This window comes from Romboutsia hominis, from assembly GCF_900002575.1.
Classification (GTDB): domain Bacteria; phylum Bacillota; class Clostridia; order Peptostreptococcales; family Peptostreptococcaceae; genus Romboutsia_C; species Romboutsia_C hominis.
On sequence record NZ_LN650648.1, the window covers coordinates 634,386 to 692,056 of the forward strand.

General features: G+C 26.9%; 60 protein-coding genes and 1 pseudogene (2 of these 61 cut by a window edge). 47 read left to right on the forward strand and 14 right to left on the reverse strand.

All coding sequences use genetic code 11. The features are described from left to right. The 14 genes and pseudogenes from FRIFI_RS02895 to FRIFI_RS02950 form a co-directional block, all read left to right on the forward strand. A protein-coding gene (locus FRIFI_RS02895; RefSeq protein ID WP_166504924.1) for an ABC transporter substrate-binding protein crosses the window boundary here: on the forward strand, positions 1–349 show its 3' end. Its footprint begins 665 nt before the window's first position; the window shows 349 of its 1,014 coding nt (coding positions 666–1,014); the start codon falls outside the window, past its left edge; its stop codon occupies positions 347–349. 9 nt (positions 350–358) lie between these two features. Further along, positions 359–1,450 (forward strand): FecCD family ABC transporter permease, encoded by a 1,092-nt coding sequence (locus FRIFI_RS02900; protein WP_176579601.1) that lies wholly within the window; start codon positions 359–361, stop codon positions 1,448–1,450. Further along, complete coding sequence (locus tag FRIFI_RS02905) at positions 1,450–2,217, forward strand: ABC transporter ATP-binding protein (protein ID WP_166504925.1); 768 nt, start codon at positions 1,450–1,452, stop codon at positions 2,215–2,217. Before FRIFI_RS02900 ends, FRIFI_RS02905 begins: the two co-directional genes overlap by 1 nt. 951 nt (positions 2,218–3,168) lie before the next feature. Beyond that, positions 3,169–4,230, forward strand: a complete 1,062-nt coding sequence (locus FRIFI_RS02910; protein WP_166504926.1) for an SH3 domain-containing protein — start codon at positions 3,169–3,171, stop codon at positions 4,228–4,230. Positions 4,231–4,372: 142 nt separating this feature from the next. Further along, positions 4,373–4,477, forward strand: a pseudogene (locus tag FRIFI_RS02915) (hypothetical protein); the annotation flags it as partial. A gap of 372 nt (positions 4,478–4,849) precedes the next feature. Next, positions 4,850–5,548 carry a LytR/AlgR family response regulator transcription factor gene (locus FRIFI_RS02920; protein ID WP_166504927.1) on the forward strand — a complete coding sequence of 233 codons (699 nt, stop codon included), beginning with the start codon at positions 4,850–4,852 and terminating at the stop codon, positions 5,546–5,548. A 672-nt stretch (positions 5,549–6,220) separates the two neighbouring features. Next, positions 6,221–8,422 (forward strand): bifunctional diguanylate cyclase/phosphodiesterase, encoded by a 2,202-nt coding sequence (locus FRIFI_RS02925; RefSeq protein ID WP_166504928.1) that lies wholly within the window; start codon positions 6,221–6,223, stop codon positions 8,420–8,422. 156 nt (positions 8,423–8,578) lie between these two features. After that, complete coding sequence (locus FRIFI_RS15320) at positions 8,579–8,734, forward strand: hypothetical protein (RefSeq protein WP_330405564.1); 156 nt, start codon at positions 8,579–8,581, stop codon at positions 8,732–8,734. An 18-nt stretch (positions 8,735–8,752) separates the two neighbouring features. After that, positions 8,753–8,968 carry a hypothetical protein gene (locus FRIFI_RS15325; protein WP_330405566.1) on the forward strand — a complete coding sequence of 72 codons (216 nt, stop codon included), beginning with the start codon at positions 8,753–8,755 and terminating at the stop codon, positions 8,966–8,968. A gap of 5 nt (positions 8,969–8,973) precedes the next feature. After that, positions 8,974–9,195, forward strand: coding sequence for a GyrI-like domain-containing protein (locus tag FRIFI_RS15330; protein WP_330405567.1), 222 nt, complete (start codon positions 8,974–8,976; stop codon positions 9,193–9,195). A 206-nt stretch (positions 9,196–9,401) separates the two neighbouring features. After that, positions 9,402–9,881, forward strand: a complete 480-nt coding sequence (locus tag FRIFI_RS02935) for an RNA polymerase sigma factor (protein ID WP_092927140.1) — start codon at positions 9,402–9,404, stop codon at positions 9,879–9,881. Continuing rightward, positions 9,874–10,644 (forward strand): hypothetical protein, encoded by a 771-nt coding sequence (locus tag FRIFI_RS02940; RefSeq protein WP_166504929.1) that lies wholly within the window; start codon positions 9,874–9,876, stop codon positions 10,642–10,644. The genes FRIFI_RS02935 and FRIFI_RS02940 overlap by 8 nt, the downstream gene beginning before the upstream one ends. Before the next feature lie 126 nt (positions 10,645–10,770). Continuing rightward, positions 10,771–11,253 (forward strand): VanZ family protein, encoded by a 483-nt coding sequence (locus tag FRIFI_RS02945; RefSeq protein ID WP_278336167.1) that lies wholly within the window; start codon positions 10,771–10,773, stop codon positions 11,251–11,253. A 346-nt stretch (positions 11,254–11,599) separates the two neighbouring features. After that, complete coding sequence (locus FRIFI_RS02950) at positions 11,600–11,794, forward strand: hypothetical protein (RefSeq protein ID WP_092927134.1); 195 nt, start codon at positions 11,600–11,602, stop codon at positions 11,792–11,794. A 260-nt stretch (positions 11,795–12,054) separates the two neighbouring features. Here the strand turns inward: FRIFI_RS02950 and FRIFI_RS02955 are convergent, their stop codons facing one another. Continuing rightward, positions 12,055–12,852 carry a DeoR/GlpR family DNA-binding transcription regulator gene (locus FRIFI_RS02955; RefSeq protein ID WP_092927132.1) on the reverse strand — a complete coding sequence of 266 codons (798 nt, stop codon included), beginning with the start codon at positions 12,850–12,852 and terminating at the stop codon, positions 12,055–12,057. A 329-nt stretch (positions 12,853–13,181) separates the two neighbouring features. Between FRIFI_RS02955 and FRIFI_RS02960 the strand changes: the two genes are divergently transcribed. From FRIFI_RS02960 to FRIFI_RS02970, 3 genes are all read left to right on the forward strand, one after another. Next, positions 13,182–14,474: an MFS transporter gene (locus tag FRIFI_RS02960; protein ID WP_166504931.1), complete on the forward strand. Its 1,293-nt coding sequence runs from the start codon at positions 13,182–13,184 to the stop codon at positions 14,472–14,474. Between the two features lie 127 nt (positions 14,475–14,601). Beyond that, entirely contained in the window at positions 14,602–15,591 is a 990-nt protein-coding gene (locus FRIFI_RS02965) for a PHP domain-containing protein (protein ID WP_166504932.1), read from the forward strand. Positions 15,592–15,617: 26 nt separating this feature from the next. Then, positions 15,618–16,961: an alanine/glycine:cation symporter family protein gene (locus FRIFI_RS02970; protein WP_166504933.1), complete on the forward strand. Its 1,344-nt coding sequence runs from the start codon at positions 15,618–15,620 to the stop codon at positions 16,959–16,961. A gap of 160 nt (positions 16,962–17,121) precedes the next feature. Here the strand turns inward: FRIFI_RS02970 and mscL are convergent, their stop codons facing one another. After that, positions 17,122–17,544 (reverse strand): large-conductance mechanosensitive channel protein MscL, encoded by a 423-nt coding sequence (gene mscL / locus FRIFI_RS02975; RefSeq protein WP_166504934.1) that lies wholly within the window; start codon positions 17,542–17,544, stop codon positions 17,122–17,124. 267 nt (positions 17,545–17,811) lie between these two features. Between mscL and FRIFI_RS02980 the strand changes: the two genes are divergently transcribed. Beyond that, complete coding sequence (locus tag FRIFI_RS02980) at positions 17,812–18,732, forward strand: hypothetical protein (protein ID WP_166504935.1); 921 nt, start codon at positions 17,812–17,814, stop codon at positions 18,730–18,732. A 368-nt stretch (positions 18,733–19,100) separates the two neighbouring features. Here the strand turns inward: FRIFI_RS02980 and FRIFI_RS02985 are convergent, their stop codons facing one another. Beyond that, positions 19,101–19,631: a Gx transporter family protein gene (locus FRIFI_RS02985; RefSeq protein WP_242977266.1), complete on the reverse strand. Its 531-nt coding sequence runs from the start codon at positions 19,629–19,631 to the stop codon at positions 19,101–19,103. Positions 19,632–19,666: 35 nt separating this feature from the next. Then, the gene (locus tag FRIFI_RS02990) at positions 19,667–20,065 is read right to left on the reverse strand and encodes a NusG domain II-containing protein (protein WP_166504936.1); all 399 of its coding nucleotides are present in this window, start codon (positions 20,063–20,065) and stop codon (positions 19,667–19,669) included. Positions 20,066–20,502: 437 nt separating this feature from the next. Here FRIFI_RS02990 and FRIFI_RS02995 point away from each other — a divergent pair, with 437 nt between their 5' ends. Together FRIFI_RS02995 and FRIFI_RS03000 are read left to right on the forward strand one after the other, a co-directional pair. Next, positions 20,503–21,534, forward strand: coding sequence for an FAD:protein FMN transferase (locus FRIFI_RS02995; RefSeq protein WP_166504937.1), 1,032 nt, complete (start codon positions 20,503–20,505; stop codon positions 21,532–21,534). A 260-nt stretch (positions 21,535–21,794) separates the two neighbouring features. Further along, the gene (locus FRIFI_RS03000; protein WP_092927114.1) at positions 21,795–22,223 is read left to right on the forward strand and encodes a hypothetical protein; all 429 of its coding nucleotides are present in this window, start codon (positions 21,795–21,797) and stop codon (positions 22,221–22,223) included. A gap of 331 nt (positions 22,224–22,554) precedes the next feature. Here FRIFI_RS03000 and FRIFI_RS03005 read toward each other — a convergent pair whose 3' ends face one another. Then, complete coding sequence (locus FRIFI_RS03005; RefSeq protein WP_166504938.1) at positions 22,555–23,487, reverse strand: alpha/beta hydrolase; 933 nt, start codon at positions 23,485–23,487, stop codon at positions 22,555–22,557. A gap of 189 nt (positions 23,488–23,676) precedes the next feature. On the opposite strand from FRIFI_RS03005, the gene FRIFI_RS03010 reads away from it, so the two are divergent. From FRIFI_RS03010 to FRIFI_RS03025, 4 genes are all read left to right on the forward strand, one after another. Beyond that, positions 23,677–24,345, forward strand: coding sequence for a DUF7986 domain-containing protein (locus FRIFI_RS03010; RefSeq protein WP_166504939.1), 669 nt, complete (start codon positions 23,677–23,679; stop codon positions 24,343–24,345). A 171-nt stretch (positions 24,346–24,516) separates the two neighbouring features. Beyond that, the gene (locus FRIFI_RS03015; protein WP_092927108.1) at positions 24,517–26,526 is read left to right on the forward strand and encodes a sensor histidine kinase; all 2,010 of its coding nucleotides are present in this window, start codon (positions 24,517–24,519) and stop codon (positions 26,524–26,526) included. A 78-nt stretch (positions 26,527–26,604) separates the two neighbouring features. Further along, the gene (locus tag FRIFI_RS03020) at positions 26,605–26,796 is read left to right on the forward strand and encodes a hypothetical protein (protein ID WP_092927106.1); all 192 of its coding nucleotides are present in this window, start codon (positions 26,605–26,607) and stop codon (positions 26,794–26,796) included. A gap of 147 nt (positions 26,797–26,943) precedes the next feature. Then, on the forward strand, positions 26,944–28,941 hold the full coding sequence (locus FRIFI_RS03025; protein ID WP_092927104.1) for an MFS domain-containing histidine kinase: 1,998 nt from the start codon (positions 26,944–26,946) through the stop codon (positions 28,939–28,941). Positions 28,942–29,145: 204 nt separating this feature from the next. Here FRIFI_RS03025 and FRIFI_RS03030 read toward each other — a convergent pair whose 3' ends face one another. Together FRIFI_RS03030 and FRIFI_RS03035 are read right to left on the reverse strand one after the other, a co-directional pair. Then, positions 29,146–29,604: a threonine/serine exporter family protein gene (locus FRIFI_RS03030; protein WP_092927102.1), complete on the reverse strand. Its 459-nt coding sequence runs from the start codon at positions 29,602–29,604 to the stop codon at positions 29,146–29,148. 18 nt (positions 29,605–29,622) lie between these two features. Next, positions 29,623–30,390: a threonine/serine exporter family protein gene (locus FRIFI_RS03035; RefSeq protein ID WP_166504940.1), complete on the reverse strand. Its 768-nt coding sequence runs from the start codon at positions 30,388–30,390 to the stop codon at positions 29,623–29,625. Positions 30,391–31,049: 659 nt separating this feature from the next. On the opposite strand from FRIFI_RS03035, the gene FRIFI_RS03040 reads away from it, so the two are divergent. The 3 genes from FRIFI_RS03040 (at position 31,050) to FRIFI_RS03050 (ending at position 36,736) form a co-directional block, all read left to right on the forward strand. After that, positions 31,050–31,886 (forward strand): aldo/keto reductase, encoded by an 837-nt coding sequence (locus FRIFI_RS03040; protein ID WP_092927098.1) that lies wholly within the window; start codon positions 31,050–31,052, stop codon positions 31,884–31,886. Positions 31,887–32,118: 232 nt separating this feature from the next. Beyond that, complete coding sequence (locus tag FRIFI_RS03045) at positions 32,119–32,709, forward strand: ATP-dependent Clp protease proteolytic subunit (RefSeq protein ID WP_092927096.1); 591 nt, start codon at positions 32,119–32,121, stop codon at positions 32,707–32,709. A gap of 220 nt (positions 32,710–32,929) precedes the next feature. After that, positions 32,930–36,736, forward strand: coding sequence for a multicopper oxidase domain-containing protein (locus FRIFI_RS03050; protein WP_166504941.1), 3,807 nt, complete (start codon positions 32,930–32,932; stop codon positions 36,734–36,736). Positions 36,737–36,906: 170 nt separating this feature from the next. On the opposite strand, the gene deoD is transcribed toward FRIFI_RS03050, so the two are convergent. Both deoD and FRIFI_RS03060 read right to left on the reverse strand, forming a co-directional pair. After that, positions 36,907–37,614: a purine-nucleoside phosphorylase gene (gene deoD, locus FRIFI_RS03055; RefSeq protein WP_166504942.1), complete on the reverse strand. Its 708-nt coding sequence runs from the start codon at positions 37,612–37,614 to the stop codon at positions 36,907–36,909. Positions 37,615–37,652: 38 nt separating this feature from the next. Then, complete coding sequence (locus FRIFI_RS03060) at positions 37,653–38,672, reverse strand: BMP family lipoprotein (RefSeq protein WP_092927090.1); 1,020 nt, start codon at positions 38,670–38,672, stop codon at positions 37,653–37,655. A 231-nt stretch (positions 38,673–38,903) separates the two neighbouring features. Between FRIFI_RS03060 and FRIFI_RS03065 the strand changes: the two genes are divergently transcribed. Beyond that, positions 38,904–40,268, forward strand: a complete 1,365-nt coding sequence (locus tag FRIFI_RS03065) for an amidohydrolase (RefSeq protein WP_092927088.1) — start codon at positions 38,904–38,906, stop codon at positions 40,266–40,268. A gap of 85 nt (positions 40,269–40,353) precedes the next feature. On the opposite strand, the gene FRIFI_RS03070 is transcribed toward FRIFI_RS03065, so the two are convergent. Further along, a complete protein-coding gene (locus tag FRIFI_RS03070; RefSeq protein ID WP_166504943.1) occupies positions 40,354–41,436 on the reverse strand; it encodes a lysylphosphatidylglycerol synthase transmembrane domain-containing protein in 1,083 nt (360 codons plus the stop codon). Positions 41,437–41,799: 363 nt separating this feature from the next. On the opposite strand from FRIFI_RS03070, the gene FRIFI_RS03075 reads away from it, so the two are divergent. Together FRIFI_RS03075 and FRIFI_RS03080 are read left to right on the forward strand one after the other, a co-directional pair. Beyond that, a complete protein-coding gene (locus tag FRIFI_RS03075; protein WP_166504944.1) occupies positions 41,800–41,961 on the forward strand; it encodes a hypothetical protein in 162 nt (53 codons plus the stop codon). Between the two features lie 120 nt (positions 41,962–42,081). Continuing rightward, positions 42,082–42,273 carry a small, acid-soluble spore protein, H family gene (locus tag FRIFI_RS03080; RefSeq protein ID WP_166504945.1) on the forward strand — a complete coding sequence of 64 codons (192 nt, stop codon included), beginning with the start codon at positions 42,082–42,084 and terminating at the stop codon, positions 42,271–42,273. 90 nt (positions 42,274–42,363) lie between these two features. On the opposite strand, the gene glsA is transcribed toward FRIFI_RS03080, so the two are convergent. Then, complete coding sequence (gene glsA / locus FRIFI_RS03085) at positions 42,364–43,290, reverse strand: glutaminase A (protein WP_166504946.1); 927 nt, start codon at positions 43,288–43,290, stop codon at positions 42,364–42,366. Between the two features lie 245 nt (positions 43,291–43,535). Here glsA and sstT point away from each other — a divergent pair, with 245 nt between their 5' ends. Continuing rightward, positions 43,536–44,756: a serine/threonine transporter SstT gene (gene sstT / locus FRIFI_RS03090; RefSeq protein WP_092927080.1), complete on the forward strand. Its 1,221-nt coding sequence runs from the start codon at positions 43,536–43,538 to the stop codon at positions 44,754–44,756. A gap of 131 nt (positions 44,757–44,887) precedes the next feature. Here the strand turns inward: sstT and FRIFI_RS15510 are convergent, their stop codons facing one another. After that, positions 44,888–44,983: a hypothetical protein gene (locus FRIFI_RS15510; RefSeq protein WP_416389773.1), complete on the reverse strand. Its 96-nt coding sequence runs from the start codon at positions 44,981–44,983 to the stop codon at positions 44,888–44,890. Positions 44,984–45,188: 205 nt separating this feature from the next. Further along, a complete protein-coding gene (locus FRIFI_RS03100) occupies positions 45,189–45,356 on the reverse strand; it encodes a (2Fe-2S)-binding protein (RefSeq protein ID WP_092927076.1) in 168 nt (55 codons plus the stop codon). 295 nt (positions 45,357–45,651) lie between these two features. Between FRIFI_RS03100 and FRIFI_RS03105 the strand changes: the two genes are divergently transcribed. From FRIFI_RS03105 to FRIFI_RS03165, 14 genes are all read left to right on the forward strand, one after another. Further along, positions 45,652–45,981, forward strand: a complete 330-nt coding sequence (locus FRIFI_RS03105) for a DUF1540 domain-containing protein (protein WP_092927074.1) — start codon at positions 45,652–45,654, stop codon at positions 45,979–45,981. Positions 45,982–45,991: 10 nt separating this feature from the next. Then, on the forward strand, positions 45,992–46,171 hold the full coding sequence (locus tag FRIFI_RS03110; protein ID WP_166504947.1) for a (2Fe-2S)-binding protein: 180 nt from the start codon (positions 45,992–45,994) through the stop codon (positions 46,169–46,171). 272 nt (positions 46,172–46,443) lie between these two features. Next, a complete protein-coding gene (locus tag FRIFI_RS15105; RefSeq protein WP_240294290.1) occupies positions 46,444–46,863 on the forward strand; it encodes a hypothetical protein in 420 nt (139 codons plus the stop codon). 174 nt (positions 46,864–47,037) lie between these two features. Continuing rightward, positions 47,038–47,181 carry a hypothetical protein gene (locus FRIFI_RS15110; protein ID WP_240276131.1) on the forward strand — a complete coding sequence of 48 codons (144 nt, stop codon included), beginning with the start codon at positions 47,038–47,040 and terminating at the stop codon, positions 47,179–47,181. Positions 47,182–47,418: 237 nt separating this feature from the next. After that, positions 47,419–48,084, forward strand: a complete 666-nt coding sequence (locus tag FRIFI_RS03120; RefSeq protein ID WP_166504948.1) for an N-acetylmannosamine-6-phosphate 2-epimerase — start codon at positions 47,419–47,421, stop codon at positions 48,082–48,084. 23 nt (positions 48,085–48,107) lie between these two features. Beyond that, positions 48,108–49,604 (forward strand): PTS transporter subunit EIIC, encoded by a 1,497-nt coding sequence (locus FRIFI_RS03125; RefSeq protein WP_166504949.1) that lies wholly within the window; start codon positions 48,108–48,110, stop codon positions 49,602–49,604. 107 nt (positions 49,605–49,711) lie between these two features. Continuing rightward, on the forward strand, positions 49,712–50,566 hold the full coding sequence (locus FRIFI_RS03130; protein WP_092927066.1) for a MurR/RpiR family transcriptional regulator: 855 nt from the start codon (positions 49,712–49,714) through the stop codon (positions 50,564–50,566). 199 nt (positions 50,567–50,765) lie between these two features. Then, a complete protein-coding gene (gene prmA / locus FRIFI_RS03135) occupies positions 50,766–51,707 on the forward strand; it encodes a 50S ribosomal protein L11 methyltransferase (protein ID WP_092927064.1) in 942 nt (313 codons plus the stop codon). Positions 51,708–51,715: 8 nt separating this feature from the next. Next, a complete protein-coding gene (locus FRIFI_RS03140; protein ID WP_166504950.1) occupies positions 51,716–52,468 on the forward strand; it encodes an RsmE family RNA methyltransferase in 753 nt (250 codons plus the stop codon). After that, on the forward strand, positions 52,469–53,770 hold the full coding sequence (gene mtaB, locus FRIFI_RS03145) for a tRNA (N(6)-L-threonylcarbamoyladenosine(37)-C(2))-methylthiotransferase MtaB (RefSeq protein WP_092927060.1): 1,302 nt from the start codon (positions 52,469–52,471) through the stop codon (positions 53,768–53,770). A 223-nt stretch (positions 53,771–53,993) separates the two neighbouring features. After that, entirely contained in the window at positions 53,994–54,344 is a 351-nt protein-coding gene (locus FRIFI_RS03150; protein ID WP_092927058.1) for a histidine triad nucleotide-binding protein, read from the forward strand. A 153-nt stretch (positions 54,345–54,497) separates the two neighbouring features. Then, positions 54,498–54,677: a 30S ribosomal protein S21 gene (gene rpsU, locus FRIFI_RS03155; RefSeq protein ID WP_021125460.1), complete on the forward strand. Its 180-nt coding sequence runs from the start codon at positions 54,498–54,500 to the stop codon at positions 54,675–54,677. Between the two features lie 28 nt (positions 54,678–54,705). Continuing rightward, positions 54,706–55,149, forward strand: a complete 444-nt coding sequence (locus FRIFI_RS03160; protein WP_092927056.1) for a GatB/YqeY domain-containing protein — start codon at positions 54,706–54,708, stop codon at positions 55,147–55,149. A 398-nt stretch (positions 55,150–55,547) separates the two neighbouring features. Next, positions 55,548–56,093 carry a GNAT family N-acetyltransferase gene (locus FRIFI_RS03165; protein WP_166504951.1) on the forward strand — a complete coding sequence of 182 codons (546 nt, stop codon included), beginning with the start codon at positions 55,548–55,550 and terminating at the stop codon, positions 56,091–56,093. A 32-nt stretch (positions 56,094–56,125) separates the two neighbouring features. On the opposite strand, the gene FRIFI_RS03170 is transcribed toward FRIFI_RS03165, so the two are convergent. Continuing rightward, positions 56,126–56,971: a patatin-like phospholipase family protein gene (locus FRIFI_RS03170; RefSeq protein ID WP_166504952.1), complete on the reverse strand. Its 846-nt coding sequence runs from the start codon at positions 56,969–56,971 to the stop codon at positions 56,126–56,128. A gap of 252 nt (positions 56,972–57,223) precedes the next feature. Between FRIFI_RS03170 and FRIFI_RS03175 the strand changes: the two genes are divergently transcribed. Then, complete coding sequence (locus tag FRIFI_RS03175; protein WP_092927051.1) at positions 57,224–57,469, forward strand: (2Fe-2S)-binding protein; 246 nt, start codon at positions 57,224–57,226, stop codon at positions 57,467–57,469. 131 nt (positions 57,470–57,600) lie between these two features. Further along, a protein-coding gene (locus FRIFI_RS03180; RefSeq protein WP_166504953.1) for an LPXTG cell wall anchor domain-containing protein crosses the window boundary here: on the forward strand, positions 57,601–57,671 show its 5' end (the start). The gene runs 598 nt beyond the window's last position; 71 of the gene's 669 nt are visible here — the first part of the coding sequence; the start codon lies at positions 57,601–57,603; the stop codon falls past the right edge of the window.

Consider the following 57,671-nt stretch of genomic DNA (forward strand, 5'->3'; position numbering starts at 1 on the left):
TATGGACGGGAAAATATATACTTATGGAGCGAAAAGTTTAGGTGGAGATATGGTAACTAGATTGGGTGGTAAAGTATTAAACCCTGAAGGCGGAAATATTGGAGAAGAAGATTTAATAAAATTAAATCCAGATTCAATATTTGTTGTTTATATGAACAGAGGAGATGAAAAAGCAGGCCAAGAAGAAGTAAATAAAATACTTAAAAATCCTGCACTTTCAAGCTTAAAAGCAGTTAAAAATAATAGAGTAAACCCTATACCACTAGGAGATATGTATTGTAGTGGTATAAGAACAATAGATGGAATAAATGCATTTGCAAAAGGGTTATATCCAAACTTAAATAAGTAGGAGTAGTTTATGGAGAATAGAATCAATCTATCATCAAGTAAAAAAAATATATTTAAGGAGACACCTATATATATAGGTGTTTCTGTTGTATTATTAATATTATTATTTTTATCAATAGGATTTGCTGTAACAATCGGTTCGGTAGATATAAGTATTAGAGAAGTTTATAGCATTATAATAAATAAAATATTTAACTTAAGTCAAAATGAAGCAGTATCGAATGGTGCAATTCATGATGTAGTATGGCTTATAAGATTGCCAAGGATAGTCCTTGCTATTGCAGTTGGAATAGGTCTATCTGTAGTTGGAATAGTTATGCAAGCTATAGTGAAAAATCCATTAGCAGATCCATATATACTAGGAGTATCATCAGGAGCATCACTAGGTGCAACATTAGCCATAATGTTAGGAGTCGGAAGCGTATTTGGTGGAAACTATATTGGAATAGCTGGATTTATAGGAGCATTTCTTGTGTCTATATTAGTTTTAATTATAGCAAATATAGGAGGAAGAGCAAACTCTGTAAAGTTATTATTAGCAGGTATGGCACTTAGTTCTGTATGTAGTGCATTTTCTAGTTTTATAGTTTATATCGCAGATGACGCACAAGGTATGCAAAAGATAACTTTTTGGCTTATGGGAAGCTTAGCTGGTGCTAAATGGGAACAAATAGTATTTATACTTCCTTCTATATTATTTGGGGCAATATTTTTTGCTACTCAATCTAGAATTTTAAACTTAATGTTGCTTGGAGATGAAGTTGCAGTTACGCTAGGAACTGATCTTCATAAATATAGACATTTATACCTTATTATAACCTCTCTTATGATAGGACTATTAGTTTATTCATCTGGAATGATAGGATTTGTAGGTCTTATTATACCTCATATAGTTAGAATGATATTTGGTACAGATCATAAAAAATTAATTCCAGTAGCTTCTATATTAGGTGCAATATTTTTGATATGGGCAGATGTATTATCAAGAAGTATAATAAAAGGAACGGAAATACCTATAGGAATTCTTATATCTATTATAGGCTCACCTTGTTTTGTTTGGTTAATGATTAGAAAGACTTATGGTTTTGGAGGTAAAAGTTAATGAACATAAAAACAGAAGGTGTAAAACTAAGTATTGGTAACAAAAACATATTAAAAGGAATAGATATAAATGTTGAAAATAAAGAATTTGTTGGAATAATAGGTCCAAATGGGAGTGGAAAATCCACTCTCTTAAAATGTATTTACAGAAATTTAAAGCCATCTAGCGGAGTTATTATGTTAGGTGATGAAAACCTATCAACTATACCTATTAAGGAGAGTGCTAAGAAACTAGCTGTATTATCTCAACATAACTATTATGATTTTGATTTTAAGGTGTATGATATTGTTCTTATGGGAAGATCACCTCATAAAAAGATAATGGAGAGAGATTCTAAAGAGGACTTTGAGATTGTTGATGCTGCTTTAGAAAAAGTAGGTATGACAGATTTTAAGGAAAGAAGTTTTAATACTTTATCAGGAGGAGAACAACAGAGGATAATACTAGCAAGAGCACTTGCTCAACAAACGGATTGTTTAGTATTAGATGAACCTACAAATCATTTAGACATCAAGCATCAATTACAATTAATGAGTATTGTAAAAGGGTTAAATATAGAAGTAATAGCTGCAATACATGATTTAAATATTGCATTAATGTACTGTGATAAAATATATGTTTTAAAGGATGGAGAAATTATAGCATATGGGACTCCTAGTGAGGTTATGACTAAAGAACTTATAAAAGAAGTCTACGAAGTTGATGCTATAATTAACAAGGATGAAAATGGTAAATTAGTGAGTATTTCTTATAATATATATAAGTAGGTAAATAAATAATATATAAATAAAGTAGTAGTTTTAATAGGATTTAAAACTACTACTTTTATATTTGAAGATATTGTTTAATTATTGTACAAAAGTCAAAATATTCGTTCTTTATAGTTTACTTATACTTTAAAAATAACTTAATAGACTTAAATTATAAAATTTATATTAAATATAAAAAATAAATATATTTTACAGGTTTCATTTTAAATAGAAGAAAAAATTGAAAAAAATAATAAAAAATAAGGTGGATATCTTGAAATAACTAGGTTTTATAAATTAATTTACATGGATATCTATAAACTTATTTTAGTATTAAATATTAGTATAAATTAACAGATAAAATAACACTGATATAAGACTTTAAATCATATAATATCGTTAATTTTTTATTAAATATTTTATCATTAGATGATTTTATACATGAATATTTTTTATAAGTTGTTAAGAGTAAATTATTATCAACTAAGAATGGTAAAAGCTAAAAAAGCAAAAGTTACAGCTTAATTTGACTATAAATTTAATATATAAATTTAATGTTTTTAATAAAATTTATATATGAATATAAAAATAAAAAATGAAGCTAATATTGTAACTATTTTTTACTAATTACTAGTAAAAATAATAGTTAGTAAGTATGATTAAAATAGCTATTTAGGCAAAAATTTATGCTTAAATAGCTATTTTTAAAAAAAAATTTTTTAAAATTTTTTAGCAAAATCTAATGTTTAAGAAACGTTGGAACTTCAATAGATTAAGACTGTTACAATTTGTAACTAATTTGTTACCCTTTTTTAATTTTTGCCTAAAATGGTGTTTACAAATCCTAAAAAGTGTATTAAGATTAATAACAAGTTAAGAAAAGTTACAAAAAAGTAACAAACAAAAGAATATGAATTAAAAAATATGAGATAGTTAATAATATATAATTTTACTTATTAGGAGGTTTTTATGAGTTTGAAAAAGAGAATGAATAAATCAACGATATTGGCATTAGGGTTAGTAATAGGTGGGATGTACGCATCAGCTGGGAATATATATGCAGATAACAAAGTGGAAGTAAATTCAGATAAAAAACAAGAAATGAAAATAGAAAACAATGAAATAGTAGTTGCAGATATATTAAATATAAGAAAAGGACCATCTGAAGATGAAGACAAAATAGGTGCTTTAAAAGAAGGTTCTGTCGTAGAAGTATTAGAAACTAAAGATGGATGGGATAAGATAAAACTTTCTGATGGAAAAGAAGGTTGGGTAAGTGGTGAATTTACAGTTAAAGAAAAAGCTAAGGTAAATGTAGATGAATTAAACTTAAGAAAAGGACCATCTACAGATGAAGAAAAGTTAGAAACATTAAAGAATAATACTGTTGTTGAAGTGTTAAAAACAGCAGAGATTAAAGATGAAAATAAAGATACAAAAGAAGTATGGCACCAAGTTAAGTTAGTAGAAGATGAAGCTACAAAATCAGAAAAAGAAGCTTCAAATGATGATAAAAAAGAAGAAAAAACTGGTTGGGTTTCTGCTGAATATGTATTAACAGAATCTCAAGAAAGAAAGCAAAAAGAAGAAGAGGCTAAAAGACAACAAGAATTAGCTCAAATGCAACAATTAGAAAGAGTAGAAAAAGTAAATAATGTAGTATCAAATACTACGTCAGATAGTCCAAAGACTTCAGCAAGTAAATCTAATGTAGTTGAGAAAAAAGAGCCAGTTAAGGAAGAGAAAGCTACATCAAACACTAAAGGGCGTAAACTTACTGTAAATGCAAGTGCTTATTCAGGACATAGCATAACAGCTACAGGAACTACTCCTAAGTGGGGAACAATAGCAGTAGATCCATCTGTTATACCTTATGGAACTAAAGTTTATATACCTATGTTTGACAAAGTATTCGTTGCAGAAGACTGTGGTGGAGCTATAAAAGGTAATAAGATAGATATATTCATGGGTAGTGAGCAACAATGTACAAACTTTGGTAGACAAAATATAGAAATACAAATATTAGGATAAATATAAATTGAAAAAGCCAAGATTAAATTAATTTAATCTTGGCTTTTGTTTAAATAAAATTTTATAAGTAATTATATATAGACGAGATATAGTAAATCTATTATAGAATGAAAAAATAAGGAGGTACTATATTGATTATCCGATGTTTTGTTATCAATGTGAACAAACATCAGGAAGTAAGGGATGTACTAAAGTTGGAGTATGTGGAAAGACTTCAGAAATAGCAGCACTTCAAGACGTCCTAATGTGCTTCAATACTTAGTAGATACATTTAATATAAGACATATAAGTACGCCAGATAATGACTTAGCAACATTTTTAGGTGTTTTGAAAAAAATAGAAATATAATATATGATTAAACTTAAACAAAAGCCTTCTTTTAAAATATTAAAAAAGAAGGCTTTTATTTTTATTTAGGAAGGTTATATTAGTTATTTGTTTTATTAATTAATGCAAAAATGTATATCCTACTAATTATATATTAGATAAAAGTAGTTTATAAATTAAAAATATAGTAATATAAAGATGACAATATTTTTTTACATATAAAGATTTTAATTTTATAAATCTCTATTGATATTTATTTTAATTTAAATATAGAAACATAGGGGGAGTAAATATGAGCTTTACGTTAGCCATTTGCGATGATGATGTATTAAATATAGGAATATTAGAAAAGCATATAGATAAAATTTTAAAAGATGAGAGTATAGAATATAATTTGCTTAAATACTCTTGTAAAGAAGAATTATTAAATGACTATCCTAAAAATTTAGATATATTATTTTTAGACATTAAAATTAACGGAATAAGCAGCACGGATATTGCCAGAAAAATAAGGGAAATTGATAAGAATGTAGAGGTAATGTTTACTACGCCAGCAGATTATATTTTTGAAACAAGAGCTTATAGATGCTTAGCTAAGCCTTTAAAGTATGAGGAAATAAGACTTCAGCTTAGAAAGTCTATAAAAGAATATTTAGAAAAACATAGTATAATATCCATACAATCTAGGAAAAAAACTTTAGTATTGCCAGTTAGAGATATACTTTATGCTGAGGTTAGGAAAAAAGAAGTTACAATATATACAGAAGAAAAAACTTATACTATCGAAGCTAGTATGAGAAGATTAGAAGGAAAAGTTTTAGGTTATAACTTTTACAGATGTCATCATAGTTATTTAGTAAATTTAAAGAAAATCCAAGAACTAAGGGAAAAATCTATAATTATAGGAGGATTTGAAATACCTATAAGTAGATCTAAGAATAAAGAACTTAAGATAAGATTAGATAATTTATTTGGAAATTGTTCATGCTAAATAGTATTTGATGAACATGTCTATAGGTAAATTTATTATTAATATATAAATCTAAATTATACTTTAAAATTGCTATTTACATAAAATTATTGAAAATGAAAAGGAAATAAATTGATTTTGATTTTGATTAGGATTATCATATATTTGGTGGGATCTATATGTAAACAACATCGAGATGATTATAAAAAGTATAGATATATTATTTATATTATATAAATTTAGATATTTAATGAAAAATAAAAAAACTTTGAATTAAATAAATAATTATGTGTGTAGAGTTGGGGGAAAATAAATTTTTTAATAATACATATAAGGTAGATTAATAATATCAAAAAAATGCTAATAAATATTAAAGTGTGGGAGAGTATTTTATGAATCTAGCAATTTTGTTTGTAATTTATATGGGGTGTTTTATAATGTGTTTATATATGAGTAATAAATATCAATAAATAAGGGGCAGTATATTATAGTTAAATGTCATAGTAGTTAAAAGGGAATAGATAAAATTATATTATTAGAAAGTTTTAAAAAAAGCAAATAAATTAAGTTAAATACCACTTCAGAGGAATTTTTTTGAAGTGGTATTTTAATTTTAACATATAAAAGGATTAAAAAATATAGTATAATAATTAAAAATAAGAAATCTAATGTAAAAAATTACGAGGAATTAGAATGGATAGCAACAACACAAGCATGAGTGTATTTAATGTTAAATCAATGTTAAAGCGAATGAAGGGGATATTGTTAATAACATTAATAAGTATAATATTTATAACCAAAGTAGAAATGAACCTGTATGAAGAATCTAAAAGAAGTATAAGAGAGTTTAATAGGCAGGTTTCGAATAAAGTATCTATAGATATATACAATGGAATGGAGAAATTAGATTATATAAATAAATATATAAACGAAGATATGAAAAAATACAAAGATAAGTATAATGAAGACATATTTTTAAAAAATATAAATAGAATTAGTAGTGGAAGTTTATTTAAGTACATAGGCATAGTGGGTATGGATGGGTACATAAATATAGGTGATAATGATAAAAAGGTATATGTAGGGGATAGAGAGTATTTTAAAAAAGCCATATCTGGGGGTAACCATGTAAGTAAACTTATAGAAAATAGATTAGAATATGAACTAGATACAGTATATTCAAGACCATTAATTATAAATGGAAAAATCAAAGGAGCAATTGTAGGGATTGAACCTAAGGAGATATTAGATAAAAATTTAGTAAATAATACATTTTCAGATAAAGTAAAGGTATATATTGTTACTTCTAATGGGAACATAGTGTTAGGGTCTAAAGAAAATTTAGGCATGTATAGAGATATAATATTAAAATTAATCAATGAAAAAGGAAATAATGGTATAGATAGTTTTGATGAACATGGGGAAAAAAATGTAATTGCTTATAATAAGGTAAAAAACAGTAACAATTGGTATGCTATATCTATAGTTCCTATAGCAAAAGTATTTACAGGAACACATAGTACAATAAAATTATCTTTATTTACAATTATATTGTCATTATTCTTATACGTAATTATTGGTACTTATGAAGATATAAAAAATAAAAAAGAATTAGAAGAAGCTAGTTATGTAGATTCCTTAACTAATCTTAGAAATTTGTTAAAGTTTAAATTAGATGCAAAAAAGATAATATTAAATAGGGCTAAGGATTATGTTTGTGTAATAGTGGCATTTGATATAAAGAATTTCAAAGCTATAAATGAATTATTTGGCTATGATAAGGGAGATAAGGTATTGAAGATGATAGCTGATAATATAAGAAGTATAGAGTTTGAAAATATTAGTGCAAGAATAGGGGAAGATATATTCACACTATTATTCAAAATAGAGGACGATGAAGACTTTGAAAAAAAAATCGAGTATATAAATAAGCATGTTACAAAGCAACGTTATATTAATAAAAAATTAGAATTAAATACCCATATAGGTGTATTTAAGATGAAAAAGGAATGTATTGAAATTGATAAGGCTTTAGATAATGCAAATAAGTCTAGGATAGAATCAAAAAAAGTAGGAGATAAATTATACTATTTATATAATGATGAACTAGAGTATAAGATACAACAAAAGCTGATAGTAGAAAGGGATTTAAAAAGATCTTTAAAAAATGAAGAATTTGAAATATTATATCAACCTAAGGTAGATATTAATAGTGAAAAGATAGTATCTGCAGAAGCTTTAATAAGGTGGAAACATAAAGATGTAGGATATATATCACCAAATATATTTATACCAATAGCTGAGAAAAATGGAGATATAAATCTTATAGGAAGATGGGTTATAAAAGAAGTTTGCAAAGAAATAAAAAAATGCGAAGTAAATAAAGATAATATAGTTCCTATTGCTATAAATTTATCGAGGGTAGAGCTTTATCAAAATAATCTAATAGATTATATAAGAAATACTATGAAGAGATATGATATTTCACCAGAATACTTAGAATTTGAGATAACAGAAACTGCAGCCTTAAATGATATTGATTATATTAATAATAGAATAAGAGATATAAAAAGCCTAGGTATCAAGGTTTCTATGGATGATTTTGGAACAGGTTCTTCAAATCTAAGCAATTTAAAGAGACTTGATATAGATGTTTTAAAGATAGATAGGACTTTATCAATTGATATAGAAGAAGATGAAAAGACTAAGAGTTTATTAAAGGCTATTATTAATTTAGCCAAGGAGTATAACATCGATGTAGTTTGTGAAGGAATAGAAAGTAGAGAGCAAGTAGATATACTTAGGGAGTTTAGATGTGACATGGTACAAGGGTATGTTTATTATAGGCCATTAGATATATGTAAATTAAAAAAAATTTTAAAAGGAAATAAATAGCTATTTATATAAAAGAGTATTAATATATTGATACTCTTTTATTTTTTATGACAAAGATAGTAGGCTCTTTTAGTTAAACACTTAGTGTTGCCAATTTGAACCAAAAAGAATGTATAATATTATTTAGATAGCTATTAAATAATAAAGGAGGTAAGTATGAAGCACGAGTGGAGAAAAAAAGAAAAGGAATATTACATACCAAAGCAAAAACCGCAGTTAATAGAAATACCAGAGTTTAAATTTTTTACTATAAAGGGGCGAAGTAATCCAAATAGTGAGGAATTTAGTGAAGCTATAGGAGTGTTATATTAATTAGCTTATACAGTTAGAATGATGCATAAAAGTGATAATATACCAGAAGGATATTTTGAATATACAGTATATCCTCTAGAAGGATTATGGGATTTAAAAGAAAATGGAAGAGGGCTAGAATATTTAGATAAAAATGAGCTAATATATACACTAATGATTAGACAACCTAGCTTTGTAAATGATGAAGTATTTAATAGAGCCATGGAAAAAGTAAAAAGCCACATAGATTATTAGATAAGGTGAAATTTGAAAGTATTAAAGATAGTTTATCTGTACAAATGTTACATATTGGATTTTATGATGATGAGCCTATAACTTTTGAAATCATGCAAAAGTTTTGTGATGAAAATAATTTAAGATTAAGGACTAAAGTTCATAGAGAAATATATTTATCAGATTTTAGAAAGACTGAACCTGAAAAGTTAAAAACAGTGCTTAGATACAAAGTAGAGAGAATATAAAATACATATTTAAAAATAAAAAATAATTTAATAATATAAAATATAGGCATTTAGTTTAAAGCTAGATGCTTTTTGATTGCAATTAAATTACAAATTTAAGTTTAAAAAATTTTAAAATAAAATGAACCGTTTGTTCTATTAAAACATCTAATTAGTGTAAAGCAAAGAAATAGCGCTATAATTTGCAAGGAAAGGTAGGAAGTATATTGAATAAAAGTACATTTATAGAGAAAGTTCTTGAAGCTGAACATACTTTATATCATGTTTCTAAGTCAATCTTGATTTATGACCAAGATTGTGAGGATGCAGTTCAAGGAGCAATTTTAAAAGCTTATGATAAATTGAATACATTAAAAGAAGAGAAGTATTTTAAAACTTGGTTAATTAGAATACTTATAAATGAATGCTATAGTTTAAAACGTAGAGCAAGTAAAGTAGTACCTTATGAAGAATGCATTGAAGTTTACAATGATGATAAAAAAGACTATAGTGAACTATATTTGGCTATTTGTAAATTACCTCCACGAATTCGTATTACAATAGTTCTTTACTATATAGAAGGGTATTGCGTGGATGAAATTAAAGAAATTTTAAAAATACCTTCAGGAACTGTAAAAAGTAGATTATCAAAAGGAAGAAAGCTATTAAAAATAAAGTTAAAAAATATGGAGGTAATTTATGAATAAAAAAAATTTAAATAATATTTTTTTAGATACACCACAAAGTTTTAAAAATATTGTAAGAGATACTTTAGATAACTTACCAGAAAAAAGGGGGAATAGTGAAATGGAAGATAGAAAAGTGTATAAGAAGGTATCGGCTAAAAAAAGGATTATAGCCGCTTTAGTGGCAACTATGGCATTAGGGACAACTGTATTTGCAGCAGGGAAAATGCTTTCTATAGTTGGACACTCTAGTAATATACCAATTTATACTGATATGCCAACAGATAAAGAAGTAAAAGAAGATTTTGGTTTTGAACCGAAGTTAGTAGATAAATTTAGTAATGGATATGTATTTGAAAATGGATACACTACAAATTATGAAGGTATCGATGAGGAAGGAAGTTCACTTGAGAAGTCAAAAACAATAGATTTTGTTTATAAAAATGGCAAGGATAAAATAAATCTTTCAATGCAAGAAGGAATATTAGGTGAAAAATCCAATAGAGAAACAGTGGTTGATACTTATAAAGGTATAGAGATATATTATAATGTATATAAAAATAAGCTTGTACCAGGTGATTATGAAATGACAGAACAAGATAAAAAAGATGAGTTATCTGGTAAATATGTGTTTAGCTATGGATCTAAAGAAATAGAGGTAAGTGAGGTTAAATATTTAAATTGGAAGCAAAATGGTATTTACTATAATTTCCTAGTTAGAGATGGCAATTTATCACAAGATGAATTAGTTAAAATGGCACATGAAGTTATAGATACTAAGTAGAGTTTAAGTTATAATTAAATATGATAATTTATACCTACAATATAATTATATTGTAGGTATAAGACGTTTAATATAAAACTAGGGGGAAATTAAATGCGCAAGAAAATAATTAATACTCTATTTATTATGGGATTTATTTTCTATTTATTGTTTATTTTGTGGAATATTTTGTTTAAATATGTATCTCCATTAGAGATATTCAGTAATGATAGGTTTTTTTCACAGACACTTAATATAATTCCATTTAATGATATATTTAAGGGTAAATTTAATAAAATGGATATATATGGGAATATAATTTTATTTATACCATTTGGGATATATATAAATATGATAATAAAGGATGTAAGGATATCTAAAAGTATATGTATAATAGTTATAATAAGTTTTATATTTGAAATTAGTCAATATATATTAGGTATAGGTGCTAGTGATATAACTGATATTATAACAAATACGATTGGTGGGATTATTGGAATAGGTATTTATACTATCATTAAAAGTATATTTAAATGTGATAATAAAGTAAAAAGCTTTATAACTATCTGTAGTACTATAATTATGTTGATTGTATCTATTATATTAATAGGGATATTTATGTACAATTAGATTATAGTAAAAAATATAATAAGTAAAGCTAAGTGTTTAAATATAATATTTAAAGATATAGGTTGTATAGTCTGCTATGACTAAGATGCTTATATCTTTTTTATTTACTATATTTATTAAGCTAATAAAATCTTATTTGATTTAAGAGTAAGTTTAAAAGCTAAAGAAAATTATTGAAGTATTCTCTTAGTATTATATATAATATATATTAAGAAATATAGTTAGAATTATAATGATTAATTTGGGTATAAATTATTATAAAAAGTGAGAATATTAAATAACTTACAGATTCTTACTCAAAATAGGGATATCCATATCAAATTTTAAATAAATAGGAGAAATTAAAATGAGACCAACATATGAACAAGAAGTTAAAGCATTAGAAGAACATTTAAAAGGCTTATCTAAGGAAAAATTAGAAGAATTAGTTTATTTAGTTGACGAAAATACAGATGATAGAATGTGTATAGGTGGAGTTAATTTTTTTAAGGTTGATATTATAAGGATAGTGGAAGCACTTGAAACTAATACAGAATTGTAGGATAGTGTAAAAATGGGAGTGATTTAAAACTTCCTTTTTTATTTGTATTAAAAAATTTTAACTGGGAAAAGAGAGTATATAAGGACATTAAACTTAAAATGATATCATAAGCAATAAAATTTATTTTTATAGAAATTATGAAAAAGGACTATATCTAAGTAGTTATAGCCCTATATAAAATTTAATTAACCACTTAAATTAAATTTTAAGAATATACAATTATACTTCTAAATTCGTTTTATTGCTGATTAGTACAACCATTATTCAGCGATAATTATATTATGTTCTTGAGCTCTAAATTTTTCTACCAATTCTATATCAATGTTAGAATCAGTAATGATACAATCTATACTTTCAAGAGGGCAGACTGTTATAAGTGACACTTCATTAAATTTAGTACTATCAGATAAAACCACAACTTCTTTTGAACAATCTTTCATTTTATTATGTATAACAACTTCATCCATTCTTTGGTCTGTTATACCATTTTCTAAGGAAACGCCACATGTTGTTAAAAACATCATATCCAGATTTATTTTATCCAGTATAAGGGTAGCGAAATCAGAAACAAATGAATTTTCATCAGGGGTAAGTACTCCCCCTGTCGCAATTACAGTGAATCCTTTTTTATCAACTAGCTCATAAGCATTTATTAAAGAATTAGTAACTATTGTAAGGTTATTAAATTTTTTCTTTAGAACCTTAGCAAGCTCATAAGAGGTAGTCCCAGAATCTAGTCCAATTGATTGACCTTCTTTGACTAATTCAGCAGCTTTAAGGGCTATAGATTGTTTCATATCAGAATTTTGTGATTGACGAACTTTAAATGATATATATACATCATCATCATTATCATCAGGTTTTACATCAGATTTAGGAATAGCTCCTCCATGAACTCTATCTAAGTATCCTGCCTCATCAAGATATTTAAGATCTTTTCTTATAGTTTCAGAAGAGGCATTTAATTCTTTTTTTAAATCAGATGTTTTTACTATACCATCAAATTTTAGCTTATCTAAAATTATGGCATATCTTTCTTCAGCTATTATAAATACCACCTCCAGAATAAATTTAAAAATATTGACATCAAAAAATGTTGATTTAATTGGATAAAAACAATTTTAGATTGTATATTTTTGGTATTAATTATAAATTATATATCAAAAATTTATAAAAATCCACTTATTATAGAAAAAAGTAATGGAAAAAGGATAAAAAGCTATAAAAAACAATATAAAAAGCTATAAAAAACAATTTAAAACAAAAAAAAACAATAAAAAACTTGTATTTACAAAAAAAACCAATTATAATTATAACCGTAACAAGAAAAGGGTAAATATATTTAACCTTGAAAACGATTTTATAAAATTAATCATGGAGGTTTAAGATGAACGAAAAAGAATTACAAATAAAAACAAAGTATGCTTGTAATAGGTGGTTTACATTTGCAATTCTTGTACTAGGTGCAGGAACTATATTTAAGCTTAGTTCACTTAAAGATGCATTTTACATACCTATGCAACAATATATGGGATTAAATCATACTCAAATAGGTATGGCCTTATCTACATATGGGATGGTACAAACGGTTGGATTAATATTCTCAATTTATTTAGCAGATAGGTTTTCTAAGAAATATATGATATCTTTCTCATTGATAGGAGTAGGACTTGTAGGTATTTATTTATCAACATTTCCTCCGTATGCAGGATTTTTAGCAGCATTTGCCGTACTTGCTATATTCGGAGAGGTTATTTATTGGCCAGTACTTTTAAAAGCAGTTAGACTTATAGCTACTGAAAAAGAGCAAGGTAGAATATTTGGTTTTTTAGAAGCTGGACGTGGTATAGTTGATACAATAGTAGCATTTTCAGCTTTAGCTATATTCTCAGCAATGGGTGAAAGTGCACAAGGTCTTAAAGCTGGTATACTGTTTTTTTCAGCTGTTGTTATAGTAGTTGGGATAATATCGTTTTTTACAGTTCCACATGATGAAATAAAGGAAGTAAATGAATCAGGCGAAAAAATTGGTAAAAATGCAGCTGCATTCCAAGGCATGATTAATGCTATAAAGATGAAAGAAATATGGGTTGTTGCATTTACAATATTCTCTGTATATTGTGTATATTGTGGCCTTACATACTTTATACCATTTTTAAGTGATGTATATGCTATGCCAGCAACATTAGTAGGGGCATATGGTATAATAAACCAATATGGACTAAAGATGGTAGGAGGGCCAGTGGGAGGATTCCTAGCAGATAAAGTTACTAAATCTACAGCTAAATATATAAGAGCAGCATTTGTTGTAGCAGCAATAGCTATGACAATAATAATATTTTTACCTCATGAATCAATGAGTATATATACTGGGATGAGCTTAACACTAGGATTTGGAGCTATAATATTCACAATGAGAGCAGTATTTTTTGCTCCAATGGATGAAATAAAAGTACCAAAAGAAATAAGTGGTGCAGCGATGTCTATAGGATCTCTTGTAGGGTACTTCCCATCAACATTTGCATACACTCTTTATGGAAGTATGTTAGATAAAAGTCCAGGGTTATCAGGATATAAAATGGTATTTATGACAATGGTAGGATTCTCAATTTTAGGATTTTTTATAAGTTCTTACTTAGTTAGAGTTATAAAACGTAAGCAAGCAGAAGATGCAAGATAAGTATAAGAGATATGTTAAATAAAAAATTAAAAAATTTTCTATAACCTGTGGATATATCCATAGGTTATAGAAGTAATTATATATAAAATCATAGAACATGTATTATTTAAAATAGGAGAAAAATAATATGAAAAATATAAATATAAATGGTTTTAAGAGAAATGGAGAATGGTTTAAAGGAAATTTACATAGTCATACTACAGTTTCAGATGGAAAATTAACTCCACAGGAATCAGTGAATCTGTATAAAGGAAATGGATATGATTTTATGTGCTTAAGTGAGCATGATATATACACAGATTTTAGAGGAGAATTAAATAGTGAAGGATTTATAATATTACCTGGGATAGAATGCTCAAGTGTATTATATGATGAGGATAATCAAAGAAAAAAAATACATCATTTGCATGGATTATTGGGAACTACAGAAATGCAAGAAAAGGCTAAGGGTAAGCTTTTCAAACATATGGAAATTTTAGAACCTCTAGTATGGGAAGGTGCTAAAACCGCTCAAGACATAGCTAATCTTATGGAAGCTAAGGGGTGTATATCAACTTATAATCACCCTTTATGGTCAAGAGTAGACCAAGAAGATTTTATAGATACAAAAGGAATCTTTGCTTTAGAAATATATAATCATGGTACAGTATTAGAAAGTAATACAGGATATGATACAACTCATTGGGATACTATGTTGAGAAAAGGAAATAAAGTATTTGCATTTGCATCAGATGATAATCATAATGAAGATTTCTTACCGGATTCATTTGGAGGATGGGTAATGGTTAAAGCTGAATCTCTAGAACATGATAATATAATAAATGCATTAATAAATGGAGATTACTATTCTTCATCAGGTCCTCAAATATATGATTTTGGTATAAAAGATGGAGTTGCATATGTAGAATGTTCTCCTGTAAATCATGTCAACTTTATGTCTGGAAATGCTATAAATGGTGGTTTTTCATATTGGGGAGAGCCTAAAGAAGATAGTATTACAAGAGCAGAGTTTGAGCTAAGAGGAAATGAAACATATATAAGAATAGAATGTGTTGATAAATATGGTAAAATAGCATGGAGCAATCCTATATTTATAGATGATATAAAGTCAAAATAAATGTATTGACATTGAGAGGGAGAAGTATGGAAAATTTGGAACTTTTTTTGAGACAGCTTGCAAGTATCTTATGGGGAAATTGGTTATTATTTACCCTTTTAGCAGTAGGTTTATTATATTCCTTTGCAACAGGATTTGTTCAATTTAAAAAATTTCCGTATATAATAAACCAGACAATAATAAATCCTATGAAGCAAAATTTTAAAGGAGATAAATCAAGTTCTGAGGGGTCTATAACGTCATTTCAAGCAATGTGCACAGCTTTAGCAAGTTGCGTAGGTAGTGGAAATATTATAGGTGTTTCTACTGCACTTGCATCTGGGGGAATAGGTGCAATTTTTTGGATGTGGGTAGCTGCATTTTTAGGAATGGCAACTAAGTTTGGGGAAATTATTTTAGGTATTTTATATAGAGAAAAAAATAATAAAGGTGAATATATAGGCGGACCTATGTATTATATTTCTAAAGGGTTAAATCTACCTATATTAGGAAGTATAACTGCTATACTTATGACTGTTCAAATAATAGGTGGTAATCTTATACAATCTAATACTATATCTAGTGTGATGAAGAATACATTTAGCGTATCTCCATTGATAACTGGTATATTATTAGTTACTATAGTTTTTACCATAGTTTATGGTGGACTTAAAAGATTAGCAACTGTTACTCAAAAAATTGTTCCTATAATGGCTATATTCTACATATTGTTTGGCTTATTTTTAATATTAGTTAATATAGATAAAGTTCCAGGTGTATTAGAGGATATAATTAAAAGTGCATTTACATTTGAAGCTGGTGTAGGTGGTATGGCAGGTCATACTATCAAAGAAGCTATGAGATTTGGTGTAGCCAGAGGCTTATACTCAAACGAAGCAGGGGAAGGTTCTGCTCCAGTAATTCATTCGGCAGCAAATGTAAAACATCCTGTAGAACAAGCTATATTTGGTGTTACTGAAGTATTTATAGATACAATTGTAATATGTACCATAACAGGATTGATTTTAGGATGTACAGGTGTATTAAATAGTGGTGAACATCCATCTATTTTAGTAATAAATGCGTTTAAAACAATACATCCATTAATGGGGTATATTGTATCTTTAAGTTTAATTTTATTCTCATTAACTTCTCTTATGAGTCAGTGGTATTTTGGATATGTAGGACTAAATTATGTACTGGGAGAAACTGTAGCAGTTAATTTCAAATATGTTTTTCCTATATTTAGTATTATTGGAGCATTAGTTAGTATGGATATAGTATGGCTGATACAAGATTGTGCTCTTGGGCTTCTTATAATACCAAATCTTTTAGCATTGATTGTATTAGTTCCAAAAGTAAAAAAAGCCACTAATGAATATTTTGCTTAGTATTAACTTAGTAAATTAAATAATATAAGTAAACTTTAATTTTTATGGTAAAAAATAAAATAGTTAAAAATTTAAGCGATTTCAGTATAAATTTAAAGAATGCTATACTAAATTAAAAATTAATAAAAAAGGATAGACTTAATTTGTCTATCCTTTTTTATCAATTTTGATTCTTTAATAAATCCTTAATATCTCTAAGTAGCAAAACTTCTTCAGGTGTTTGAGCAACATTTTCCTCTTTAGTTGCAGCCTCTTCTTTTTTTCTAGTAAACTTTAACTTGTTTATAGTTTTAACAAATATAAAAATACAAAATGCTACTATTAAAAAATCAACTGAAGTCTGTAAAAAATTACCTACATTCAAAGTAACGGCAGGAATAGATCCTATAGATTCTTTTAATACTATCTTATACTCTGAAAAGTTTATTCCACCAGTAGCCATTCCTACTATTGGCATTATAATATCATTGACTAAAGAAGTGACTATTTTAGAAAACGCACCTCCGATAACAACACCTACTGCTAAATCTATTATATTTCCTTTAACAGCAAATTCTTTAAACTCATTTAAAAATTTATTCATAATATGACTCCTTATCGAATTATTGATTATACATATTACTATATAATAATAAAACTTACAAGGGGTGAAAAATTAAAATGAAAATCTAAATATAATTATTATAAAATTATAACTATATTTAAGTATACTTTGGCTATGAATTATCCAAAATTAGGATTCTTAGAAAAATAGTGAGGATTACAACTTATTGTAGAAAACTTTTATACTAATTAATAATTAAAAATCATATACTCAATTAGGACATATATATAATAGAGGTGGTATTATATGAAAAATATATTAGTTAGTAAAATTAAAATAACATTAAATCTATTAATTTTAATAATTTCTTTATTATTAGTGGGGTGTTCTAATGCTGAAGAAAAACCTAGAGAAAAAACAAGTACTAAGTCAAATGTATCGGTAGAAGTCATGGAGGCAGCTAAAAAAGAAGATAAAGAATCAGCTAGAAAAACAGGTAAAGATTTGAAAATAACTAAAGACAGTAATGAATTAAAAGAAAAGACATTATTTATAGAAAAATCTTATGATACTTCTAAAGAAGGTATAGATGAGTTAAAATCAAAATCTAAAAGCAGCAAAATATACACAAATACGCAAATAGAAGGAAATGTATTATTATTACTTGAAACTGACGGAGCCATAAAAAATATACGAGTACATGAGTTAGGTGAAGAATTTATGGATGTAGGCGTTGATATAGATGCATACTTAGAAAAATATAGTGAACTTAATTATATAGAACTTGAGGATGTAATATTAGATAAAAATAATTCAATAATAATAAGACTACATGAACCAGAAACTATACCAAACTATTGCATAACTTGGACTGATGAATTAGGTAATAAAGGATACTATGTAGTAGCTTATGGATTTAATAAAGATGGAACAGAGATAAAAAGAGAAACAGTAAAAATAAATGTAGATAATAGTAAAAATGAAGATTTAAAACCTACTGAAAATATGACAAATAAACTATCAGAAGAAGAGGCTATTTATCTAGTTAAAGATAAATTAATAGGAGAAGGGTTGAATGCAAAAATTAAAGTAGATCATATAGAAGGTAATAATTATGTTATACAAGTTTATGAACTTGTTGAAATAGAGGGAGAGGGTTCACATATAGCTACTCTAGGATGGTATAATGTAGATATGTATACTGGGGAAATTACAAATTTATTTTAATATATCATTTATAAATTTACTTGTAAATATAAGTAAATATCTTATGGAAAATTTGAGAGTATATTTATATAGTAGATGAATATAAAAATGTTCAAATTACCTTTAAAAATATGACTATTGAGGAGATAAGTCTAGAAATACAGAGGGAGGTGGACATGAACTTGCTATTTGCAAGAGCTCTGTATAACTTCAAGGGGGGAAGTTTAATCTATTTTGACATGTAATATCTGTATTATTTTTTAGTGAAATTATGTAACTAAATATGGGATATATTATCTTATAATGAATATTTGGTCCATGGAACAATTAAGCAAATATTAAAACTATATTAAAAAAGGAGCGAATCTCGATTTGAGATACCTCCTTTTTTAATTATATTTTAATGAAGATTTTTTATTATCCAAATTTAATCTATTTCTAAAATAAGGTAATTGGGATAAATGGCTCAAGAGATAATTTGCAGAAAGTCCTATAAATATACCTGTAATAATACCTATTGTAGACAATACTGGAAGATATAGAAATACTCCAAAATTATTTAAAATAAGAGATGCTGCAAGTAATTGGCCTACATTATGAAATACCGCAGCACAAGAACTAACACCTATTACAGAAACATGTTTACCACCTAATTTTTTAGTAATTATAGTGGCAATAAAACTAAATATACCACCAGTAGCACTGTACAACAGTGTAGACATATTACCACCAAAGATTGCAGCTAAAAATACTCTTAATATAAGTATAATAAAAGAATCTTTATAATTATCTAATGTATAGATTGATATTATTATAATCAAGTTTGCAAGTCCAAGTTTAGCACCAGGAGTTACAAATGGAATTGGCATCATTCGTTCAATCAAGGATAGTATTAACGCCATTGACACGAGTAATGACATATAAATCATTTTAGAAGTTTTGTTTAATTTCATAATTAGTGTGATAGTATCATATCATCAGATGAACTATCTTTTTCAGCTCCTTTAATTTCAATTATTAATTCATTTGGTAGGCAAATAATATTTTCACCTACATTAGATATTTCACCTTGCTTTATGCAAAGCTCATCTTTGCAATTTGCTTTTATAATTTTTATTTTATTATCTTTTACTAATACATCATTAGTACCATGTTTAGATTTTATAGTAAAGGTTTTCTCATCTTTAAAAGAAGATAAAGGTATATTATCATAAAATTTACCATTAACTTTTATACTAACATAAGTTGAATTAAAATTTTTAGAAAGGGATTTTGAGAAAATTATACTCGGTACAAAAGATAAAATAAGTAATGATACAATAATAATAATATCAAGCTTTTTTAAACTTTTCATAAATGATTTCTCCTTTAGGTTATTCAAAAATATTAAATCTTCATATAATTGAATTTTAAAGGATATAAAATATAAATGGCAATCTAAAAAATATATTTTATAAAAAAATATTAATATGTTTACTAAATTAGAGTGTATAATCCCATTATAAATGGAATGTTCTTCAACTGAAGAAAAAATTTAAAACTCAAAAATCAAAAAACTTACAAATTAAGTAAAAAGAAAAACTATTAATATATAAAACTATTTCTATAGATAAATAATTGTTTAAATATTGACTTTACAATCAAATAATGATAAATCTATATATAAAAGAATGTACTTATGTATCATAAAAATAAAAAAGGGTAAGTATTTTAATTATTGTGTATACAGAACATAGTTAAAATTAGAGATTATAGGGATAGCAAATATTATTATATAAGGGGAAATTAAATATGGACAAAAAAATGATTGTTAGTATAATAATAATAATTTTAACTATCATTTTAGTGGGATGTCAAAAAGAAGAGCAAAGTGAACCAATAGGAAGAACGGAAATATTTATGGGGACACCAATAACAATTACCTTGCATAGTGGGGGTAGCAAAGAAATATTAGATAAAGCATTTGATAAAGTTTCAGAAATAGAAAATCTAGTGAGTATAAACAAAGAAGGTACAGAACTATATAAACTTAATAAAAATGCAGGTAAATCTTCAATAAAACTAAGTGATACTAGTTATAAAATTATAAAAAAAGCAATAGAATATTCAAAGCTATCTGATGGTGGATATGATATTTCTATAGGTCCATTAGTTAAACTTTGGAGTATAGGCCTTGAAGGTGCAAAGGTCCCGACAAAAGAAGAAATTGATGAAGTTATAAAACTTATTGATTATTCAAAAGTAAAAATAAACGATAAAACCAAAGAAGTATTTCTAAGTGAAGAAGGTATGATGCTAGATTTAGGAAGTATAGCAAAAGGATATACTGCAGATGAACTTGCAAATTTGTTAAGAGAAGAGGGTGTTAAAGAAGCTATAATAGATTTAGGTGGAAATATATATGCTCTAGGAAGTAAAGAAGGAAATAAAGAATGGAAAATAGGTATCCAAAATCCATTTAGCGATAGAGGAAGTGTAGTAGGATCTATAGAAGTAGCTAATAAATCTATAGTAACAACAGGTGTTTATGAAAGATTTATAGAAGAAAATGATATAAAGTATCATCACATACTAAATCCTAAAACTGGATATCCTTATAAAACTGAAATAGCAGGTGTATCAATAATAGCTGATTTTTCAGTAGATGCAGATGCTTTATCTACATTAGTTTTTATAAAAGGACTAGAAGAAGGATTTGATTTTGTAGAAAGTCTAGAAAATATAGATGCAATATTTATAACTAATGATAAAGAAGTATATATAACAGAGGGAATTAAAGAAACATTTAATATAATGGATAATAATTTTAAACTTTGCAATTAGATATTGGTGGTAGCGTAATATACATATAAGTAGTTTAAATTATTTTTATTAATTTGTGTATTTAAAGAGTATGTCAAAAGTTTCAAATAATTTATACATATCTAAATTAACTTTAAACCATCATTCTTTTGAAGTTTGAAAAGTATTTATTATAAAATTTTATGAAAATTTTTAATACTGTCTATTTTTTTTAGTTTGTTTATAATAAATTGAATAGGGTATAAAAAATTATACAAATCAACTTTAGGGGAGGTCTTTTTATGAATTACCAACTTCAGCAAGTTCAAGTAATAAAAGCACTTGAGGAAAGAGGATTAGATAATATATTTACTATTTCAAGGGAAACTTCTAAGAGCGTACTTTTCCAAGCTAAGCAAACTTTAAAGAATGGTGATTGTATTATATCTTTAAGTTTAAATGGTGGTAACTTAGCTCCTATATATTATTGTATAGGTAGATTAGATAATCTACATAAGAAGAATGACTTATTAAATCTTATTAATGCTTTTAATGAAGAAAATTTAGTACTTAATTTCTTTTTACATGAGGATAATACAATAATGGCTAGAATCACTTACATATCAAATGAAAAAAACTTTAATGCCTATGATTATGTATCTTTAATTGAAGTAGGATTTAAGTCTATAGAGGATAATTATTATGATAAAATAATGGATGCTTCAAAATAATAATATTATTAAAAGACTAATATAAAGCTTAAAATTACATATTTTAATAATTTAATAGTTTTTATAAATTATGTAGCTATAAAAATAGTAAAATATAACTCATATATTATATTGTTATTAGCAATGTAGTATATGAGTTATATTTTTGAAATTTATACCAAAAAAGTATAATACTTTGAAGTTAATATAATGAATTTTATAAGTATAAAATCAATCGCTAGAAATCATAGAGATAGAATTATAAAAAATAATTTTGAGTTAGGAAAATTGTAACTTTGAAAAATAGGCTTTATTTATACAATAAAGTGCTATAATTATTTTGCGTACTTATCTATAAATTTAAAAATTCTAAAAAATACTCATTACCAGTATCATCATATCCACCAATATGATTATTACCATCTATAATCCAAAGCTCTTTTTTGTTATGAGGAATAGATTTATATATTTCTTCACTATTATCAGAAGCACACACCTTATCACCTTTCTCATGAATAAGCATTATAGGAACAGTTGAATTTTCAACAGCTTTATAAGGCATAACATCATCAAAATTAAATCCAGAATGAAGCTTAGTATAAATATCACCCCAAAAACTAATATAGCTAGTAGGAATAAGAGGAATATTTTCTGCCTCGATACCTAATCTAACAGCATCTTCCATTTTAGAATAGGGGGAATCTAATATATAAAAATCAACATTTTTATCCTTTTCATTTAAAGCAACGTGCATAGTGGAAGTAGCAGCTCCCATAGAAAATCCATGAACACCTATTTTTCCATCAGGGTATATTTTCTTAATATATTTAACAGCACTATCTAAATCATATCTTTCATAAAGTCCAAAACTATAATCATCACCACCACTTTTTCCTGTGTGTCTTTGATTGTATACTAATACGTTATATCCATTATCTAAATAGTTAAAAGAGTATCTTAGCATATCATAATAAGAACGACCAATACCATGAACCATTACTATAGTGTTATTAGTTTTCTTATTAGACTTTATAAGTAAAGATTCTATTTTATAATTGTTTTTAGTTTTAATCATTAAATTTTCATGTTTGTAGTTTTTTAACTTATCTAAAGGTTTATCAGGTTTTTGAGAGAATACTTCAACTATATTTTCACTTTTATTAACTTCAGATGAACCAACAGATCCGTCATACACTAGTTTTCCTAAGTAGTAGGAACCACCTAGTAGAGATAACACCATTATAATGGCTATAAATAACACTTTCTTCTTAGATGTCTTTTTCATTATGTCTCCTTTTTAATCTAGTTTTAGCACTAGATACTAATATCTATTATAACTTAAATTATTATATAGTAATATCTATATATTTTCAATATGATAAATATTAAATTTAATTTATTTAAAGATATATATTTGTATAATCTGTAGTATTAAGTTCATAATACCAATAAAAAGAAAAAAGGAGATTTAAAATTGATAGATATAAATACACTTTATCTAGAATCAAAAAAATCTATAAAGTCATACAGAGAATATAGAGAAATAAGTAAGATACTAAATGATAAAATATTTGATTATCTAGAAACTACCCAAAAAGGGTTAAATGATATTAATATAATGGGATTACTTAAAAATAATAGAGTATATTTAGATAAGAATATAGAATTTGACTACTGTCATGACTTTATATTATATGAAAAAACTCTAAATAATAAAAGCGGAGTGGACTTATTTCTAGAAAGTCATAAATTAGAAGACAAATCAGAAATAGAGCTTATAGAATCAATGAAAAACTCAAAAACTTCTCTTTACAAAGTAATAGATATAGATAAAAAAGACTTTAAAATTAAAATAGAAGATATAAATACAAAAGAAATAATAAATATAATAGATATATCTCTTTCAAGAACTTTAGATAAAGACCATTTGGTATTTACAAGAATAATAAGCATAGGTGATGTAAATTTTACATCAGGAATGGTTATGTTATTTAATCTTAATCATATAGATTTTTTAGAAAGAGTAGCAAAAAAGGAAATGAAAAAACTAAATATAGAAAATGAAAATGTTAAAAGATTTATAACATTTTTTTATTTATCTAGACAACATGGCTACAATATGACACTAACACCTACAACGTAATATTATAAAATTGATATATAAAAAGGGCATGGATACTCTGCTATTATATCTTAAAAAAATTAATACTATATTAAAACATATTCTAAAAATTAAAGCATTTGTCAATTTATGTTAAAAGAATAATTTATATGTTATAATTTAGGTAAAGATATTTATAAAAGGGGGCTTTTAGTGAGAGTGAGAAATGTCTTTAATAATTCCATAGAACAAAAAAGAATAAGTATGGTAATAATACTTTTAATATCAATGATAATATTTAGCTTATACATAATGAGGTTAAATTTGCTTGTAAACGAGGGAGTATCATTTGAGCTTACCAGGTCTTATTTTATAAGATTTTTCAATGCCGTTTTGTCAATACTAGGTATTTTAAGTTGTATTATATCTTATAATAGTAACAAAAAAAAGGAATTGTTTATAGTTGCATTAATGTACACTATATTTTTTATAGATATATTTGTATCAAACCAAATATATATTAAAAGTGATAAAACATATACATATTTTGCAATAGGAACATCTTTTATAAGGCTTATAGTTATGAGCATAGCAGCTAGTAACCTAGAAAAATTAAAAAATATAATTGATGAAAATAAAATAAAGGCTACATCAATAATTGTATTGATAACGTTTTTATTTATATACTTAGAGTATAAATATAATTTATATAATAATTTTCTAGATATTAATTTTATAAAAAATTATAACATATCATTATTTATAATATATTTAATTATATCAGGGATATTTTTCATAAAAAGTATAGTTAAAAAAGATTATATATATGGGGTAATAGGTTTTAGTGCCATAATGTTTTCTATAAAATCTATATATGATTATAGTAGTTTGATAAAACATAATGAAGAAATTAGCTTAACTGCAACATCGGTAATATATATGGGTTTTATTATATTTATAATAGGTCTATTTATAGAACTTAGTCAAAATATAAAGATGAATAGAAAATTAGATGAACAAAGGGACTTATTTTTTAAAATAGTAGAAGAAAATGAGTACAGTAGTATTGTTATATGTGATGAAGAATACAATATAAAATATGCTAATAAAAGAGCTAGAAATAATAACCTAAAAGCATTTAATATTAAAGAATCAAAAGGAGATAATGATAAACATAACTTAAAGTTTATACATTCAAGCAAATCAGTCCTTGATAAAGTTGAAAAAAAACTTAGAAAAGATGAAAATTATAGTGAAAGTATATACATACAAGAAAATGATATGATAGTAGATGTTTCTATACAGGAATTTGAAAAAAATAACACCATATACAAGTTGGTAAGATTAAAGGATGTATCTGAAAAGTACAAAATGGAAAAAGCATTACTAGAGTATGAAAATATAAGACAACAAGAACAAATTAAAACAGAATTTTTTGCTAATATAAGTCACGAACTAAAGACACCATTAAATATAATATACTCGACTATGCAATTATTAACGGCTAGTACACAAAAAAGTGATTTTAAAAATATATACTTAAGGTATAAAGGTTGCTTAGATATAAATTGTAAAAGAATGCTTAGGCTAATAGATAATATAGTAGATGTTACTAAGTTTGAAGTAGGATATAAGGTTCCTCAGTATGGAAACTATGATATAGTGGGAATTGTTGAGGGGATAACTACATCTGTTATAAACTATGCTAGTATTAAAAATATAGAAGTTATATTTGATACAGATGTAGAGGAACTTGATATAAAATTAGACCCAGACATGATGGAAAGAGTTATGTTAAATCTGCTATCAAATGCTATAAAATTTAGTAATAAAGGTGGTACTATCCTAGTAGATATATCAACTAATAAAAAATGGGTTAAAATAAAAGTAAAGGACGAAGGTATCGGTATACCTTCTCATATTAAATCAAGGGTATTTGATAGATTTGTTCAATGTGATAAATCTTTGAGAAGAGAAAATGAAGGTAGTGGCATAGGATTGAGTATAGTAAAATCTATAATTGAGCTGATGGATGGCAAAATTTACTTAAAAAGCGAGGAAAATATAGGTTCAGAATTTACTATTTTGCTACCTAATAAAGTATTAAAAGAATACAATCAAAATAAAGTTATACATAAAGATTATGATATAGATATACAAAGAATACAATTAGAATTTTCAGATATATATGAGTTATATAATGAAAGTTCTTATATACTATAAAGCTTTTTAATTATAATAATATATTTACAATTTAGCATAAATATTATTAATAATATTTAAAACAAAGGAACTAGATAGATGAAAAAGATAGTATTTAGATGGATAGTATTTTTAACAGTACCATCAATAGTTCTAGTAACTTATGTACTATCAACTAGGGTTGGAGTAAAATCTTATGAAATCGAATTTTTAATAATGCTAGGGCTTTTTTTAGGTATAATTATAGGTGGAGTTTATGAAGGGATTAGAATAATAAAATTAAAAAAATAAACTAAGAAGCTATATATAAAATCTAATGTTTATATATAGTTTTTTAGTATGGTAAATAATAAGATATATTATTAAATATAATCTAAAAACAAAAATTTACAATTTATATGATATAATCACATATCATAGTATTGAAGGGGGATTTTAATGAAAAATTTTAATGTTTTTGAGGATATAAGAGAAGAAAATAAAAATAATATGATAATTATATTTCTAATATCTATTATAGTATTTGGGGTTTATATAATAAGATTAGGATCACTTATAGATGGACAATCAAATTTTGAATTCACAAGATCAGAGTTTATAAGGTTTTTCAATGCGATTTTAGCTGCATTAGGAGTTTTAAGTTGTTTACTATCATATAGTAGCAATAAGAAAAAAGAGTTATTTTTAATATCACTAATGTATATAGTTTTTTTATTAGATATATGTATTTCTAATCAATTAAACTATGAAAGTAACAATGTTGAGGTATATCTTGCAATAGGGACAACGTTTATAAGAGTTGTAATCGCACTTATATCTATTAGTAACATGGAAAATCTTAAAGGCTTTATTATAGAAAATAAAGTTAAAGCATTTATAATAGTGGTAATTAGCACTTTTATGGTTACGTATATAGAGTATAACTACAAAATTTCAGAAAGTATAATGAATATGGAATTTTTCATAGCATATAATATACTACTATTTTTTATATATTTATTTATAGCTGTTATTTTTTATATAAAAAGTATATCAGAAAAAGAATATATATATGGAGTAATAGCATCTAGTATACTCATGTTTGCAACAAAGTCTATATATTCTATAGCAAGTTATATATATACGAATGATGAAATTAGATTAACATCAGTTTCAATAACTTATATAGGTTTTATAATGTTTATATTAGGGTTATTTATAGAACTTAGCGAAAATGTAAAGAAAAACAAAAAACTAGAAGAGCAAAAAGGTCTATTTTTTAGTATAGTAGAAGAAAGTAAACATAATAATATAATAATCTGTGATGAAAAATATAACATTAAATATTTAAATAAAAAGGCTATATCAAGTAGGAAGGAAGAGTATTCAGATTATTTATGCCGTGATAGAGAATATAAACTTAATATTGACAAGATATTTAAGGGAAAAATATTTTTTTATGAAATAGAAGAATGTTTACAAAAATATGATCATTATAACAAAGAAATATACATAGAAGGTGAAGATATATTCATAGATATATCTATACAATTATTTAAAAAAAATGATAAGAGATATAAAGTTGTAATTATTAAGGATGTATCTGAAAAGTATAAAATGCAAACAGCTTTATTAGAATATAAAAATATGAAAAAAGAAGAAAGAATGAAAAATGAATTTTTTGCTAATATAAGTCATGAACTTAAAACTCCTTTAAATATAATATATTCAACTATGCAACTATTAAATTATAGCTTAGATAAAAATAACTTTAAGGAAATATACTTAAAATATAAAAATAGCTTAGATATAAATTGCAAAAGAATGCTTAGATTAATAGATAATATAGTGGATATAACTAAATTAGAAGTAGGGTTTAAAGTTCCAGACTTTAGTAACTATGATATAGTAAGACTTGTTGAGGGGATAAGTACATCTGTTGTAAATTATGCTAAGGTAAAAGAAATTGATGTAATATTTGATACAGATGTAGAAGAGCTTAACATAAAATGTGATCCAGATATGATAGAAAGAGTCATGTTAAATTTATTATCAAATGCTATAAAATTTAGTGATAATGGTGGAATTATTTTAGTAGATATATCAACTACAAACAAGTGGGTAAGTATCAAGGTAAAGGATGAGGGGATCGGTATACCTATTGAGATTCAAAATAAGATATTTGATAGATTTGTCCAGGGTGATAAGTCATTAAGAAGAGAAAATGAAGGTAGTGGAATAGGGTTAAGTATAACAAAATCTATTGTTGAGTTAATGGGTGGTAATATAAACTTAAAAAGTGATGGGGTAAGAGGAACAGAGTTTACTATTTTATTACCTAATGAAGTTTTAGAAGAGGAAAATAGCAAAAAAATAGTAAATAATGTTTACAAAGTAGATATACAAAAGATACAGCTAGAGTTTTCAGATATATATGAACTTTATGATGTAGTATAAATATATTTAGTGAAATAATATCAAATTAAAATTAATATAATAAAGAGTATAATTAAGTATCTAAAAGCTGACTACTAAACTTAATAGGAGTCAGCTTTTTTAATTAGCAAAATACCCTAGTTTAATATTATACAGAAAAAACCTCATATAAATACCTTTTACGTGTTTTCGATATAGGGTCTTTTTTGTACTTATTTTAATCATTTAACTAAGATTATAAGATTTAATTTTATGAAAAACTTTTAATGATTGTACAAATATGAAAAAACCAATAACTATTCCAAGAGATATTCCTAAAATTATCATAAAAGTTTCCATTCCCTTTTGTCTAAATACATTCATATTCATACTTATTGCTGCTAACATTGTATAATAAAAGCTACTACCTGGAAGTAATGGAACAACTGAAGGAATTAAACAAATATTAGCTGGTGTTTTTAACACACGTGCCATAATCTCAGAATATATACATACCAATATAGCAGATAAAAAATTTGCTAGAAATAAACTATTGCTCATATTCAAAACGAATAAATACATTATCCATGAAATAAATGCACCAAATGAGATTGGTATTAACTTTGACTTATCTACATTAAAGTAAATAGCAAAGCCAACTGTACCAGAGACAGCCGTTATAATTTGTATTAAATTACTATCCATAATTAAAATCCTCCAAGACTATATATGAAAAATACCAAATACTACAAGAGATAAGCCAAATCCTAATGCAACGGATAACGCAATTAAGACAGACTCAATTATTCTATAAAGACCGGCTATAATATCTCTATAAAATATATCTTTAACACCATTTACTAGCGCTAATGTAGGAATAAATAACATTATATTTCCTATCATAATTTTATCTACATTTTGTCCTAGTCCAAATTTAACTAAAATTATTCCGAAACATCCTGTTATAAAACTTAAAATCATTGTATATATCAAATTATTAGAACCATTCAAATTACAATATTTTTCCATAAAGAAAACAATCCCACCTATTACTCCTGCTAATATACCATCTAAAAAGCTTCCTCCAAAAAATATAGCAAAGGATAGAGAAGATAAAATATATCCAACACAGCTATAATAGCCGGAATTGACTGAGGAAACAGCCTTTTTAGTCATATACTCAATATCTTTTATATTTGGGGCATTTTTACAAATATATCTTGATAATTCATTTAAAGACTCTAATTTTCCTAAGTTATTTGATACTTTTTCTATTCTTACTGATTGAGTAGAATGATAGCCTTCTTTAGTCTTTATAGTTGCAATTATTAAGGTTGTTAAAGCATAAATTTCTACATTATCTATACTATAAGTCTTACAAATACGTCTAATACTATCTTCAACTCTCCATATTTCAGCACCAGCACTTAACATTGATTTTCCAATTTCAAGGGCAACACTTAATAAATATTCACTTTCTCTCTGATTCATAATATATATCTCCATCAAATATATGTCTTAATTTTAGTACTTTAGTTTAATAATATCTAAATACATACTTATACTACTCAAATGGTTGATTTATGTAACTTCATCAAAAAATTTATAAAATACAATTCATCATTAAAAAACTCATGAAGAAGCCATATGTATATGAAAATATATAAATTCATAAAAATTAGATTTATAATTTAAATTCGAAATTCCAGTCTTGGAATTTAATTTTTCCTTAGTAATAAAAAAATTTATTTTACCCATATCATACCTTCTTTTTTTATTAGATTTAAATCTGATAAGAAAAAACTTACTATGATCTCAATTATTTGTTAATGAAGTTACTTAAGCTTATGAGCTATATAAATAGTAACTATATTTACAATATATATTGTAAAATTTTGTATTTTTATGTAAGAATTTCACGACATATAGTATAACACAAAGTAGATTAAAAATATATTCTCTTATATATAAGTAATTTGAAAATAGAATTGATAATATTTAATGTGTAATCTATACTTAAAAGGTAACTAGTTAAATACTCAGATGATAATGAAATGATGCAAAAAAAGCATATATCTAGGCAATGTTTTTTTATTGATTTAAATAATATATCAATAGGTGAGATATTAATTAAAAGGGGAAAATTAATTATGCATGAAAAGTTTAAAATATTAAGCAATGATGTAAAAATACCTTTAGTTGGTTTTGGCACATACAAGTCAGGAAATGATGAAGAAACGGCTAGATTAGTAATAAAGGCTTTAAATGCAGGATATCGGATGATAGATACTGCCTATTTTTATGGAAATGAAGTTGGCATAGGTAAAGGGATAAAAGATAGTGAAATAAATAGAGAAGAAATATTTTTAGTAACTAAGCTTTGGAATGATGACCATGGATATGAAAAAACTATTGAAGCTTTCAATAAATCACTAAATAATTTGCAAGTAGATTATATAGATTTATATTTAATTCATTGGCCAAATAAATTAAATAATGAAACATGGAAAGCATTTGAATACTTATACGAAACAGGAAAAGTAAAAGCTATAGGTGTATGCAATTTTAAAGTAAATCACTTAGAAGATCTAAAGAAAAGCGCAAAAATAATGCCAATGATAAATCAAGTAGAAATTCATCCTTTTAGTACTAAAAATGAAATTTTAAATTACTGTAAAGACAATAATATTCAAGTTATTGCATGGAGCCCTATAAGTAGGGGGAGGGTATTTTCTAGTGATTTAATGGTAAACTTATCAGAAAAATATAAAAAAACAATAGCTCAAATAGTATTGAGATGGCATATACAAAGAGGAATTATACCTATACCAAAATCGTCAAATGAAGATAGAATAAAAGAAAATATAGACATATTTAACTTTGAAATTTCAAATGAAGATATAGAAGCTATTAATTCATTAAATGAGGGCGATTATGTATCTGTATCAAAGCCTCCGATTAATACTATATATAATGAAGCAAAGTAGTTAAAAACATATCACTATAAGTGATGCGGTTTTTAACTTATAAATAAATGTATTATGTGTAATATGTCAAAAAAGAAAGTACTAATTATGAGTTTTATAAAAGATTTAGTTTTAATATTATTATGGATATGAAAATATTTATATAGTATTAAAATATAAATATAATTTAGAATAATTATGCTATACTTATTATTAACAGATTATTAAATTTACTAAATAATAGGGGGAACATATGAATAATCAAGGGGAAAATCAAAAGAATGTAAAAGATACATCTAGTGTAGTAGTAGAAAAACTATTAAATTCTAGATCAATAATCATTTCAGGAGAGATAAACCAAGAGTTGGCTGAAAAAGTAGCAACACAATTATTAATCCTACAGGAAATGGGAGACGAACCAATAAAGATATTTATTAATAGTCAAGGTGGTCATGTAGAAGCAGGGGATACTATACATGATATGATTAAGTTTATTAAACCTCGCGTTATTATAATAGGTACTGGATGGGTTGCAAGTGCAGGTATAACAATTTACCTTGCTGCTGACAAAGAAGACAGATATTCACTGCCTAATACTAGATATATGATACATCAACCATTAGGTGGATGTAGAGGTCAAGCTACAGATATACATATAGAAGCAAAAGAGATAGTAAGAGTTCGAAAAAGAATTAATAATATAATTAGTGCTGCTACAGGACAATCCTTAGAAAAGGTAGAAAAAGATACAGATAGAAACTACTGGTTAAATGCAGAGGAAGCAGTTGATTATGGTATAGTAAGTAAAGTTATATCAAGTTATGATGAGTTATCTAATTTATAAGATGTATATGTAATAAATAGAATAACTAATATATATGAAAAATTAAAATAATAAAAAAGCCGTATCACAATCAAATGATACGGCTTTTTATATATTAGTAGATTATAAATTACTTAAATTCTCCTAAGGTTATAATATGTCAAAAAAACAATAAAAGTGTAACTGTTTGAAACTATATATCATATTAATATATAAACACATAATTAAGGGAGGAATATAGGTGTATAGTGATAACTTTGACAATATAACTAGAAAATTTAATGTTACAGTATTATCCATTCCGATTGTATATGACTTTTTTGGCGACTATGATCCAAATGGAATGATGTATATATTAAGTGAAGATAAAGGGAAAGTGAAAGAGAAGGCTTTGAAAAATTTCAACAATAAAGATCAAAAAGGAGATCCACTTCCAATACCTACAGAAGAAGTTCAACCTCTTACAATAAGGGCAAATGTCGGAGATACAGTAAGAATAGAGTTTGAGCACAATGAAAATAGAAGGTTATCAATTCATATGCAAGGACTTAAGTACAGAAATATAAAATCTGATGGTGCTAATGTAGGTTACAATGAAGACTCTACAGTTGGTCCAGGTGAAAAGATAATATATGAATGGTATGCAGATAGAGAAGGAATATTTTACTTTAGTGATATGGGAGATACTAGATTTAGTGAAGATGCAACTAATATACATGGCCTATTTGGAGCACTTATAGTACAAGCTAAAGGATCTACATGGACAGACCCTGTAGATGGATCTGAACTTCGAAGCGGTATATTTGCTGATATACACAATCCATTTAAGCCAAGTTTTAGAGAATATGCAGTGTATTTTCATGATGAACTTGAAGTTGTAAATAGATTTGGAAATCAAATAATAGATCCTCATACTAATCAACCAATGGCAGTAACTGCTATCAGTTATAGATCAGAGCCAATGGTAAATAGAGCTAATTTAATACCGCTAAAAGATAGAGGTATTAAATGTTGTAATCCTTTTAATCCAGAGGATAGCTGCAGCCGTACAGATATAATAGAGCCTAATCATATGCTAGTAGATGGTGAAGACGTTTCTATGAGCTCATGGACTTATGGAGATCCATCAACTTTTATACCAAGAGCATATAAAGGAGACCCCTCAAAATTTAGACTTATACATGGAGGTGTATTAGAAACACATGTATTCCATCTTCATACACATCAATGGAAGTTAGAACCAGATGATCCGAATTCTACTATAATAGACTCTATATCAGTAAGCCCTCAAGAAAGTCATACTATAGATATATTACACGGAGCAGGAAGCTTACCTGGGTCTATAGGAGATCACATATGGCATTGTCATTTATACCCTCACTTTCATGAAGGAATGTGGTCTTTATGGAGAGTATTTGATAGATTAGAAACAGGCAAAGATGTAATACTTGAAAATGGAGAAATCATACGTCCACTATATCCAGATGGAACTTATATAAAAGCTCTAAATCCTTTACCAGATAGAGAAAAACCACCTAAAAAAGATTTAGACCATCCAGGGTATCCAGGGTTTATAAATGGAGTGTTTAAAGAAAGGGCAAAACAGCCGCCTTTAGGAATACTTAATCAAAACGGTCAAAATAAAATGTGCCCAACTGATATTGAAAGAGCAAACCTTTCGAAGGATGTTACTAGAGGAGCTTTATACACTCAACCTTGTCCAGATACAAGTAAATGCTACTTTAAAGAGCCAGATGCTATTTTTGAACTATTTGCACTACAAGCAAAATTGATATATAACAATGCAGGGTGGAATGATCCATATGGAAGATTTTATGTTATGAAAGAGCAAATAGAAGAATATACAGGACATAAGATGACAGATGAAAATAAAGAAAAGTTAGCTAAAATGTATGTAGCTGGAATAGAAAATGAAGAGATTAATGTAGAGCCATTAGTTATAAGAGCTAATGAGGGTGATTGTATAGAAGTTAGACTTACTAATTTCTTACCAGAAACATTACCGAAAACAGAATTTCAATTAGAAACTTTAACTGATAATGTAGGCTTTCATATACATTTAGTTAAGTTTGATGTTATAGCTTCAGATGGTGGTGCAAATGGATATAATAATATGGCTTCTGTTTTTTATGGAGAAACTATAGTAGAAAGATATTATGCTAATGAAGAATTAAATGCTTGTTTCTTCCACGACCATCTTAATCCAAATTCACATCAACAACATGGAGTGTTTGGAAGTCTTATAATAGAACCTAAAGGATCCACATACCATGATCCGAAAACAGGTAATCCAATAAAATATGGGACAAAAGCAGTAATAAAAACACCTTCAGGTAGAACTTTCAGGGAGTTTGGATTATTTGTTCATGACTTTGCATTACTATTTGATAAAGATAAAAATCCATTAAATCCACCGCCATTTTCAGGGTCACATGATGATCCAGGTGTTATGGGCATAAATTATAAATGCGAACCCTTAAGAGAAAGATTAAATGGTAATGACCCAAATCATGTATTTAATGATCCAGCTTATGTATTTAGTTCTAACGTACATGGTGACCCAGTGACACCATTACTAGAAACATATCCAGGAGATGAAATTGTAATAAGATTATTAGATGGAGCACAAGAAGAGCAACATGCATTTAATATAAATGGAATGAAGTGGAGAAAAGAAATAACAGATAAAAAATCACCATTAGTTCAATCTCAAACATTAGGAATATCAGAAGCATTTAATATAAAAATAACAGATGACTATAAAGCAGGTGATTATATTTATTACTTTGGAGGACAAGATGATTTCTGGTTAGGTTTATGGGGAATAATAAGAGTTTATAAAGATAAAACTGAAAAATTATTGCCTATAGGTAATAATAATAATTGTATAAATAATATGGATACAATGAAAAATAAAAATATAATCACTAGAGAGTTTCATATAGCAGCCATCCAAAAAGATATACTATATAATAATTTTAAAGATCATGATCCAGATGGATTGTTATTTGTGCCATATGAACACAAAGATGCTATAATTAATGGAACGATGGAACCAATTCCATTAATATTAAGAGCAAATAAAGGTGAATATATAAAAGTAACTTTAACTAATTTATTCACTAAACCAATACCATACCAAGATTTTCCAGGAGTACCAGTGGATAAAGAAATTAAGCCGTCTATGAGGGTAGGAATTAGCCCACAATTTTTAAAATTTGATCCAATAAATAGTAGTGGTATAAATATAGGATATAACGATGTAGATCAAACTGTAGGACCTGGAGAAAGTATAGAATATTTATGGTACGCAGATGAAGAATATGGAACTTGCTTATTATCATCATTTACAGATATAAGAAATCATAGATATCATGGTTTATTTGGAGCAATAATAATAGAGCCAGAAGGATCACAAATACGTAGTTCTAGCAATAATGGATATAAAAACAATTATAAAGAACAAGTAACAGTATATGTAGATGGAAATGAACAATTTAGAGAGTTTGTAATGTTTATGCACAATGGAATAAGACTTTTGGATGCACATGGTAATTTAATAAAAACTAATCAAGTAAATGAAGATGGTGAAGTACCTGAACCAGTAGATTTTGAAGATAGAGGTGAAAAAGGATTTAATTACAGATCAGAAAGATTTTTTAATAGATTAAAATATAATCCTAACTATGATATATCAAAAATATTTAGCTCTAAAGTTCATGGAGATCCAGCTACACCAATATTTGAAGCTTCACCAGGAGAAAAAGTTATAATAAGACTTCTAATGCCAGCCGATAAGCCTAGAAATACTTGCTTTGTACTTCATGGACATGAATGGAAAGCCCAACCAGAAGACCCATTTACAAGAATCATATCAGCTCAAGGAGCTATGAATATAGGAAATGTGTTTAATATAGAATTACTAAATGGAGCATCCATGATACCTGGGGACTATTTATATAGATCTGGGCTTATAAGATGGGATATAGAATCAGGTATGTGGGGTATATTTAGAATTAATAATTAATACGTAAAGTCATATCTCAATTAAAAGATAGTCTTCATAAAATTAAATTAAAAAGCTATATAAACTTAAAGTTTATATAGCTTTTTAATTTAATTTGAAATTGATTGTAAAAATTTAGGTATTATATCATGATTGTAGTGCTTAAAGAAATAATTTCATAGATAATAACATTAAGCTAATTCTAAAGCAATTTCCATCATTTTAGTAAAAGCAGTTTGTCTTTCCATAGCAGTAGTAGCAATACCTTCAAAAGGTAAATCAGATATTGTTAACATACATAATGCATTAACTCCTGCACGAGCAGCGTTCATATATAAAGCAGCAGCTTCCATCTCAACAGCTAATACATTCATCTTACTCCATGATTTTAATGCATCTAAACCGCCGTCGTTGTAGAAAACATCACTAGAGAATATGTTACCGACTACTGGAGTTATTCCCTTTTCTAAAGCTATATCATGAGCTTTTTTTACTAACTCAAAACTAGCTATTGGAGCAAATGTACCAGGTAAATTATACTGAGATCCGTAATTTGAATCAGTACAAGCTGCCATACCTATAACTATATCATGTATTTTTAGATTGCTATTTAAAGCACCAGCAGAACCTATTCTTATAAGATTTTTAACACCATAAAAATGTATTAATTCATAAGAATATATTCCCATAGAAGGTCCACCCATACCAGTACCTTGAACTGATATTCTTTTACCTTTGTAATATCCTGTATATCCGTACATTCCCCTAACCGTATTATACTCAACTGCATTTTCTAAAAAATTTTCAGCTATAAATTTAGCTCTTAATGGATCTCCAGGTAAAAGTATAGTTTCAGCTATATCTCCTAAATTTGCAGCGTTATGTGGTGTTAATCCCATGTCTAAATCCTCCTAAAATGTCATATATATTTTAAATATTATTTTCTATTATCATATTCCTTTTGGTTAACAGGAATAGTTATTTCTCCCTTTTTCACTTTTTCAGTTTGTTCTTTAACAAATGCTAAAATTTCTTCATTAACATTTTTCTCAGTAGTAGGAGCTATTCCAACTCCATCTTCATTAATTCCGAAAACACTTATTTCCCCACCTTTAAAATCTCCGTTAACTAAATCTTTAACCGTATTATATACTACCATATCAACCCTTTTAATAGCAGAAGTTATAACATTGTCAGGTGCTAAAGAGTTTTGGTCTTTATCAACACCTATTGCCATTTTATTATTTTCTCTAGCAGCTTCTATAGCCCCCGAACCAGTATCTCCAGCTGCTGTAAATATTATATCTACATTATTTGAATGCATTTGATTAGCAATAGCTTTTCCTTTAGCCGCATCTGAATAAGTATCTGCATATTGTCTTAAAACTTTAGTACCCTTTCCTGCATCATCAACACCTGCTAAGAAACCATACTCAAAACTTTCTATTATTGGATTTTTAGTACCCCCTATAAAACCAACAGTATTAGTTTCAGTTTTCATACCAGCTATTAATCCTACTAAATAAGATGCTTCTTCAGCATTAAACATTATAGAGTTTACATTTGCTGGTTGCTTTTCATAAGAATGATCTATAATAGCGAATTTTTGATCTGGATAGTTTTCAGCAGCTTCTCTTATAGCTTCATCCATTTGAAAACCTATACCAATTACTAAGTCAGAATCATTATCTACAGCTGTTTCAACATTTTGAGCATAATCAGACACTTGTTTAGATTGTATGACTTCAACATCAACTCCAAGCTCTTTTTCAGCTTTTTGCAGTCCTTCCCAAGCTGATTGATTAAAAGACTGGTCATTTATACCACCTAAGTCAGATATCATAGTTATCTTTAAAGTATCAGATTCTTTACTACCACTACTTGAACTACATCCCACAAGAGCAAAAGACATCAATGATAAAACAACCCCTGCTGTCAATATTTTCTTAAACCTCATATTTTACCTCCAATGTTCATTGATTGATTTTATTTTAATATAAAACTTATATAAAATACAACAGTTTTTTATAAAAAAATACAAAATATGATATACTAATAAAAAATATTCAATAAGTATGATGTATTAAATAAAAATAATAAATAAATAAATCGTATTTTAAGTTTAAAATATTGAAAAATGTTCGTAATTAATATATAATTTTAAAAAATGAGAAAAAGGGAGTTTATTATGAAGCAGATACTTATAAAAAATGCATATTTGATAACAATGAATGGACAAAGGGAAGTTTATGAAAATGGCAAACTGTTAATAGAAGATAATAAAATAAAGGCAGTTGGAAATTTTGATGAAAGTATAGTAAGTTCTGGTGCAGAAGTGTATGATGCAAAAGGGAAAATACTTATGCCAGGATTAGTAAATACTCATGTTCATTTGTCTCAACAACTAGGCAGAGGAATAGCAGATGATGTAAATTTATTAACTTGGTTAAGAGAACGAGTATGGCCTTATGAAAGTAGTTTTGATTATGAAGATTCATTAATATCATCAACAGCTTGCTGTATAGAATTAATACGTTCAGGAGTAACAACTTTCTTAGAATCAGGCGGACAATATGTAGATGCAATGGTAGAAGCAGTAAATAAAACAGGAATAAGAGCATGTTTAGCAAAATCAGTAATGGATGAGGGGGAAGGATTACCTAAAGCATTTGATAAAGCTGCACAAGAAGAATTAGATACACAAGAAGAGTTATATAATAAATATAACAATACATCTAATGAAAGGGTAAAAATATGGTTTGCTCTTAGAACAATATTTAATAACTCTGATGAATTAATACTTAAAACTAAACAATTAGCAGATAAATACAAAACAGGTATACATATGCATGTTGCTGAAATAGAAGATGAAGTTGAATTTGCAAAGCTTAGAGCAGGGCTTACAACAGTAGAACATCTAAATAAATTAGGAGTGCTAGATAAAAATTTATTGGCTGTTCATACAGTATGGTTAACAGAAAGAGAAATAGAGCTATTTAGATTCTATGATGTTAAAGTTTCACATAATCCAGCAGCAGCTATGAAAGTAGTATTAGGGTTTGCATCAGTACCTGAAATGTTAGAAAAGGGAATACCTGTATCAATAGGAACAGATGGAGCTCCGTCAAACAATAGAATGGACATGATGAGAGATATGTACCTAACATCATTAATACATAAAGGTAGAACGTTAAACCCAGAAGTTGTAAATGCAGAGACAGTATTAGAAATGGCTACTATAAACGGTGCAAAGTGTGCATTATTAGAAAAGGAAATAGGAAGTCTTGAAGTTGGTAAAAAAGCAGATATGATAATACTTAACCCAAACACTATACATTCACTGCCAATGCATAATCCAATAGGAAATATAGTATACTCTATGAGTAGTGAAAATATTGAATCAACAATATGTGATGGTAAGTGGTTAATGAAAGAAAAAGAAATATTAGTATTAGATGAGGTAGAGCTTTTAGAAAAAGTAAAGAATCAAGCAGAAAAAATAAGAAAAAAAGCTAATATAAACTTAACAACTAACTTTAAAGTAATAAAATAAATATGATAAATTAATAAATTATGTAATTTTAAATAAATATAAAAATCCAACAGTAAAAGCTGTTGGATTTTTATATTAGAATCTACTACTTACTAGTAGCCGTGTTCATTTTATACTTTGCAAATCTAAGCCATAATCTTATTTTTCTAAATACATTACCTTGAGATAATATAGTAAATAATCCACAAACTATTAAAATAAAATAATATACAAATATTCCATATAAGAATACAGAATAACCAATAATAGCTTTAGAGAATATACCACCAAATATTGTAAAGAATGCTATTTCATTAGCACCAACATTGCCTGGTGTAGGCATAGCAGAAACCGCCATATATAAAAAGACTTGTAGTGACAGCATATAAAAATAAGAAGCACCACTTAATCTAAGAGCTTTATATATACAAAATGCTATACTAAAGTAAATAGTAAGCTGAACAATTGTAAGTAATGTAGATTTAAACAAAGCTTTCTTATCCTTTATAAAGGATTTGATGGAAAAATTATACTCATCTATAAAGCTATTCACTTTTGGTCGTTTGTTATCTAAAAATTTTAAAAATTTAATTTTACTTAATAAATTAAAAATAAAGTGAACAAACTTTTTAGTTTGAGTTGGTCTATAAACTATAAAAAATCCGAAGCATAAAGTAACTATATTAAGAGACATACCCATAGCAATGAAAGTAAGTACAGGTTTTAAAGTAGATTTAAGAACATCTACATTAAAAGCCATTAAAAAAATACAATATAAAGTTACCATAATTTGATATATAACAGTTTTATTAGAGACAACTGCAACAGCTTTGCTAGCTGATATATTAGATTTTGATAACTCATAAACTTGCATAGGTTGACTACCAGATGCCATAGGAGTAACTAAGTTATAATAAAGACCTAATATACCTACTTTATATCCTAAAAATTTGGTTTTAGCTCCATGTATAGAGTTTATTATAACTCTTAAAATATAACCTTCTAAAATTATATATGAAATCATTAATAAAAATCCAACAGCTATATACTTATAATCAATTACTTTTAAAATATCAGATAAAATATTTATATCTAATGTACTAGCGACTAAATAAGTGGTTACTGTCATTAAAAGGATTAAAAAAATGTATTGCAAAAGATTTTTAGGCTTTTTACTTATTTTTTTCATAATACCACCCCTATTTAAAAATGTCTATTTTCAACTCTTTTAATTAAGTTCGAAATAAAAAATAGTATCTATCAAATTTACAAAAAACTATTAAATTTGTATATAAGTGATTTTTTATATAACAATAAAAAATCACATTTATCTTGCAATAAATCTCTTTGAATTCACCAAAGTTTATCGAATGTAAGTTATATATATATTATACATATAAAAAAGGAATTACAAATGTATATATCAACTAAACTTATAATAGTTTCATATAAAGCGATATGCAGATGGTAATATTAAAATATTAGAAGGATAAATCATGGATAAATAGAATAAATTTTGAAAAAACTAATGTAAAAGTTTTTAGGAGGAATTATGCTAAAGAAACATAATTGTTTACAAGTTATAGAAAATACTTATTTAAAAGAAACTAAAATTATAAAGGCAAGTACCCAAAAAGAGCTTCAAGAAAAGATAAATAGACAAGTAGAGTTATGGAATGACAAAGAGATTTATTTAAAGCAGCAGATGAAATAAAAGTATACTGGAATATGATTAAACATATTAAAGATATATATAGGATTATGATATGTATGTAAGAATAAAATAATTTAAAAATGAAAAACTAAGACTAAAACAACATTTAGGAGGAACATCATGCAATTAAGAAGAGCAGCAGAGATAATGAACTCAAAGCAAAAGGAAAATATCGTAGTATATTATCAAAATGAGCCAGTAAATATAGTTAGTCTTAATAGTAATATAGGAACTGCATATGTTAAATCAATAAATAATAATAGAGGTTTTGATATTTTAATAGAAGAGCTAAGTGAGAAAAAACAACAATAGAGAAAATTAATAGATTACATAATAATCTATATGCTTAACATACAATCATAAAAAGATGCTTAAAATAATTATTTTAAGCATCTTTTTAATTTAATCAAATATATCTAAAACTAGCTCGTTAGACAACTGTTGTAAAATCTTAACACCAGCAACACTATTACCCATAGCATCAAGTGAAGGTCCAAATACACCTATTCCCATTTTATTAGGTACAGTAGCAAGTATACCACCGCCAACACCAGATTTAGCAGGTATTCCAATATGTACTGCAAAATCACCAGATTCATCATAAAGGCCACAAGTAACCATTATAGACTTAACAATAGTACAAATATCTCTAGGTATAATCATTTCGCCAGTAAAAGGACTGACTCCTTTGTTAGCTAAAATAGCCCCAATCCTTGCCAAATCTATAGCAGTAACAGAAATAGAACATTGTCTAAAATAACAGTCTAAAACATCTTCAACATTATCAATTAGGCCATGCCCCTTCATGTAATAAGCTAAAGACCTATTTATATCACCAGTTCTTTTTTCAGATAAATAAATATCTTCAATTACATGAATATTAGGATTGTTAGTTAACTTTCTAGTAAATTCTAATATTCTATTGGTTTTCTCATTACTATTTTTACCCATTATAAGTGAATTAACAATAATAGCACCTGCATTTATAAATGGATTAGATGGATAAGGCTTATTATTTATTTTCATATTAAGAATAGAATTAAAAGCAAAACCACTAGGCTCAACCCCTATTTTTCTAAAAACATACTGTGGTGAATTATCCATCATAGCCATTATAAGAGCTATGACCTTAGAAGTACTTTCTATTGCAAAAGATTTATTATAATCTCCAGCAAAGTATTCCTTACAATTGCAATCTCTCAAATCTACAATAGCTACACCAAGCTGGTTTTCATCAACTTCAGCAAGTGCTGGTATATAGGTAGCTACATGACCATTTTTTATGTATTTTTTGTTTTCATTAACTATTTTGTTTAGTAAATCAAACATAAAAATCGCTTCCTTTTTTATAAAATTTGTTATTAGTAGTGTACTTACCCTAAAGCACATCAAAAAAACATATCTAAAAATTCAAAAAATATTATAAAAATTAACTATTACCAAATTTAGAATCTATACAATCAAATCATTACTTAACTTTATATATAAAGTTAAAAATAAATAGAATAGGATTAGTAAAAAAGCATATATACTCTATAAGAACTAAAAATAGAAGAAAGAAAAAGGGGGAGATCATGAAGGGTTTAATAAACAAATGGAATAAAATAAGTTTGGTAAAAAGAATATTAATAGGACTGATAATAGGAATAATACTTGCGCTTACAGCTAAAGACATAGCAAGTCCAATAGTGATTTTTGGTTCTTTATTCGTAGGGGCATTAAAAGCAGTAGCACCAATTCTTGTATTTTTCTTAGTAATGTCAGCGATATCTAGCCATGAAAAAGGTCAGCAAACAAATATGAAATCAATTTTAGTACTTTATTTGTTAGGAACATTTTTAGCTGGATTAACAGCAGTAGTGGGAAGTTTTATATTTCCAACAACATTAACATTAGTAGAGGGAGCTAAAGATGTTGTACCACCAGAAGGTATAGTAGAAGTATTAAAATCATTACTAATGAATGTGGTTGATAATCCAGTAAGTGCACTTTTAAATGCAAATTATATAGGTATATTATCATGGTCATTAATGCTAGGATTAGCTTTAAAAAATGCCTCAAGTTCAACAAAATTAGTAATATCAAATGTATCAGATGCTCTATCAACGGTTGTAAGGTGGATAATAAATTTTGCACCACTTGGTATAATGGGATTGGTATTTAATTCTATAGCAACACAAGGAATAGAATCACTTCTTAGTTATGGACATTTGATAGTAGTATTAATAGGATGTATGGCATTTATAGCATTAGTAGTAAATCCTATAATAGCTTATGTATACATGAGAGAAAATCCATATCCTTTAGTGTTTAAATGTTTGAAAAATAGTGGAATAACCGCATTTTTCACAAGAAGTTCAGCTGCAAATATACCAGTAAACATGAAGCTATGTGAAGAATTAAATTTAAATAAAGATACATACTCAGTATCAATACCACTAGGAGCAACTATAAATATGGCAGGAGCTGCTATAACAATATCAGTATTAACATTAGCAGCAGTCAATACTTTAGGAATAGAAGTAGATATGGGTATGGCATTATTGCTTAGTTTAATGTCAGCAGTAAGTGCTTGTGGAGCATCTGGAGTAGCAGGAGGGTCACTACTTTTAATACCTCTAGCTTGTAGCTTATTTGGTATATCAAACGATATAGCAATGCAAGTAGTAGGAGTAGGATTTATAGTAGGGGTTATACAAGATTCTTGTGAAACAGCACTAAATTCTTCTACGGATGTGCTTTTTACAGCTGTGGCAGAATATGCTAAAAATAGAAAAGAGAAAAAAGGAGCATAAAAATAAAACTTAAATGAGCGTAATTTATATATTTAAAATGTATTTATACTAAATTAGATAGAAAATAAAAAAGAGGATACTTATCCTCTTTTTTATTTAAATAAATTAAAGTATGTTTTAGATTACATAAACTAACTAGCAAAATGTATAACAGGTTTATTAATATATGTAAAAGACTTTAAAGTATCTGAATCTAAATTTTCTTTGAACATATCAATAGCAGTTATTTGACTGTTGTTGTAAGTAGTATAGTAATAAACTCCAGTATCCTAGCACATACAAGCTTTATATAAAGTTATATCATTTATTGTTAAATTATTATATAAATTTTATAAACAAATAATTAAACTTAAAAATACAAAAATAAGAAAACAAAAAAGTGCTTAATTTAAGCACTTTTTTTGTATGAGTAATATTTTTAAGATTTATTTATTATTTTTCTTTTAAGATTTCTTCTATAGAAGATACACATCTACCACATCCAGTAGCTGCACCAGTAGCATTTTTAATATCTTCTACTGTTTTAGCGCCTTCTTCTATAGCTTTTTTTATATCTAAATATTTAACTTGTTTACAAAAACATACTGTTTTATTTTCCATTTTAAATTCTCCTTTAAACTTTAATATATTCTTACAATTGTAGATACCCAAGGAAAAGGTGTTCAATCATAAAAATTAAAATATTATGTCTTAAAAAGTTATTGCATCTATGTTTATATAATTAGCATATGTTATTTATTTTAAAGTATGAAACTTCTAATAAGACATCTAAATTATAATCTATACAAAAGAAAAATAAAGTACAGAAAAGATTTTTAAGTAAACAGTTGTATAATACTTTTTAAATTGTTAAAAATAATCTTAGTTTAAAATATAAAAAGAAGGATGAGTATATATGAAAAAAATAAGTTGTAGTGTAACAAACTGTGCTCATAATTGTCAAGATACTTGTTATGCTAATCGTGTAAATATAGGTGGACAAGGAGCAAAAAATACAGAAGAAACATGTTGTGGTTCTTTCTTAGACAAAAGACATTACTCAACGTTAATAAATAATGCAAGTGAAGGTAAAAATTCAAGTAATGCTTGTGATTGTTTAATATGCAATGTAGCTACATGTACATATAACAATAACAAATTATGCAATGCAGATGTAGTACAAGTAAGTGGAGAAAATGTAAACTTATATATGGAAACAAAATGTTCTACATTCAAGCAAAAATAAGGAGGAAAATATGAGTGAAAATATAATATGTCTATGCAAAGGCATAAGTGAGGAAGCAATAGTAAAAGCTATAAAAGAAGGAGCAACAAGTATAGAAGCTGTAAAAGAAAAGACTGAAGCAACAACTGGTCCATGTAAAGGCAGCAGATGTATTTCTAAAATTGAGGAATTAATAGAAAAACATAAATAAAGAAAAAAATCTTAGAATTACTAAAATACTCCATATATTTTTATATTAAAAAATATATGGAGTATTTTTATACTAAAAAATATAAGTTAAAGGTAGTATATATTTTATTTATGTGCGCATACAAGCTTATAGTAGATTATTAAAAAATAAAGTATAATATATATGATTATTAGTTAAGGATGTGTAAAAATGAATGTAATAAAATATGATGAGACAATCCAAGGTTGGTAAACTCTATTGTATGTGCGATAGACATACTAGGATTTTCACAAATGATAGTGAATTCCTCTAAAAATGGATATGGGAATAATCTACTAACAGAAATAAACTACCTTATAAATAAAAATAAACAATGTATAATACCTAATAAATACAGTAAAGGTAAAATAAAAATATTTACGGATAACATGGTAGTGGCCTATCCTATAAAAGGGGATGGAGAAAAAGAACTAGATGAAATATTAGAAAATGTAGCAGAGTATCAGTTTAACCTATCCTTAGAAGGACTTTTCGTTCGTGGTGGTATAAGCATGGGGGACTTTTATATAAATGAAGATAAAGTTTTTGGATCAGCGCTATTGGATGCTCACAACACAGAAAGTAAGATTGCTTGTTACCCAAGGATTATATTAGATAACAATACCGTATCAAAAGTACAAACTTATATGAACCATTATGATGTAGCACCTTAAAAAAATAAAATACTTATAGATAATGATGGAAATTGGTTTTTAAATTACTTAAATACTATATTTAAATATTATACAGAGTGTAGTAATGAATATGAATTTGAGAGAGTTCAATATGAATTATTACTTAGACATAAAAAGAAAATAGAAGAACAATTATTTATAAATAGAGAAAACATGAGAGTATGGGACAAGTATGTATGGACTGCAAATTATCATAATTATTTCTGTAGTATACATTTTCCTAAAGAAAAAGAATTAGAAATATCTAGAAAAGATTTACTTTCGTGGCCAAGGCAAATATCTAATCAAGATACATAAGAAAAAAGCTGTCTAAAAGAAGTTAAAATACTTTTAGACAGCTTTTTATATACAAAGAAGATAATACTCACAATTGAATTTAATATAGATATTTTGATTAATTTCAAAAATGAAAATATTTTTCTAAAATATAAATAATAGACTGAGAAAAATAATAAAAAAAGAAAAAAACTTGCAGAAATAAAAATGATATGATAAAATTTGAACATAAAAAACGATTGCGAAGAGGGGGAGACGATGTTTACACAAATAAAAGGAAAACTTATAGTATCGTGTCAAGCCTTAGAAAATGAACCATTACATAGTTCATTTGTAATGGGAAAGATGGCAAAAGCAGCTAAAGAAGGTGGAGCAGTAGCTATAAGGGCACAAGGCGTGGAAGATATATTAGAAATAAAAAAAACAACTAATTTACCAATAATAGGAATTATAAAAAGAAATTATAGTGATTCAGAAATATATATAACACCTACCAAAAAAGAAGTAGAAGAACTTTCAAAGACAAAATGTGAAATGATAGCAATAGATGCTACTGATAGAGTTAGACCAAATGGTGAAATTTTAAAAGATTTAATAGATTATATACATAGCTTTGATATTTTAGTAATGGCAGATATATCAACATATGAAGAAGCCTTAAATGCTCAAAATCTAGGGTGTGATTGTATATCGACAACATTATGTGGATATACTTCTTACTCAGAAAACCATGAAGGTCCAAATTTAGAGCTTATAAAAAAATTATCAGATGAATTATATATACCAGTTATAGCAGAAGGAAGAATAAATACACCAAAGGATTTAAAGGATGTATATGAAAATGGGGCATTTTCAGCAGTAGTAGGTTCAGCTATAACTAGACCACAACTTATAACAGAAAAGTTTGTAAATGCTATAAAGTAAAATCATATAAAGGGGAGACAAATATGTTTAAATACTTACAAAAAGTAGGAAAGTCATTTATGCTACCTATAGCAATATTACCAGCAGCAGGTTTACTTTTAGGAATAGGAGGAGCATTATCAAATCCAAATACTATAAATGCTTATCCATTTTTAAATATACCGTGGCTACAAGCAATATTTACTATAATGTCATCAGCAGGAGACGCTGTATTTGGAAATTTAGCATTAATATTAGGAGTAGGATTAGCAGTAGGGTTAGCTAAAAAAGATAAGGGAACAGCGGCATTAGCGGCGTTGGTAGGATACGTTATAATGAATGCATCTATAAAAGCAATGCTTGGAATATTTACACCAGATGCACCAGCAATAGATACTGGAGTTATAGGTTCAATTGCAATAGCATCAGTTGCAGTATGGCTACATAATAGATACAATAACATACAATTACCAGCAGTACTTGGTTTCTTTGGTGGTTCAAGATTTGTTCCAATAGCAACAGCATTTGCATCAATATTTGTAGGAGCGATATTCTTTATAGTATGGCCAACATTCCAAGGTTGGTTAGTAGTATTAGGTGAGAAGATAGCAGTACTTGGGCCAGTAGGAACATTTTTTTATGGGTTCTTAATGAGAATTTGTGGAGCAGTAGGACTTCATCACATGATATATCCAATGTTTTGGATGACAGAGCTTGGAGGAGTAGCAACAGTAGCAGGAAAGCAAGTAGTAGGAGCTCAAAATATATTCTTTGCACAATTAGCAGATCCAAATCATGTAGGGTTATTTACAGAAGGAACAAGATTCTTTGCAGGTAGATTCGCAACAATGATGTTTGGGTTACCAGCAGCATGTTTAGCAATGTATCACTGTGTACCTAAAGAAAAAAGAAATTTAGTAGGTGGATTATTCTTAGGAGCAGCTTTAACTTCATTTGTAACAGGTATAACTGAGCCAATAGAGTTTATGTTCTTATTTATATCACCACTTTTATATGTTTTCCATGCAGTACTAGATGGTATATCTTTCTTTGTGGCAGACATATTAAACATATCAATAGGTAATACTTTCTCTGGCGGTATAATAGATTTCACATTATTTGGGGTATTACAAGGAAATGACAAAACAAATTGGATGTTAGTAATACCAGTAGGATTATTATGGTTTGCAATATATTATGTGTCTTTTAGATTCTTTATAACAAAGTTTAATATACCAACGCCAGGAAGAGGAGACGATGAAGTTGAAGAAGTTAAAGTAACTGATAAAGATTCTTTAAAGGACGATGCAGTTGTTATAATAGAAGCATTAGGTGGAGCAGAAAATATAGAAGAAGTTGATGCATGTATAACAAGACTTAGAGTATCGGTTAAAGATGTCAATAAAGTAGATAAAGCTACAATTAAAAAAATAGGAGCAATAGATGTATTAGAAGTTGGTGGAGGAATACAAGCAGTATTTGGAGCCAAAGCAGTTTTATATAAAAATATAATAAATGATATATTAGGAACTAATGAATAATTTATATAGTTTCTAAATACTTAAAAGGTGTATAATATTTTATACACCTTTTAATATTAAAAATAATTAAAGGAAGTTAAAGAATTATTATAAAAAGGGCTGGTTAAATGAGTATAATAAATAAATTAGATGATAAAAATTTAAAATTTACTAAATCAGAAAGACAAATAATAGATTACATAAAAAATGATATGGAAAACTTTTCATATAAATCTATATCAGAAATAGCTAAAGATAATAATATTGGAGAAGCTACTATAACTAGATTTGCTAAGAAGATAGGGTTTAGTGGATTTCAAGACTTTAAGGTAACCTTAGCACAAGAAGTTACGAATATCCAGAACAAGCATATAATAGATAGCAGTATAGATAATAAGGAACATGCAAGAGAAACTGCTAAAAAGCTTTTACATAACAACATATATGTTTTAGAAAATACAGCACAAATAATAAACTATGAAGATATTCATAAGTGCTCAAAACTAATAAGAGAAGCAAATAAAGTGTATTTTGTTGGAGTTGGATACTCTGGAATAATCGCACAAGATATTAATTATAAATTTATGAGGATAGGGATAAATTGTAATTACTTTAGTGATAGTCACACTATATTAATGATGTCTTCTTTAATGAAAAAAGGAGATATAATAGTTTGTGTATCTCATACAGGAGAGACAGAAGATATAGTAAGTTCAGTAGAAATGGCGAAGAAAAATGAAGCTACTGTAATTTCTGTAACTAATGATAAAGATTCTAAGGTTAGGAGTTTATCAGACATATGTTTATCGTATATTTCAAATGAAGGAGTATTTGAAAGCGGTTCAATGTATTCAAAACTTGCTCAGATGTTTGTATTGGATATTATATATACACAAGTAGTCAAAGATATGGGTGGTATAGCACATGACAATAAATTAAAGACAACAGAAGCTATAAAAGGCAAATATACAATATATAGGTAAATATGCTAATGTAAATTAGGGCAAGAATTTTCTTGGCCTTTTTTAATATTATAAAATTAATTAATAATACTTTCAAAGAAAACTACTTTTAAAAATTAATTTTCTTTAAAAGTATAAAAGATTATTTTTAAAGATAATACTAAATATGATATAATAAAATTTACGTAAAAACAGGAACTCTAAAAGGATGGTGTAGTACATGAAATGGACTGAAATAACAATAAAAACTTCAACAGAAGCAGTTGAAGCTATAACTAATATATTATACGAACACAATGTAGGAGGAGTATCTATAGAAGATCCTAAAGACTTCAAATTCCAAAAGAAAAATGAATTTGATTGGGATTTCGTTGAAGAAGAAATATTTAATAGTGGATACGACGGAGTAATAATAAAAACATACATAACAGAAGAAAGAGATGTAAGTGAAGATATTAAATCTATAAAAGAAAGAATAGATGGATTAAAAGAGTTCGGTATAGATGTAGGAGAAGCAATAGTTGAATTATCATACGTTGATGAAGAAGACTGGGCTAATGAATGGAAAAACTACTACAAGCCAACTAAAATAGGAGAAAAAATAGTAGTAAAACCAACTTGGGAAGAATATGAAGCTGGTGATGAAGACCTTATAATAGAGCTAGATCCAGGTATGGCATTTGGGACAGGAACTCACGAAACTACAAGCATGTGTATAAGAGAATTAGAAAAATACGTTAAGCCTGAAAGTAAAGTATTTGATATCGGATGTGGAAGTGGGATACTTGCAATAGCGGCTGCAAAGCTTGGAGCTAGAGATGTACTAGCAGTTGACTTAGACGAAGTAGCAGTTAAAGTATCTAAAGAAAATATAGAACTTAACAATGTATCTAAAAGTGTTAAAGCACTTCACGGTAATTTAATGGAAGTTGTAACTGATAAAGCTGATATAGTAGTTGCAAACATAATAGCAGATATAATAAAATTATTAGCTAAAGATATCAAAAACTTTATGAAAGATGATGCAGTATTTATATCTTCAGGAATAATACATGCAAAGGTTGATGAAGTTAAAGAAGCACTAGTTTCAAATGGATTAGAAATAGTACATGTAGAATCTTTAGGTGAGTGGAATGCTATAGTATCTAAAATAGCTAAGTAGGTGAAATTATGGATAGATTTTTTGTAGAAAAGAAAAACATAAACCTAGAAAATAACACTTGCATAATAGAAGGTGAAGATGTAAAACATATATCAAAAGTTTTAAGATGTAGAGTTGGAGAATGCCTAGAAATATGTGACAATGACAATAATGAGTATATAGCAGAGATTTCGGGTATATCTAAAGAAGAAGTAACTCTAGATATAGTAGAAACTATAGATATAAAAAGAGAATCAGACCTTAAAGTAAGGCTATACCAAGGGTTACCAAAAGGTCCTAAGATGGAAATGATACTTCAAAAGTTAACAGAAGTTGGAGTGGATGAAATAATCTTAGTACAAACTAAAAGAAGTGTAGCCAAAGTTGATGATAAAAAAGAAGACAAAAAAATAGAGCGTTGGGAAAGGATAATATACGAAGCTGCAAAGCAAAGTAAAAGAGGAAAAATACCAACACTTAGAGGCGTTTTAAGTTTCAAAGAAGCATTAGCTGATATGAAAAATAATGACTTTAATATAGTTCCTTATGAAAATGAAAGAACGAAGTCTATAAAACAAGCTATAAAAGATATAGATATAAATAATATAGGAATATTTGTAGGCCCAGAAGGTGGATTTGCAGAAGAAGAAATTAAACAAATAGAAGATATAAATGGTCAATCGGTATCTCTTGGACCTAGAATACTAAGAACTGAAACGGCATCAGTAGTAGCATCTTCTATAGTTTTATATGAATTAAGTGACTTAGGAGGACAAGCATAAGTGAAAAAAGTAGCATTTTACACATTAGGTTGTAAAGTAAATCAATACGAAACAGAAGCTATGCTTGAAATGTTCAAAAAAGATGGATATGTTCAAGTTGAAAGCGAAGACTATGCAGATGTTTATGTTATAAACACTTGTACAGTAACACATATGAGTGATAGAAAATCACGTCAATATATAAGAAGAATGAAAAAGAAAAATCCAGACGCAATAATAGCAGTTGTTGGATGCTATTCTCAAGTATCACCAGAAGAAATACTTGAGATAGAAGAAGTAAACTTAGTAATGGGTACTAACGAAAGAAGACAAATAGTTGAAGAAATTAAAAAACTAGATGCATCTCAAAAAGCTAGTACAGTAGATGATATAATGAAGGTAAGAGCCTTTGAAGAAATAGAAATAAATCAAACAAACGGAAAAACTAGAGCATTTATGAAAATACAAGATGGATGCGATAGATTTTGTTCCTACTGTATAATACCTTATGCTAGAGGTGGAAAAGTAAGAAGTAGAGATTTAGAAAGTATAGTAAATGAAGCTAACAAATTAGCAGATAAAGGATACAAAGAAATAGTTCTAACAGGTATACATGTTGCATCTTATGGAAAAGATGTAACAGATGCTAATATGAATTTATTAACTGTTATAAAAGCAATAGATGAAATAGAAAACATAGAAAGAATAAGATTAAGTTCAGTTGAACCAGTATTATTCACAGAAGAGTTTGTTGAAGAAGTTTCTAAAATGGACAAAGTGTGTCCTCACTATCATTTATCATTACAAAGTGGATGTGACGAAACACTAAAGAGAATGAATAGAAGATATACAACTAAAGAATACAAAGAAATAGTTGATAGATTAAGAGCACATATACCTGATGTTGCAATAACAACAGATATTATAGTAGGTTTCCCAGGGGAAACTAATGCAGAATTTAGTGTAACAAATAAATTCTTAGAAGAAATAGAACTTTCACAAATGCATGTATTTAAATATTCACCAAGAAAAGGGACACCAGCTGCAACTATGGAAAATCAAATAGATCCTCAAATGAAGCAGTTAAGAAGTGATAAGCTTATAGCTTTAGGTCATACAAACTTTAAAAAGTTTGCATCAAAATATGAAGGTAAAGAAGTAGAAGTACTATTTGAACATAGAATGAAGGATAATAAATTTGAAGGATTAACAACTAATTATATAAGAGTTATAGTTGATAGTGAAAAAGATATACAAGGTCAAATACTTAAAGTTAAGATAACTAAGGTTAATGATGAATTTGTAGAAGGAATTTTAGTATAATATGTAGAAATATAAAATGACTTAAAAGAAATTATGGCTATTTATAAAAACTGTCATAATTTCTTTTAGTACATTTAATTAAATACAGTATATATTAAAAAAATTGCGTAATACGCGTTTAAAGGTTTGTGTAAGGCATTTTAAATAATAGTAGGTAAAATATTATATACAAATAGATTAAGTAGCCTAAAAAGTTAAATAATAAACAAAAAGGAGAAATATTATGAGTTGCATATTCTGTAAAATAATAGATGGAGAAATACCATGTTCTAAAGTTTATGAAGATGATAAAGTATTAGCATTTAATGACATAAATCCAGTAGCACCTATACATATATTAGTAATACCAAAAGAACATTTTGATAGTTTAATAGATATATCTGAGGAACAAATGGACATAATGGCGCATATACATAAGGTGATAAACAAAATAGCTAAAGAACAAGGCTTTGATAAAGATGGTTTCAGAGTTATAAACAACTGTGGCGTAAATGGAGGTCAAGAAGTAAAACATCTTCATTATCATATACTAGGTGGCCAAAAATTACCGATGTATGAAGCTATGAATAAGTAAGAAAAATTTAAAAAATTCTTCTTAAATAAAATACTTGAAAAAAAATAAAAGTAGTTTATAATAAACAAAGTGTGAGGTTATAATACATATAAATGTTATAATCTTTGTTATAGACACAGCAGAATTCGCACTATCGGAGGGAGGGAAAATGAAATGTCAGAAGTAAGAGTAAGAGAAAACGAAACATTAGACAGCGCGTTAAGAAGATTCAAGCGTTCATGTGCAATGTCTGGCATCATGTCTGAAGTTAGAAAAAGAGAGCACTATGATAAGCCAAGCGTTAGACGTAAGAAGAAGGCAGAAGCTGCTAGAAGAAAAAACGCTAAGAAATAGTTAAAAAAGAAATAAAGAGGTGAGGGTAATGTCCCTTAAACAAAAGTTACAAGAAGATTTAAAGTCTTCTATGAAAAATAAAGATACAGTAAGAAAATCTGTGGTAACTTTAATAAGAGCTTCTATAAAGCAATTCGAGGTTGACAATAGAGTTGAGCTTGATGATGAAGGCATTATAGATATAATAGCTAAGCAGTTAAAACAGCGTAGAGATGGTTTAGCTGAGTTTAAAAAAGCTGGAAGAGAAGACTTAGTAAGTGAAGCAGAGGCTGAAATCGAAGTTTTAAAAGAGTACCTACCTCAACAGTTAAGCGAAGAAGAGCTAAACACAATTATAAAAGAAACTATATCTGAAGTAGGAGCTACTTCTATGAAGGATATGGGAAAAATTATGTCAGTTGTTAGACCTAAAGTTAAGGGAAGAGCTGATGGAAAACTAATAAACGAGTTAGTGAAAGCTAACTTACAATAGATAGAAAAACCTAGAGACTAGTCTCTAGGTTTTTTAATGTGCTTATTTAATTTTTTTAAGTCATCACCGGAAAATATAGTTAATATAAAGTCGGCAATAATTTCACCTATATCCAATAGAATATCCATATAAAATCCTCCTTTAAAATATTATATAAAAAAATAGATATAGAGTTTCTAAAAGCGAGTTTAAATAAAAATCATACCATATTAATATAAAAAAATAAGACTTACTTAAATTATAGCCATTGAAAAACAATATATCCATATAAATAAAGATAAAGACTAATGAAATATATATAATGTTCTGCTACAATCTTAAGATATATATATATAATCGAAGGATTTTAAAATCATTAATATATGGCGTGTATTAAATTTTTAATTAAGGGGGATATTATGCTACCAATATTAGTAACTAAAAGGTGTATTTTAAAAGAGGTGTGTTTAGAAAATGCAAAAGATATGTATGAATACGCAAAAGAAGAGAAAGTAGTAAGGTATATGACATTTCCAAAACATGAAAGTTTAGAAAATACTAAAAATTTAATAGAAAGCTTTTTTATAGAAAGATATAAACAGGGAATATCTTATGACTATGGTATAATATACAAAGAAAATAACAAATTTATAGGAACATCAGGGTTTTGTAGGATAGAAAATAAAGTAGCAACACTAGGATATTGTCTAACCCCAGACTATTGGAATAAAGGCATAATGACTGAAGTTGTAACAAGGCTAATAAAATTTGGATTTGATGATTTAAAATTAGAAAAAATAGAAGCACAATTTTATGACGGAAATATAAAATCAGGTAATGTAATGAAAAAATGTGGTATGAAATATTTAGGAAGTGAAGAAAGAGAAATAAAGCTACAAGGTAAAATGGTTATGGGAAAAATCCATAGATGTGAGATAACTAAAGAAGATTATTATAAGGGCTAGAAATTTTTCTAGTCCTTATTTGAATATTAAATTTAAACTATAAAATTTAATATTTCATCGTATAGCTCTTTTGCGTCATTATAACCTTCTTCATACAATGCTGTAAGTTTATTAACATCTTTTTCAACTTGACTAACTTTAACAGGTTTTTTAGGTCTAATAACAAGGACATCTCCCTTTTTAGATAATTCATCTACTAAATCAAGGCTTTTATTATAATTAATATGTCTATTTTCAATAGCACTAACAAGATTAGGATAAGCTTTATATCTTCTTTTTACAATTGAAGTAAATTTTTGTTTATTTTTTTTGTAAGTATAATCTCTAGTAAGTACTACTATATTTTTTCTATAGCCTTGATTTATAGCGTATTCAATAGGAATTGAATCAGATACTCCACCATCAACCAACTTATAATTGTCTACCTCAACTATATTTGCAAACATAGGTATAGAACAAGAGGCTTGAAGATAAATAATATCTTTTCTTAAATCACTTAAAGTAAAATACTCTGGTTTTCCAGTTTCACAGTTAGTAGCAACAGCTATAAATTTAGTAGTAGATTTATTAAAAGCATCGTAATCGTAAACATTTAACTCATTAGGTATTTTGTTAAACATAAAGTCCATACCAAATATAGAACCTGTTTTAATTAAATTACGAAAGCTTAAGTAATTTTTATCATTTACATAATCTACAGTAGCATGATAAGCTCTTTTATATTGTTTTGATAAATAAGAAGAAGCATGGCAACTTCCAGCAGAAACTCCAACAACCATATCAACTCCTATATTCTTTTCTATGAAAAAATCTAATACGCCAGCAGTATAAATTCCTCTCATACCACCACCTTCTAATATTAATCCTATTTTATTCATAATTATCCTTTCTATATTTTAAATTTACATAATATAAAATACTTCATTTACTTTGCAACTATTATAGTATAAGGAGTTTATATTGTCTAGTTATTTAAATTTATATTAAATATAATAATATTTATTTATCAGATAAAATTAAAAATACTTGAAAAATGTATTTACTAAATAGAAAACACTTTGTAGTAGATGTTTTTTAAGTATGAAACTATGGGTATAATATAAATATTATAAAAGTTTAAGGAGTATAAAATGCTTAAGAATATAATTAAAAAGTATAAAGAAAACAAAGATAACAAAAATAAAGTAGTTTGTAGTTGCTTTGAAGTAACTAAAGCTGATATACAAAATGCGGTAAATGAAGGGATAACATCTATAAATGAAGTAAGGAAAAAAACAAAAGCTGGTATGGGATGTGGAAGATGTAACGCTTCTATTGAAAGAGTTGTATACAAAGCTATAAAATCTAAAAACGAAAGTAAAGATAAATCTAATTAAGATTTGTATATCCTTTTGCTTGTATTTATATTATATTAAAAATGGAATAAATTATGAATTAAAATATAAAATTTAAATACTTTCCATATAATATGGTAAAATAGTCATAGCAATAACAACTGGAGGATAATATGAAGAAACTAACAACATTAATAACAATATTTATATCTATTTTTGTTTTGACAGGTTGTGTAAATACAGA

Bases quoted from the DNA above. Each gene is read 5' to 3' on its own strand.
- FRIFI_RS02900 (WP_176579601.1), top strand. From the start codon at position 359: ATGGAGAATAGAATCAATCTATCATCAAGTAAAAAAAATATATTTAAG.
- FRIFI_RS02905 (WP_166504925.1), top strand. From the start codon at position 1,450: ATGAACATAAAAACAGAAGGTGTAAAACTAAGTATTGGTAACAAAAAC.
- FRIFI_RS02910 (WP_166504926.1), top strand. From the start codon at position 3,169: ATGAGTTTGAAAAAGAGAATGAATAAATCAACGATATTGGCATTAGGG.
- FRIFI_RS02920 (WP_166504927.1), top strand. From the start codon at position 4,850: ATGAGCTTTACGTTAGCCATTTGCGATGATGATGTATTAAATATAGGA.
- FRIFI_RS02925 (WP_166504928.1), top strand. From the start codon at position 6,221: ATGGATAGCAACAACACAAGCATGAGTGTATTTAATGTTAAATCAATG.
- FRIFI_RS15320 (WP_330405564.1), top strand. From the start codon at position 8,579: ATGAAGCACGAGTGGAGAAAAAAAGAAAAGGAATATTACATACCAAAG.
- FRIFI_RS15325 (WP_330405566.1), top strand. From the start codon at position 8,753: ATGATGCATAAAAGTGATAATATACCAGAAGGATATTTTGAATATACA.
- FRIFI_RS02940 (WP_166504929.1), top strand. From the start codon at position 9,874: ATGAATAAAAAAAATTTAAATAATATTTTTTTAGATACACCACAAAGT.
- FRIFI_RS02945 (WP_278336167.1), top strand. From the start codon at position 10,771: ATGGGATTTATTTTCTATTTATTGTTTATTTTGTGGAATATTTTGTTT.
- FRIFI_RS02950 (WP_092927134.1), top strand. From the start codon at position 11,600: ATGAGACCAACATATGAACAAGAAGTTAAAGCATTAGAAGAACATTTA.
- FRIFI_RS02960 (WP_166504931.1), top strand. From the start codon at position 13,182: ATGAACGAAAAAGAATTACAAATAAAAACAAAGTATGCTTGTAATAGG.
- FRIFI_RS02965 (WP_166504932.1), top strand. From the start codon at position 14,602: ATGAAAAATATAAATATAAATGGTTTTAAGAGAAATGGAGAATGGTTT.
- FRIFI_RS02970 (WP_166504933.1), top strand. From the start codon at position 15,618: ATGGAAAATTTGGAACTTTTTTTGAGACAGCTTGCAAGTATCTTATGG.
- mscL (WP_166504934.1), bottom strand. From the start codon at position 17,544: ATGAATAAATTTTTAAATGAGTTTAAAGAATTTGCTGTTAAAGGAAAT.
- FRIFI_RS02980 (WP_166504935.1), top strand. From the start codon at position 17,812: ATGAAAAATATATTAGTTAGTAAAATTAAAATAACATTAAATCTATTA.
- FRIFI_RS02985 (WP_242977266.1), bottom strand. From the start codon at position 19,631: ATGTCATTACTCGTGTCAATGGCGTTAATACTATCCTTGATTGAACGA.
- FRIFI_RS02990 (WP_166504936.1), bottom strand. From the start codon at position 20,065: ATGAAAAGTTTAAAAAAGCTTGATATTATTATTATTGTATCATTACTT.
- FRIFI_RS02995 (WP_166504937.1), top strand. From the start codon at position 20,503: ATGGACAAAAAAATGATTGTTAGTATAATAATAATAATTTTAACTATC.
- FRIFI_RS03000 (WP_092927114.1), top strand. From the start codon at position 21,795: ATGAATTACCAACTTCAGCAAGTTCAAGTAATAAAAGCACTTGAGGAA.
- FRIFI_RS03005 (WP_166504938.1), bottom strand. From the start codon at position 23,487: ATGAAAAAGACATCTAAGAAGAAAGTGTTATTTATAGCCATTATAATG.
- FRIFI_RS03020 (WP_092927106.1), top strand. From the start codon at position 26,605: ATGAAAAAGATAGTATTTAGATGGATAGTATTTTTAACAGTACCATCA.
- FRIFI_RS03025 (WP_092927104.1), top strand. From the start codon at position 26,944: ATGAAAAATTTTAATGTTTTTGAGGATATAAGAGAAGAAAATAAAAAT.
- FRIFI_RS03030 (WP_092927102.1), bottom strand. From the start codon at position 29,604: ATGGATAGTAATTTAATACAAATTATAACGGCTGTCTCTGGTACAGTT.
- FRIFI_RS03035 (WP_166504940.1), bottom strand. From the start codon at position 30,390: ATGAATCAGAGAGAAAGTGAATATTTATTAAGTGTTGCCCTTGAAATT.
- FRIFI_RS03040 (WP_092927098.1), top strand. From the start codon at position 31,050: ATGCATGAAAAGTTTAAAATATTAAGCAATGATGTAAAAATACCTTTA.
- FRIFI_RS03045 (WP_092927096.1), top strand. From the start codon at position 32,119: ATGAATAATCAAGGGGAAAATCAAAAGAATGTAAAAGATACATCTAGT.
- deoD (WP_166504942.1), bottom strand. From the start codon at position 37,614: ATGGGATTAACACCACATAACGCTGCAAATTTAGGAGATATAGCTGAA.
- FRIFI_RS03060 (WP_092927090.1), bottom strand. From the start codon at position 38,672: ATGAGGTTTAAGAAAATATTGACAGCAGGGGTTGTTTTATCATTGATG.
- FRIFI_RS03065 (WP_092927088.1), top strand. From the start codon at position 38,904: ATGAAGCAGATACTTATAAAAAATGCATATTTGATAACAATGAATGGA.
- FRIFI_RS03070 (WP_166504943.1), bottom strand. From the start codon at position 41,436: ATGAAAAAAATAAGTAAAAAGCCTAAAAATCTTTTGCAATACATTTTT.
- FRIFI_RS03075 (WP_166504944.1), top strand. From the start codon at position 41,800: ATGCTAAAGAAACATAATTGTTTACAAGTTATAGAAAATACTTATTTA.
- FRIFI_RS03080 (WP_166504945.1), top strand. From the start codon at position 42,082: ATGCAATTAAGAAGAGCAGCAGAGATAATGAACTCAAAGCAAAAGGAA.
- glsA (WP_166504946.1), bottom strand. From the start codon at position 43,290: ATGTTTGATTTACTAAACAAAATAGTTAATGAAAACAAAAAATACATA.
- sstT (WP_092927080.1), top strand. From the start codon at position 43,536: ATGAAGGGTTTAATAAACAAATGGAATAAAATAAGTTTGGTAAAAAGA.
- FRIFI_RS03100 (WP_092927076.1), bottom strand. From the start codon at position 45,356: ATGGAAAATAAAACAGTATGTTTTTGTAAACAAGTTAAATATTTAGAT.
- FRIFI_RS03105 (WP_092927074.1), top strand. From the start codon at position 45,652: ATGAAAAAAATAAGTTGTAGTGTAACAAACTGTGCTCATAATTGTCAA.
- FRIFI_RS03110 (WP_166504947.1), top strand. From the start codon at position 45,992: ATGAGTGAAAATATAATATGTCTATGCAAAGGCATAAGTGAGGAAGCA.
- FRIFI_RS15105 (WP_240294290.1), top strand. From the start codon at position 46,444: ATGATAGTGAATTCCTCTAAAAATGGATATGGGAATAATCTACTAACA.
- FRIFI_RS15110 (WP_240276131.1), top strand. From the start codon at position 47,038: ATGAGAGTATGGGACAAGTATGTATGGACTGCAAATTATCATAATTAT.
- FRIFI_RS03120 (WP_166504948.1), top strand. From the start codon at position 47,419: ATGTTTACACAAATAAAAGGAAAACTTATAGTATCGTGTCAAGCCTTA.
- FRIFI_RS03125 (WP_166504949.1), top strand. From the start codon at position 48,108: ATGTTTAAATACTTACAAAAAGTAGGAAAGTCATTTATGCTACCTATA.
- FRIFI_RS03130 (WP_092927066.1), top strand. From the start codon at position 49,712: ATGAGTATAATAAATAAATTAGATGATAAAAATTTAAAATTTACTAAA.
- prmA (WP_092927064.1), top strand. From the start codon at position 50,766: ATGAAATGGACTGAAATAACAATAAAAACTTCAACAGAAGCAGTTGAA.
- FRIFI_RS03140 (WP_166504950.1), top strand. From the start codon at position 51,716: ATGGATAGATTTTTTGTAGAAAAGAAAAACATAAACCTAGAAAATAAC.
- FRIFI_RS03150 (WP_092927058.1), top strand. From the start codon at position 53,994: ATGAGTTGCATATTCTGTAAAATAATAGATGGAGAAATACCATGTTCT.
- rpsU (WP_021125460.1), top strand. From the start codon at position 54,498: ATGTCAGAAGTAAGAGTAAGAGAAAACGAAACATTAGACAGCGCGTTA.
- FRIFI_RS03160 (WP_092927056.1), top strand. From the start codon at position 54,706: ATGTCCCTTAAACAAAAGTTACAAGAAGATTTAAAGTCTTCTATGAAA.
- FRIFI_RS03165 (WP_166504951.1), top strand. From the start codon at position 55,548: ATGCTACCAATATTAGTAACTAAAAGGTGTATTTTAAAAGAGGTGTGT.
- FRIFI_RS03170 (WP_166504952.1), bottom strand. From the start codon at position 56,971: ATGAATAAAATAGGATTAATATTAGAAGGTGGTGGTATGAGAGGAATT.
- FRIFI_RS03175 (WP_092927051.1), top strand. From the start codon at position 57,224: ATGCTTAAGAATATAATTAAAAAGTATAAAGAAAACAAAGATAACAAA.